Here is a 55,072-nt window from a genome sequence, read left to right on the forward strand (position 1 = left end):
GACGTCGCCCCCCGCGAACGCCGGCTGCTCCGAGCGGTCGGTGAATCGCTCAAGCGCCGGGCACAGCTCGCCGCCGCCCTGGACCCCGAACATTCGGCAACTCCCGAACAGGAAGCAGCGTGACCATGACAGAACTCCTCCTGACCGTCGAAGAGGCCGCCGAGCGCCTGCGCGTGAGCCGCTGGATGGTCTACAACCTCATCCGCTCCCGCACGCTCCGCACGGTCAAGATCGGGCGCCGCCGCCTGGTGCCCGTCGCCGCGCTCCCCGAGTGCTTGGAAGCCCTGGAGGACGCCGCGTGAGCGCCGCAGAGGGCAAGGACCGCCGCAGAGGCCGCCGACGTGCCGCCAACGGCGAGGGAAGCGTCTGGCAGCGCAAGGACGGCCGGTGGGCCTTCGCTGGATACGTGCTGGCCACTGACGGCACGTACAAGCGCGTCCAGGGCTACGGCCGCGACCAGGCCGACGCACGGTCCAAGCTGAACAGGCTTCTGGCCGACTCCGACCGGGGCATCCCGGTCGCCTCCGAGAACTGGACGGTGGCCGAGTACCTGGCCTACTGGCTGGAACACGTGGTGCGGGCCGAGCGCCGCCCCAAGACGGTGCAGGGGTACGAGGGCGTCATACGCCGCTACCTCGTCCCCGGCCTGGGGAAGAAGCGGCTGGCCAAGCTGACGGCCCGGGACGTGCGGACCTTCGTCACGAACATTCGGCAACTGTGCCAGTGCTGCCGCAACGGCACCGACGCCGCCCGGGAGCGCCCCCGGTGCTGCGCGCTCCCCCGGCCCGAGTGCTGCGGGCACCGGCTGTCGGCGCGCATGGTGCAGTCCATTCACGCCGTGCTGCGCAACGCGCTCCAGACGGCGGTGCGGGAGGAGGTCATCCCGCGCAACGTGGCGTCCCTGGTGAAGGTCGCTCCCCCGCGCTACACGGTGAACCGGGGCCTGGACGTGGCGCAGTCCCGGCGACTGCTCAAGGAGGCCGAGGGCGACCGGTTCCACGCGCTGTACGTCCTGGCGCTGTGCCTGGGCCTGCGGCGCGGGGAGCTGCTCGGGCTGCGCTGGCGTGACATCGACCTGGAGGCCGGCCGCCTGGAGGTGGTCCACACCCTCCAACGGGTCGACGGGAAGCTGTCGCTGGTGCCGCCCAAGACGGAGGACTCGGCGCGCACGGTGCCCCTGCCGGGGTTCTGCGTGGACGCGCTCAAGGCCCATCGGAGGCGCCAGTTCGCCGAGCGCTCGGACGCCTTCCCCGACTGGGAGGAACAGGGCCTGGTGTTCCCCTCGCGCCGGGGCACTCCCCTGGAGCCGGACAACCTGCGCCGGAGCTGGGAGCCGCTGCGCCGGGCGGCGGGCCTGGAGGGGATGCGCTTCCACGACCTGCGGCACACGTGCGTGACGCTGCTGCTGAACCTGGAGGTGCCGCCGCAGGTGGTCCGGGAGATCGTGGGGCACAGCGACATCGGGGTCACGATGACGATCTACGCGCACGCCTCGCTGGACGACAAGCGGCGTGCTCTGGGGAAGCTCGGGGACGCGCTCGGATGACCGGGTTGCTGTCGCGTAGCTGTCAAAAACGCCCGGAGCCGTGTGGCTTCCGGGCGTTCGTACTGCTCAGTGTGAGTGGCTAGGGGCGGGGTCGAACCGCCGACCTTCCGCTTTTCAGGCGGACGCTCGTACCAACTGAGCTACCTAGCCGTACCGCCGAGAGATCGGCGAGCGCGGTCCTGACGGGATTTGAACCCGCGGCCTCCACCTTGACAGGGTGGCGAGCACTCCTAACTGCTCCACAGGACCTGGTTTCGGTCGCTTCCCGGGGCTCCCCGGTCCGCGTCCGCGGTTCCATTCTGCCAGACATCCGACAGTGGTCGAACCGCCTTGTACCCCCAACGGGATTCGAACCCGCGCTACCGCCTTGAAAGGGCGGCGTCCTAGGCCGCTAGACGATGGGGGCCCGTGTGACAGGTCCAGCATAGGGGAGATTCCCACCAACACCAAAGCGATTTGCCCACTCCGGGGAAAGCGTCCCGACCTGCGGCGACGCCGTCCGTACGGGCTGTTCAGCGGTCCCGTCCGCCGTCGTCGGACTCCTCGTCGGCGTCCGGCGAGGGCTCGCCCACCGGCCGGTCCGGGTCGGCCTCGATGTGGCGTTCGACCTGGGCCGACGTCAGCCCGAGCCCGCCCAGGTCGATGTCGTCGCGGGCCTGCAGCCGCCCGGTCTCGGAGTCGAAGTACAGCACCGAGGCCTGGTACGGGGTCGGCCGCCCCCGGCCGTGATCAAGGCCACGCAGCCCGGCGCCGCCGGTGGAGCCCTGGACGAGGAACCGGGTGCCCTCGTCGGAGACCCGGGTGGAGCGCAGGTGGTCGCCGCCGGTGAGCACCAGCGGGACGACCCCGTCGAACGCCTCCGCCTGCGTCTGCGTGTGCAGGAGGGCGAGGTCGACCTCCTCCCGGCTCCCGATGACCTCCGCCGCCTGCTCCTCGCCGAGCGCGGCCACGCCTTCGGCCGTCGGGTTGAGCCGGGTCGCGTCGGGCGTGTAGCGGGGGTCCCCCGCCCCGTACAGGGTGAGCCCGCCGACCTCGCGGATCTCCCCGTCCAGCACCACGGCGTTGGGCTGGGCCGCCACCGCGCGCTGGGTGCCCATGGAGTCGTGCTGCCCGCGCACCCACACGTAGGGGACGTCGAGTTCGCCGATCTCGTCGGCGAACACGTCCTCGGCGGCGCTGCCCCGGTCGGTGAGGTCGCCGGAGTCCACGATGAAGTCGACGGCGTACTGCTCCCGCAGGGTGCGGATGATGCTCCACGACGCCGGGTTGAGCTGGATGTCGGACACGTGCAGCACCCGGATGACCGTCTCGTCCTCCTCGTACACCGGCAGGCCCGAGGTCGCCTCGTAGATCATCGCGACGTTGCCGACCAGCCCGGCGAGCTGCTCCTGGTACTCGTTGAACCGGCCCACGACCTCCTCGGCGCTGCCGACGACCTGGGGGGCGCCCGCGATCAGGCCGGTGTAGCGGGGCTCGGCGATGGCGCTCGGGTTGAAGGTGTACCCGGCGGCCGCCCCGGAGCCGGCCAGGACCGCCAGGCAGACCCCGGACCCGGCCAGCGCCCGCCACGCGTTGCGGAACAGCAGCAGGCCCATGACGGCCGCGCCCAGCGCCGCGGCGAGGATCGACCGGACCACCAGGGCGATGACCCCCTCGCGCAGGTCGGAGCCGATCCCGGCGGCCATCCGGTTGATGGCGTCGGGGTCGGCGAACATCTCCTGGGCCGCGGAGAGCCGGATGTCGGAGATGGTCGCCTCCAGCCGCAGCGGCGCGCTGTGGGTGTCGAAGGCGAGCTGCCCCAGGGGCGCCACGTTGACGACGGTCTCGCCCCGCCACTGGGGGCTGAGGCTCAGGGTGACGTCCGCGGGTCCGATCGGGGTGACGACCTGGCCGGCCAGCGCCAGGCCGAGCCATCCGCCGACCAGGCCCGCGACGACGACGCAGCTCCAGCGCCAGGCCCGGCCGGCCCGTATCCGGGACAGGGCCTCGCGGAGGCGCCGGGCGGCGCCGCGGAAGTCGTACGCGCGGATCGCTTCCCAAGACAACACCCCCCCATCATGCCGCTGACGGGGACCGTTCCCAACGTTTCCTCCCGACCAGAGTGTTATGTCGATCCCGCCCCCGGACGCGGGGTCGGCGGGGCGGCGCCCGGGCGGCACAATGGCGGTTGTGGTGGAACTGACGCGCAGGGAGTTCGAGGAACTGGTCGCCGACGCGCTGGACCAGATCCCGCCGGAGCTGGCGGGCCTCATGGACAACGTGGTGATCACCGTCCAGGACGAGTCGCCCGACGGGCTGCTCGGCCTCTACGAGGGAATTCCGCTGACCGAGCGGGGGGATTCCTACTTCGGCGTGCTGCCGGACCAGATCTTCATCTACCGGCTCGGCATCTGCGCGATCTGCGAGACCAGGGAGGACGTCGTCGAAGAAGTCCTGATCACGGTCGTCCACGAGATCGCGCACCATTTCGGTATTGACGACGAACGCCTGCACGAGCTGGGCTGGGGCTGATCGGGATCGCCCTGATGGGCGCTGCGAGACCGACCGAAACCCCCGCCCCCCAAGGGGACCGGGTACCACTCCGAGCGCTCTCCGTACACGGATCCGCGGCCGCGGACCGCCGGCTCGCACCCCCGGATCGCCTGTCCTTTCGGCGTTTCCACAGCGAGCGGCGGAAACGGCTCCGAGTACCGATGGGGACCAAGGCCCCGTGATCCGACGATCCACTACCCCCAGCAACGAATCAGACACGAATTCCTTGCAACGCCTTGCGAGGAAGCTCACGTTCCGGGACGGTTGGTCATTGGGACACGACACAGCGTGATTTCAACCCTGTAACAGTAAGGGAGTGCCGGATGGCCAATCCGCGCCTCGACAAGACACCTGACGACGAGGGCCACGAGCCCCCGTCTTCCCCCCAGAAGGACGCTTGGCGCAGCAGCTATCGCGAGGTCATGGCGCTCCGGGAGTTCCGTGCCATCTGGTCGGCCCACACCATCGCCACCATCGGCACCAACCTCCTCAACATCGCGGCGAGCATCCTCGTCTACCAGATCACCGGCTCGCCCCTGGCCGCGGGTTTCACCATCGCCCTCGGCTTCCTCCCCCCGCTCATCGCCGGGCCGTTCCTCTCCGGGCTGGCCGACCTCTTCCCGCGCCGCCGGGTGATGGTGGTCTGCGACCTCCTGCGCGCCGTGCTCATCGTCTCCATCGGCATCCCGGGACTGCCGCTGTGGGCGGTATGGCTGCTGCTGTTCTGCTCGGTGCTGCCCGCGCTCCCCTTCGCCGCCGCCCGCGCCGCCATGCTGTCCGAGATCATCCAGGGCGAGCGCTACGTCGCCAGCACGGCGATCATCCAGCTCACCGCCCAGGTCGGGATCCTGGTGGGCTTCATGGCCGGGGGCTTCACCTCGGGCCTGTTCGGACCGCACGCCACCGTGATGTGCAACGGGGCGCTGTTCGTCGTGACCGCGCTCATCGTGCGGTTCGGGGTCAAGGCGCGGCCCGCCCCCGAGCGCACGGAGAAGGAGGAGGGCGGCGGTTTCGCGACGGTGGTCGCCGGCGGGGCCAGGCTGGTCTTCGGCGACCCCCGGCTGCGCACGCTGGCCCTGATGGCCTGGCTGGCCGGGCTCTACATGGTCCCCTACGGGTTGGCGACCCCGCTGGCGGCCGAGGCGGGCGGCGGTGAGACCGCGGCCGGCGTCGTGATGGCGGGGACGTCGATCGGCGCCCTCGTGGGCGGCCTGGTGCTGACCCGCCTGGTGCCGCCGGTGACCCGGCTCCGGCTGCTGGGCCCGCTGGCCGTGCTGGCGTCGGTGCCCCTGCTGGTGTGGCTGTTCGACCCGCCGCTGTGGCTCATGGTGGTCGCGCTGGCGGCGTCCGGCGCCACCGCCTCCTACCAGTTCGTGGCCAACGCCGCGTTCGTGCTGTGCGTCCCGCCGGACGGCCGGGCGCGGGCCTTCGGCCTGGTCGCCGCGGGCCTACAGGTCTCCCAGGGACTGGGCATCCTGGCGGGCGGCTTCTTCGCGGAGTTCTTCGGCACCGGAACGGTCGTGGTCGGCGCGGGCGTGCTGGGCATCGTGTTCGCGCTGCTGCTGGCCCTGCCCTGGTCGCGGATGAGCGACGAGGTCACGCGCAGGATGCAGGAGACCGAGGCCCCGGCCTGACCAGGGGTCCGGACCCGCGCTCCGCGGCCGTCCGCAGCACCGCCGCGGGGCGCCGGTCCCCGGCCCGGGGGCGTCCCTAGGACCGGGGCCGGCGGCCCGCGGCGTCGGCGCGGCACTCGCCGGGGTTCTCGCGCTCCTCCTCGGCCTCGTGGTCGGGCCGCTGGGCCCGGAGGTCGCGTCGTTCCCAACCCGGATGTGCTCGCAGGCTCCACATCAGTTCTGTCCCGGCTTTCCCTGGAAGTTTCGGATGATCTGTTCGAGCAGCGAGTGCTGCTCGCCCTCGGCCGGCATGATCAGCAGCGCGAGGATGTACACGAAGACGCCGCTGAAGCCGAGCACGGTGAGGACGACGAAAACGAGGCGGACGATGTTGGCGTCGATGCCGAGGTAGTCGGCGATACCGCCGCACACGCCGGCCAGGAAGCGGTTGTCGTTGCTGCGCCGGAAGCGCTTGCCCTGGAGTTTCTCGTTCATATCCTCAGCCTGCCCGCCCGCGGTGCCGCTGCCCATCGGGGAGAGCCCTGGAGCGTCCCTGACATCCCCCCGACGCCCCTGACGGGGCCCGGGGACACCCCGGCGGGGTGCCCGGCCATGAGACGCGGCCGGCGCGCCCGCCGTTCCCCCCGGACCGGTGAGTCATGGAGCACACTACGGGCCGGGTACGACGAACGGCGGCCGCCGTAGCCCCGCTCAGCGGCGGCCGTAGACCTCGCCCAGGACGCTGAACGAGTCGCGGACCCGGGCGCGGATGCCCTCGGCGTCCTCCTCCTCGGAGTAGTGCAGCCGGCGCATGGTGTGCCGCATGACGGCCATCGCGGTCACGGCGGCCAGTTGGGCCCGCTCCGACTCGGGGGGCTCGCCCAGGCGCCCGGCGATCGCCCGCGCCAGCACCTGCTCCATGTCGTGGAACCTGGCCAGCACGCCGGGGACGAGCTGGGGCTCGCGGTCCATCAGCCGCTTGCGCAGCCCCATCTCCTCCCGCTGGGCGGGGAGGTCGTCGACGTCGAGGAGGAACGCGATGAGCAGCCCGACGAGGTCGTCGGTGAAGTCCCCGGTGGGGCCGCCCGAGGCGAACTCCCGGGCGGCGCCCTCGTCGACCTCCCGGGGCAGCTCGCCCAGGAGGGCCTCCTCCTTCGTCCCGAAGTAGTTGAAGAAGGTCCGGGTGGAGACCCCGACGTCGGCGGCGATCTCCTCCACCGTGACGTTCTCGAGGCCGTGTTCGAGTGTGAGCCGCACGGCGGCCTCCCGGAGGGCGCGCCGTGTGGCCGCCTTCTTGCGCTCGCGCAGCCCCATCCGCTCCTCCTCCCTCCGTTCCCCGGTCACCTGTCGCGCTCCTCTCCCGAACCCGGCGCCCACCGTGCGGCCCGGCGGACCGCGTGTCCGGTCAGCGTCCGACGAACCGCTCGGGGCGGACGCGGACGACGACACGCCTCTCCTCGTCACTGTGCCAGGGATACGGGGTGCCGAGGTACTTGTGGGCCATCCGGTCGATGAAGGACTTGTCCGGGTCCTCGTCCACCCGGTCGACCACTCCGCGCACCTCCACGTACATGTAGGGGTTGTCGGGGTCGAGGACGGAGACCGCCACCCGGCCGTCCCGGGCGAGGTTCCTGAGCTTCTGCCGGGTGGTGGTCTGGCTGAAGCTCAGGTACTCCCCGTCCCAGTCGACCCACACCGGACTGACCTGCGGCTCACCGTCCGGTCCCAGGGTGGCCACGTGCCCGAAGGCGGGCTTGCGCAGGATCTCCTGCTGGTGCTCGGCGAACTCCATGGGGTGCTCCTCCTTCTCGTCCGCGGCCGCCGTCCGGCCGCTGCCTGCGAGTACACCAGTGCCCCGGGGAGGGATCGCGGAACGCCACGGGGCGGCCGGGGAACCGGCCGCCGTCCGGACGCGGTCCCGGGGCCCGCTCGGCCGACCTTCGTCGGCGACGATCGTCGGGGGCCGCGCCGGCGACCGCCTCCCCGGGGCCGATGCGCCGCCCCCGCACCCGCTCGTAGTGTCATCGCGGGACCGCCGCCGGGGCCGGTCCGGCGCGACCCGAGGGGACGTCCATGACCTGGCCGGAGGCCCTGCTCCTGGGGGCGATCGCCCTGCTGCTGCCCACCCTGTGCCTGCCGGAACGGGTCCGCCGGCCTGCGGTCGTCTCGGGGATGTCCCTGGTGGCGGCCTGCGCCGCGGCCGGGGTCCTGGCCGGGCCCCGCTGGCAGTGGCTCCCGATCGCGGCGGGCGCGCTCGCCGCCCTCCTCCTGGGGGCCCTGCGCCTGCGGGGGCCGCGGCCGGGGCGCCGCCCGGCCCTGCGGGCCGCCGCGTCGGCGCTGGTCCTGGCGTCCTGTCTGGGTGCGGCGGGGGCGGGCGGACTGGCCGCCTGGGCGGTCCCGGTCCCGGCCTTCCCCGAGCCCTCCGGGCCGCACCCGGTCGGCGCGGTCACCGTGCAGTGGGAGGACCCCGGCCGGGAGGAGACCTGGACCGACGACCCGCGGGACCACCGGGTGGTCGTGGCCCGGGTCTGGTACCCGGCCGCCCCGGACGGCGCCGGGGACCGCGCGCCATCGACCTACCTGGGGCGCGACGCCGCCGAGGCGGAGACCGTGGCCGAGGGGCTGGCCGCGGGGTTCGGCCTGCCGGGGTTCGTGTTCTCCGACGCGGCCGCCGCCCGCGCCCGCGCGGTCACCGGTGCCGCGCCCGCCGCGGGCCCGCACCCGGTGGTGCTCTTCTCCCCGGGGCTGGGCGGCGTCCGCACCCAGAACACGGTGTGGGCGGAGGGCCTGGCCTCCCACGGCTACGTGGTGGCGGCCCTGGACCACCCCTACGACTCGGCGGTGGTGGTCCTCGACGACGGCACCGAGGTGCGCGGAGCGGTGGAGGCCACCGGGGACCCGGCACAGGACGACCGGCTGGCCCGGGGGTGGGCGGACATCCGCGCCGCCGACCTGGACCTGGCACTGGTCCGGCTGCTGGAGGCGGACGGCGGCCCGCTGGCCGGGCTGGCCGACCCCGGCCGGGTGGCCGTGGCGGGGCACTCCCTGGGCGGGGCGGCCGCCCTGCTGGCGGCCGAGGACGACCCGCGCTACCACGCGGTCGTGAACCTGGACGGCCTGCCGCGGCTGTCCGCCGACGCCTCCCTCCCGCAGCCGCTGCTGGCCCTGGTGGCCGCGTCCGGGACCGGCGGCGCGGAGGGCGACGCCCGCTACGCCCGGGAGCTGGACGCGGCCTTCGCGGCCTCCGCCGGACCCGGGTACGAGCTCACCGTGCCGGGAACGGCGCACCTGGGGTTCAGCGACTCCCCGTTCCTGCTGCCACCCCTGCCCTCCCTGGTGGGGTCGCTGGGGCGGGAGGAGACGGCCCGGATCACCGAGGCGGCCTGCCTGGCCTTCCTGGACTCGGCCCTGAACGGCGGCGGCGCCGACGTCGCCGACACGCTGTCCGGCCTGGGCCGGCTCACCCCGAAGCCGTAGCCCGTCCCGCCAGGGCGGGGAGCGGGGGCGGCGCCTGCCCGTACACCTCGGCGAGCAGGGCGACCGCGGCGAAGGCGGCGGGGTGCGGGTCGTGCGGCCGCCAGATCGCCCGGACCGGGATGGCCGGGGCGTCGCGCACCGGCCGGAACACGACCCCGTCGCGGCGGTACTGGGCGACCGTGCCCTCGGCGGTGATGCCGACGCAGCGGCCGGTGGCGATCTCGGCCAGCCAGTCGTCGATGTCCTGGATGTGCTCCAGCGCTGGCCGCCGGTCGGCGGGCCACAGGTGGGCGGTGGTGGTGCCGGTGCGGCGGTCGACGAGGACGCGCCGGTCGGCGATCTCCGCGAGGCGCACGGAGCGCCGCCGGGCCCAGGGGTCGTCGGAGGCCATGGCGCAGACACGGCGTTCGTGCCCCACGACCGCGCCGTCGAACCGGCGCCCGTCCACGGCCGCGCGCACCACGGCCAGGTCGCAGGCGCCCTCGGCCAGCCCCGCGGTGGGGGTGTTGGTGCGGACCAGGTGCAGTTCCACGTCGGGGTGGCGTTCGGCCCACAGCCGCTGGAACCTGCGGGTGTGCCGCCCGACCGCCGACCAGGCGTGGCCCAGGCGCAGCCGGCGGTGGCCGCTGGTGGCCTCGGTGACCAGGTCGTCGACCTCGGCCAGGACGGTCCTGGCGCGGGCCAGCACCCTCCGCCCGGCGGCGGTGGGCGTGACCTCGCGGCTGGTGCGGTGCAGCAGCCGGGTGCCCAGCGCCCGTTCCAGGGCGGCCAGGCCCCGGGACACCGCGGCCTGGGAGACGCCCAGGCGGAGGGCGGCGTCGGTGAAGGTCCCGGTGTCGGCGATGGCGACCAGGCAGCGCAGGTGGCGCAGCTCGACATCCATACGCTCAGCGTATGCGAGGGGCGTCGCATGCATTTTGCGCATGCGCGGCCGGGCCGCATGATCCGGGCATGGAGACGTCGACGGAGGTGCGCCCGGCGGGCGCGGGAGGGGACGGCCGCGGGCGCCTGGCCGGCGTGGCGGTGATGCTGGGCGGCGGGGTGTCCAACCAGGTGGGTGCCTCGCTGGGGGCGCTGGCCTTCCCGGTGATCGGCCCGGCCGGGGTGGTGGCGGTGCGCCAGTGGGTGGCGGCCGCGGTGCTGTTCGCTGTGGGCCGCCCCCGGCTCCGGGCGCTGACCCGGGACCAGTGGCGGCCGGTCGTCGCGATGGGCCTGGTCTTCGGGTGCATGAACCTGTCGCTGTACTCGGCGGTCGACCGGATCGGGCTGGGGCTGGCGGTGACCCTGGAGTTCCTGGGCCCGCTCGCGGTAGCCCTGGCCTCCTCGCGCCGGTGGACGGACCTGGTGTGCGCGCTGGCCGCCGGGGGCGCGGTGGCCGTGCTGATGCGTCCGCAGCCCAGCGGCGACCACCTGGGGGTCGTACTGGCGCTGGCGGCCGCGGCCTGCTGGGCGGCGTACATCCTGCTCAACCGCACCGTCGGGCGGAGGGTGCCGGGGATCGAGGGGTCGGCGGCCGCGGCGGGGGTCTCCGCGCTGGCCTTCCTGCCGGTCGGGGTGTGGGTGCTGTGGCACCAGCCGCCGACGTGGGCGGCGCTGGGGTGCGCGGTGGCGGCGGGCCTGCTGTCCTCCACGGTGCCGTTCCTGGGCGACCTGTACGCGCTGAGGCGGGTGCCCGCCCGGTTCTTCGGCCTGTTCATGAGCGTGCACCCGGTGATGGCGGCACTGGCCGGACTCGTGGTCCTGGGCCAGCAATTGGCCTGGCCGGACTGGGCGGCCATCGCCGCGGTGGTGGCGGCCAACGCGGTGAGCGCGACCGTCGGCCGTCCCGGGGACCACCGGTGACCGGCGTCCCCGAAGGCCGTGGAACGGGTCACCCGTCCCCCTCCGGACTGGACGCGACATACACCCGGGGGTATGTTGGGCGGCGAGAGGGGATGAGCATGGACCTCAAACCGGAGATGCTCGGAGACGCCCTGACCCGCCTGCGGCGGGCCCAGGGCCAGCTCAACGCCGTGATCACGATGATCGAGAACGGCGAGGACTGCACCGAGACACTGCAACAGCTGGCCGCGGTCTCCCGAGCCCTGGACCGGGCCGGCTTCAAGATCGTGGCCACGGGCCTGCGGCACTGCAACGCGGCCCGTGAGCGCGGCGAGGAGCCGCCCATGAGCGAGGCCGAGCTGGAGAAGCTCTTCCTGGCCCTGGCCTGACGGACCCGCCCACGCGGGCGGGTCCGCCGGTCCGGCGTGCCCGCGTCCCCGAACCGGGGCACGGGCATGCCCTCCGCATACCCCCGGGGGTTCCCGGTCGACGCACACGCGCGTCCTCCGCATACCCCCCGGAGTACCTTTCACCCCGCGTGCGCCGGAGGACGGGGAACGGCCCCGTTCCTGCGCACCCCGGGGAGACGTCCGCCTCCCGGATACCCCCGGGAGTACCCGACCTCCCCGGACACCGACGACGAGGAGACACATGACCGACCGCACCATCGCCGTGCACAGCGTCCGCAGCCTGGTCGAGACCGACCCCGACACCCTGCTCGTGGACGTGCGCACCCCCGCCGAGTACGAGGGCTCGCACATCCCCGGCGCGATCAACCTGCCGCTCCAGCGCGTGGACGCGCACCTGGAGCGCATCGTCACCGACGCCGGCGGCCGCCTGGTCCTCGTCTGTCAGTCCGGGCATCGGGCCCGGCAGTGCCAGGACAAGCTGGTCGCCGCCGGACTGGCGGACACCGTCGTCATGGAGGGCGGCATGAACGCCTGGGAGGCCCAGGGCGCGCCGGTCGTGCGCGGACGGGCCCGCTGGGCCCTGGAGCGCCAGGTCCGCCTGGTCGCCGGAAGCACCGTGCTGGCCTCCGTGCTCGCCTCCCTGCTGTGGCCGCCCGCGGTGGCGGTCGCCGGGGTCATCGGGGCCGGCCTGACCTTCGCCGCCGTCACCGACACCTGCGCCATGGGCATGGCCCTGACCCGGCTGCCCTACAACCGGCCCCGCAACCGGATCGACATCGAGGACTCGCTCACGCGGCTCGGCGCCCGCGGCTGACGGCCCGCCCCTTCCACCCGGAGCGCTTCCGGACCACCGGGGCCGCACCGGCTCCACCGCATACCCCCCGGAGTACCCGGGGAGCGAACCGCACCACACCCAGGAGGAACCATGCTGCTGGAACGCATCTACGACGAAGACCTGGCCCAGGCGGGCTACCTCATCGGCTGCCAGGCGACGGGTGAGGCGGTCGTGGTCGACGCCCGCCGCGACATCGGCGTGTACCTCGACCTCGCCCGGTCCCACGGGATGAGGATCGTCGCCGTCACCGAGACCCACATCCACGCCGACTACCTCTCCGGCACCCGCGAACTCGCGGCGGCGACCGGCGCCACCGTCCACGTCTCCGGGGAGGGCGGCCCGGACTGGCAGTACGGCTTCGAGGCCGAGCGCCTCCACGACGGGGACGCCGTCACCGTCGGCAACATCACGGTCAGGGCCCGCCACACGCCCGGACACACACCGGAGCACCTGTCGTTCCTGGTCACCGACGGGGCGTTCAGCGACGATCCCGGCTACCTGCTCTCCGGCGACTTCGTCTTCGCCGGGGACCTGGGCCGACCCGACCTGCTGGACGAGGCCGCCGACGGGGTGGACACCCGGTTCGAGGGCGCGCGCCTGCTGTACGCGAGCCTGCGCGACGTCTTCCTGGCCCTGCCCGACCACGTCCAGGTCCACCCCGGGCACGGCTCCGGCAGCGCCTGCGGCAAGGCCCTGGGCGCCCTGCCGTCCACCACCGTCGGGTACGAGCGCCTCAACGCCTGGTGGGCGCCCTACCTCCGCGACGGGGACGAGGAGGGGTTCGTCGCGGAGCTCCTCGACGGGCAGCCCGACGCGCACGCCTACTTCGCCCGGATGAAGCGGCAGAACAGGCAGGGCCCGCGGGTCCTCGGCCCGCTCGACCCGCCGCGGGAGCTGGACAACGGGGAGATCGCCGCGGCCCTGAGCGCGGGCGGGGCGGTCCTCGTGGACACCCGGTCGCACACCGAGGTGCACCGGGGCACCGTCGCCGGGGCGCTCAACATCCCCGGTCCGGCCAAGGCCGCCACCTACGGCGCCTGGGCGTACGACCCCGAGGCCGAGGACCTGCCGCTGGTCCTCCTGGCCCCCGACGCGGACACCGCCCGGGACGTGCGCGACCACCTGCTGCGGGTCGGCATCGACCGCGTCGGCGGCTACACCACCACCCTGGAGGGCCTGCCCGCGGCGGTGCCCCCGGTCGTCGCCCCGGCGGACCTGGAGGACGCGGGGGCGGCGCTCCTCCTGGACGTGCGCGACCGGGCCGAGCACGCCGCCGGGCACATCCCGGGCTCGCGGCGGCTCAGCGCCGGACGGGTCCTGTGGCACCTGGACGAGCTGCCGGACGAGGGCACCATCGTGACCTACTGCCAGGCGGGCGTGCGCAACTCCGTGGCGGCCTCGGCCCTGCGCCGCGCCGGATACGACGTGGTCGAACTCGACGGGAGCTACGCGGGCTGGGCGGCCTGGGCGCGCGGAGGCGCCGCGGCGGCCGGAACGGCGGCCTGACCATCGCGACCCCGTCCGGGCGGGGCCGCCCCGGCGGCCCCGGTCCCGGCCACGGAAGGAGTGAAGTGTGGAGTTCCCGGTGATCCTCGTCGTCGGCCTCACCGCGGTGGTGGGCCTCACGCTCGGGCTGCTCGGCGGCGGGGGGTCCATCCTGATGGTCCCGCTGCTGGCCTACGTCGCGGGCCTGCCGCCCAAGGAGGCCATCGCGGTCTCGCTGGTCGTGGTCGGCGCCACCTCGCTGGTCGGCGCGTTCGCCCACGCCCGCCGCGGCAACGTCCGCTGGCGGACCGGGCTGCTCTTCGGCGCCGCGGGCATGGGGGGCGCCTTCCTCGGCGGCCTGGCGGGCGGGCACGTACCCGGCACCGTCCTGATGGTGGCCTTCGCGCTCATGATGGTCGCCACCGCCGCAGCCATGCTGCGGGGCAGGGGGTCCCCCGCCGGGGGCGGGGAGCGGCGCGGGGAGCCGCCGCTGTGGCGGATCCTCGCCGACGGCCTGGCCGTCGGCGCCGTGACCGGCCTGGTCGGAGCCGGGGGCGGCTTCCTCGTGGTGCCCGCCCTGGCGCTGCTCGGCGGCCTGCCCATGCCGGTCGCGGTGGGGACCTCCCTGCTCGTGATCGCCATGAAGTCCTTCGCGGGGCTCACCGGCTACCTGGCCTCGGTGAGCCCGGACTGGGCGCTGGTCGCCGCCGTCACCGCCGCGGCCGTGGCGGGGTCGCTGGTCGGCACGCGCCTGGCCTCCCGGGTGCCCGAAGCCGCGCTGCGCCGGGGCTTCGGGGTCTTCGTCCTGGTGATGGGCGTCCTCGTGCTGGCCATGGAGCTGCCCGCGCCGTTCGGCGCCGTCCTCGCCGCCACGGCGGCCGCCGTGGCCGCCCTGGGCGCGGTCTGCCGCCTGCTCGGGGAGTACTGCCCCCTCGCGCCCCTGCGGGCGGGCGCGTGAGGGAGCCCCCGGACGGCTCCGGAGAACACGTCGGGCCCCGCCGTACGGCGGGGCCCGACGCTCGCGGACACGGGGTCAGAGCAGGAAGAGCCCGATCACCCAGATGGTCGCGAAGGCCGCGGTGCCCTCGATGGCGGTCGCCACGCTGAGGGTCCGGTAGGCGGTCGCCACCGGGATCCGGCTCAGCTGGGAGACGACCCAGAAGTAGGAGTCGTTGGCGTGCGAGACGACCATCGCTCCGGCACCGGTCGCCAGCACGCTCAGGATCATCCCCTCCGGGGAGTCGAGGCCGAGCGAGCCCAGCATCGGCGCGATCAGGGCCGAGGTGCTGACGATCGACACCGTGGACGAGCCCTGCGCGGTCTTGAGCGCGGCGGCGATGATGAACGGCACCGCCAGGCCCAGGCCCAGGCCGCTGAGGTTGTCCGACAGGAAGCCGGTCAGCGGCGAGGCGGCCAGCACGCCGCCGAAGGCGGCGCCGGCGCCGGTGATGAGCAGGATCGGGGCCGAGACCCGGATCGACTCCTGGACGTGGTCGTTGAAGCGCTCCAGCTTGCCGTGCCCGCGCAGCAGCAGCGCGGCGACGGCCAGGCCGATGATGAGGGCGATGACCGGGGTGCCCAGGAAGCCGAGGACGTCGAAGGCGGCCCCCTCGCCGAGCGGGCGGCTCGGCAGCTTGACGATCGAGGAGGTGCAGATCAGCGCCAGCGGCACCACGATCGGCAGGAACGAGACGAAGGCGCCGGGCAGCCGGCCGTAGCTCTCGCGCAGCTCCTCGTAGGACTGCCGGGTGAGGTCGTCGTCGTTCTCCGCGGGCAGCGGCGTGAACTCCTTGCGGGAGAACGTGCTCGCGAAGACCAGGCCGGCGACGGCGGCGACGGCGGCCACCGGCAGGCCCAGGGCGATGATCATGCCCAGGTTGTCGGAGACGCCGAGGTTCTCGGCGGCGGCCAGCGGGCCCGGGGTCGGCGGGACCAGGGTGTGCGTGGCGTACAGGCCGGTCATCAGCGCGATCGAGGTGGCCAGGGTGGACACGCCGGTGCGCAGGGTCACGGCCTTGCGCAGCGAGTTGAGGATGACGTAGCCGGAGTCGCAGAACACCGGGATGGAGACGATGTAGCCGATCAGGGACATCGTCAGGTTCGGGAAGCGGGTGCCGAGCACCTTGATCAGCGCCTCGGCCATCGCGATCGCGGCGCCGGAGCGCTCCAGGATCACGCCGATCATGGTGCCGAACAGGATCACCAGGCCGATGTTGCCCAGGGTGTTGCCGAAGGCGGTCGTCACGGTGGTGACGACCTCGCCCATCGGGATGCGGTAGGCGAAGGCCCCGATGAGGGCGGCGCCGATGAGCGCGAGGAAGGGGCTGACCTTCCAGCGCGCGGTGACGAGCACGATGGCCGCCACCAGGACGAGGAGGATGAGCAACGAGGTCACGGTCGGTGTTCCTTAGGCGTGCGGGGATGCGAAGTGGTGGGCGAGGAGCCGGCAGCAGTTGGAGGTCGTCCACTCGATGTCGGCGAGGACCTCCTCGCTCATCCGTTCCAGGGTGCGGGGGCCCCGGGCGGTGGAGAAGGCGGCGGTGACGCCCGACCGCCGGAGTTCCTCGGGGGTGACCGAGACGTCTCCGGCGATGACCACGACGGGGCGTCCCGCCGGGGCGAGGCGGCGGACGGCGTCGACGACCTTGCCGCCCAGGGACTGGCCGTCGAACCGGCCCTCCCCCGTCAGGACGAGGTCGGCGGCGGCCATGAGGCGTTCGGCGTCCAGGACGTCGGCGACCATGCGGGACCCGGGGACGACCTCGGCGCCCAACAGCGCCGTGAGCGGGGCGGGCAGGCCGCCCGCCGCCCCCAGGCCGGGGCGGTCGCGGACGTCCTCGCCGGTGGCCTGCGCGAGGACCTCGGCCAGGCGGTCCAGCCCGGCGTCCAGAACGCGCACGTCGTCGGGGCCGGCGCCCTTCTGCGGCCCGAAGACCGCGGCGGCCCCCCGGTCGCCGACGAGGGGGTTGGTGACGTCGCAGGCGATGCGCCAGCGTACGGCCCGGGCGCGCGGATCGAGCCCGGAGGTGTCCAAACGGTCCAGTTCGGTGAGGCTCCCGCCCCCGTCGGGGAGTTCCCGCCCGTCCCGGTCCAGCAGGCGCGCGCCGAGCGCGCGGAGCAGGCCGGTGCCGCCGTCGGTGGTGGCCGACCCCCCGATGCACAGGAGGATCTCCTCGACCCCGGCGTCCAGCAGAGCCGTGACCAGGGGGCCGATGCCCCGGGTGGTGGCGGTCAGCGGGCGCAGGGGCACGTCGGAGACCAGGGGCAGGCCGTTGGCCTCGGCCGCCTCGATGACCCCGGTCCGGCCGTCCGGGGACAGGCCGTAGCGGGCCCGTACCGGTCGGCCGAGGGCGTCGGTGGTGTCCACCGTGAGCGCCTCGGCGCCCCAGGCTCCCAGGAGCGCGTCGAGGGTCCCCTCTCCCCCGTCCGCGAACGGGAGGGTGTGGACGGTCGCCTCGATGCCCGCGGCGCCGAAGGCGTCGCGGACGCCCCTCTCCATGGCCGCCGCCACGTCCACGGCCCGGGCGCTGCCCTTGAAGGAGTCCGGGACGATGGCGACACGGACGGGAAAGTCCTGGTCATGTACCTGCAACGCGTTGGACATGTCGGAGAGCCTAAGAAGAAACCCCGTGCGATTCGACGTCGTCTCGCCCAGACTTCCTGTGACTTCTTGTTCAGTCTGTGTGCGAAACGCACAAGGCTTCACGCGCGTAGAGAGCCATCTGCAACGCGGCCAGGTGGTCGGCGCGGCGGATGTCCGCCCCCGTGGTCGCGCGGATCCGCTCCACCCGCTGGAGCAGCGTGTTGCGGTGGACGTACACCGAGTCCGCCGCCGCCTGCATGGAGGTGGTCGTCGCCACCGCCAGCAGGGTGCGCCGCTGCGCCTCGCTCAGCACCGACGCGCGCCCGGCCAGGTGCTCCAGGCTGCGCCGGGGCAGGTGGGCCACGGCCACGGCGATGTCGCGCGACCACGGCTCGGTGTCCCCCAGGACCGGGATGAGCCCGGCGTAGCGGCACAGCGCCCGCGACTCCTCGGCGTGGGCCAGCAGCGCCTCGACGTCGTCGGTGGGCTCGGTGGCGGTGTGCCGGACGCCGGCGGGCAGGGGGAGGTCGGGCGCCGCCCCCGAGCCCACCAGCCACAGGGCGCCGTGCAGCACGGCCGACCGGTGGCCGAGATCGGTGTTGAGCCGGGCCACGGCGGTGTCGGCCAGCGGCGGCGGGGCCGCGGCCGCGTCCGGCCGGGGCGTCCCGGCCGTCCACAGCGCCAGCGACCAGGGCGGGGCCAGCCCCGCGGCGGCCAGCCGGGCCCGGGCCGACTCCGCGGAGGCGGTGCCCGAGGCCAGGGCGGCGATGAGGTCGCGGGCCTCGGTGTGGCGACGGGTGGCGGCGTCCTGCTCGTCCTCCTGCGCGATGAGCAGCTGCACGGTCAGCGCCACCACACGGGCGAGCGGGGCGACCTCCCGGGGGTCGCCGGTGATGCCCACGGCGCCGCGCAGCTCGCCGTCGATGACCAGCGGCTCGTTGGCACCGGGCCGGTCGGAGGTGCCGGGTTCGGGCGAGGTGATGAGGACGGGCCGGCCCTCGGCGATGACCCGCTGGGCGCCCCGGTGCAGGGTGCCGAGGCGTTCGGGGTCCAGGCAGGCGATGATCGTGCCGTGCTCGTCCATCACGTTGATGTTGTGGCTGATCGTCGGTGCGATGAGATCGACCACCCGCTGGGCGAGTTCCCCGCTCAACGGCGTCCGGCCGGCGTTTTCTGCCATGGCCACCAGGATAGGGAGCCCCGGGACCGGGTCCCGCCCCCCGCGCCGGGGTCCCTACGCTGGCGGGATGGAGTCCACCGGGTGCGGCCACCTGACGGCCCGACTGCCCTCCCCGCTGGAGGAGGTCCGCGACCCCCGGCTGCACGGGGTGCGGCTGCTGCTCAAGCGTGAGGACCTCATCCACCCCGAGGTGCCCGGCAACAAGTGGCGCAAGCTCCACCGCAACCTGGTGCGGGCGCACGAAGCCGGGGCCACGACCCTGCTGACCTTCGGCGGCGCCTACTCCAACCACATCCGGGCGGTGGCCGCCGCCGGCCGGGCCTGCGGGTTCGCGACCGTCGGGGTGATCCGCGGGGAGGAGCACCGGCCGCTCAACCCCGTGCTGGAGTACGCGGCGGCCCAGGGGATGCGGCTGGTCCACCTGGACCGGGCGACCTACCGGGACAAGCACACGCCCGGGGTGATCGCGGGGCTGCGCGAGCGGTTCGGTGACTTCCACCTGCTGCCCGAGGGCGGCAGCAACGCCGAGGCGGTGCTGGGCTGCGTGCCCGTCGCCGCGGAGATCGACACCGGCTTCGACGTGCTGTGCTGCGCCTGCGGCACCGGGGGCACCCTCGCCGGGGTCGCCGCCGGGCTGGGCCCGGGGCGGCGGGCGCTGGGGTTCTCGGTGCTGAAGGGCGGGGGCTTCCTCGCCGACGAGGTGCGGCGGCTCCAGCGGGAGGCGGGGGTGTCCGGCGGGAACTGGGAGATCGAGACCGGCTACCACTTCGGCGGGTACGCCCGGTGTCCGGACGGGCTGCGGGCGTTCATCGACGACTTCCGGGACCGGCACGGGCTGGAGCCGGAGCGGGTCTACGTGGCCAAGATGCTCGCCGGGATCTACGACCTGGCCGCCCGCGGCCGCCTGCGCCCGGGGACCACGGTGGTCGCCCTGGTGACCGGTCCCGCGGAGTTCCGGGCTCAGGCCCCGCCGGTCCAGCCCCCGCGGTTGGAGTAGGACTCGTAGGAGTACCGGGTCCGGCGCTGCCACTCCTCGCCGGTGAAGTCCTCGTAGGCGCGGTCCGGTACGTAGAGCAGCGGTTCGGCCCAGATCGGCTCCTCGGCGTAGGGGACGAAGAGCACCGGGTCGGCCGGCACCCCCTCGTAGGCCGCGCGGCCGTCGGCGACGACCGCCGCGCGGGTGTACAGGAACACGTCGGAGGACAGGTCCTCCCCGTACTCGCGCCGGTCCAGCCGGTACAGGGCCTCGGAGAGCCGCTCGGCGAAGCCGGTGATCATGAACACCGGGCCGCGCGACAGCAGCCCGACGAGGTGGTCGGCCAGGTGGTCGGGGTCCGGACCGGGGGCGGCGGCGCGGCCCTCGTCGATCAGCCGCCAGAAGGTGTCCTCGGTCATGGCCCCGATCCTGCCGGAGGGTTCCGACAGGCCCCGGGGACCGGAGGGCCGGCGGAGGGCGTCGGCGGGCCGGAGGGCGCCCGCGGGCTCACCCCTGTGCGCCGCCCTTGCGCGCGTACGCCTCGCCGTCGCCGTCGCGGTCCAGGGTGTACCCGATCCACTCGCCCACGCGGCGCCGCCAGTCCTCGCGGTCGGCGTCCTCGTGGCGGGCGTGGAACCAGCGGGGCTCGGCCCGGCCCGCCGCGTACTCCGCCAGCATCCCGTCGGCCGCGAACGCCACCGCCACGCCCTCCTCGGCGGTGGACAGCAGCAGGTCCAGGTCGACGGTGCCGTCGGTGTAGCGCAGCGCCCGGTGGAAGCGCGCCCGCCCGGGGTCGCCGGGCAGTCCGCCCCGGGCCGCGTGCCCGCCGCGCCGCTCGAACCCGGCGCTCTCCATCCCCTCCAGCAGGCGCTCGTGCAGCGGCAGCGGGTGGACGTGCACCGGGTCCAGGTCGCCCTCGTCGAGGGCGTCGTCTATGACGACGTCGGTGCGCAGGCCCAACTCGACCCCGGCCAGGTCGGTCCCGTCCAGGCGGGTCGGCGGCGCGGCCCAGGGGACCCGGTAGGCGAACGGCACGACCAGCCGCCGCTCCGCGTCCAGGGTCATCGCGCCCATGAGGGGCACCCGGGCGAACTCCGACTCCTCGCCGTCGCCGAAGCGGGCGACGAGGACGTGCGCCACCTCGGCGATCTCCCAGTCCAGCTCGCCCCCGGTCAGCTCCAGGCGCCCCTGGAGCAGCTCGCCGGGCCGCCGGTGCGGGTCGTCCAGCACGGTGTCCACCTTGGGACATCCGGTCCCGAGTACCGAGAGGAGGTACCTGAAGACCATGACGCGTCCTTCCCGGAGAGCGGCGGAGGCCGCCTCGCGGCCCGGAACCCGGCTCCCTCGCAAGGGTCAACGAGGCCGTACCCGCGGCGGGTTCCCGAACGGCCCGGACCGGCCGCGGCCCGTGCGGTCCGTGGGGTCGGCGCGGCCGGTGCGGACCGCGCGGCCGGTGCGGTCCGCGGGGCCGGTGCGGTCCGCGGGGCCGGTGCGGTCGGTGTGGACCGTGCGGCCCATGGGGTCGGTGCGGACCGCGCGGCCCGTGGGGCCGGTGCGGACCACGCGAGCTGTGGGGTCGGTGCGGCAGGCGCTGCCCGTACGGCCGGTGCGGCCCGTGGGGTCGGTGTGGTCCGTGGGGTCGGTGCGGCCCGGGCGGACCGTGTGGCCGGTCCGGGGCCGGTCACGCGGCGGCCGCGGACTCCCGGAGCCGGTCCCGCCGAGCCCCGAGGACGACCAGCAGGCCCGCCACGGCGCCCAGGAAGTAGGGCGACGGCACGAGCAGGACACCGCCGGCGACACACCACGCCGCGGTCCCCCAGCCCACCCACGAGGGGACGGGCACCCCGCGTCCGACCAGGTGCCGGATCAAGGCCCCCAACAGGACCAGGGGGACGGAGAAGCTCCCCGGACCGGCCCAGAAGGTGAGCGAGTTCTGCAGCTGCGCCGCCGTCGGCTCCGCGCCGCCCCCGAGGTCGAGCGGGACGGCCGCCCACAGGCCCCGTTCCGCCCAGGCCGCGATGACGGCGCCGTCGACGAACGCCAGCAGGGCCAGGTGTCCGACGCCCAGCACGATCATGATGCCGCTCCCCCAGAGCAGCGGCGCCCTCCCGGTCCGCGCGTTCCGTCCCGCCTCCGGTGCCGTGTCCATGCCCTGCTCCGTTCGCTCCGCCGTGTCCTGTTCCGCCCGCCCGCTCATGCCGGCCCTCCGTTCCGCTCGGCCCAGGCCCGCTCCCAGCCGCGGGTCAGCGCCGGGTAGACGATGAGGTGCCGGAAGGGCGCGATGGCCGCCATGTACAGCCGCCCGAACCGGCCGTTGGGTTTGACGAGGACGGCCATCAGCAGCTCGTGGTCGCCGTCGGCCCCGCGCGCCCAGCCCAGGTGCATCAGGGTGTGCACGGTCCGGTTCGCCAGCTCGCGGACGGCCTCGGTGTCGGTCTCGTAGACCGCCTTCAGGGGCATGTCGTCCCGGTCCTCCCCCCGAGGCGCGGCGAGCAGGTCGGCGGGGAGGCGGTCGCGCAGCGAGGGGACCCGCCCGCCCACGCCCGACCCCGGGTCGTCCCAGCCCAGGAGCCCGCCGAGCCGCCACCGGACGGCGAACAGGAACCGCGCCGCCGAGGGCATCCGGCCGATCCCGCCGGACGAGCGGATCGCCTCCACCGCGGCGCGGAAGTCGCCGGGGCCCGCTCCGGGGGTGCGGAACGCCCACACGTCCTCGACCTCGAAGTCCGGGGCCAGCTCGTGGATACGCCAGGGGTGTGCGGTGTGGTCGGAGATCGTACGCCGGGCCATGGCGGCCCCCCGTTCTATACGCAGCCGTATATCTCTTTTGTACGGTACCGTACACATCATGAGCACGACATCCCGGGGGTGGTGAGAAGGTGCCGCCCACCGCCCGCACCCCGCGCGGCCGCTGGATCGAAGCAGGACTCGACGCCCTCGCCCGGGGCGGCCCGGACGCGGTCCGGGTCGAGGCCCTGGCCGCCGGGCTCGGCGTGACCAAGGGCGGGTTCTACGGGTACTTCGACGGTCGGCCCGCCCTGCTCGCCGAACTCCTCGACGAGTGGGAGCGCCGCTGCACCGGCGACGTCCTGGCCCGCGTCGAGGCCGAGGGCGGGAGCCCCGCCGAGAAGATCCGCCGCGCCGGGCTGCTGACCTTCACCGACGAGCTGCACCGGATCGACCTCGCCGTCCGGGAGTGGGCCCGCCAGGACCCGGCGGTCGCCGAGCGGCTGCGCCGGGTCGACAACGTCAGGATGGACTTCCTGCGCACCATGTTCGCGGGGTTCATCGACGACCCGGACGAGGTCGAGGCGCGCTGCACCCTGGCGTTCGCGCTGGCGATCGGCCGCCACTTCATCGCCGTGGACCACCCGGGCCGCACCCACCGCGAGGCGATCGTGCTCGCCGGGGACCACCTCCTGCGCCCCTGAGCCGTTTCGTCGCCGCCCCGGAGTAGCCTCCCCCCATGGTGGAGACCCCTGTCCTGGACTGGCTGCTCGACTCCGACCCGAGTCTGCGCTGGCGCGTGGAGCGCGACCTCGCGCGCGCCCCGGAGGAGGTGTGGCGGGCCACCCGCGCCCGGGTCCCGCACGAGGGCTTCGGCGCGGCGCTGCTCGCCCGCCAGGACCCCGACGGCCTGTGGGCGGGCGGCGCCTACTTCCCCGCGGACGCCTCCCGGGACGAACCCGGCCAGCCCTGGACGGCCACCACCTGGTCGCTCAACGCCCTGCGCGAATGGGGCGTGGAGCCCGGCGCGCTGCGGCCGGACACCGCGGGCCTGCTGGCGCGCAACGCCCGCTGGGAGTACGAGGGCCTTCCGTACTGGAGCGGCGAGGTCGACGCCTGCATCAACGCCTACACCCTGGCCAACGGCGCCTGGCTGGGCGCCGACGTGTCGGCGATCGCCGACTGGTTCCCCCGGCACCGGCTCGCCGACGGCGGCTGGAACTGCATGTGGGTGGAGGGGGCGACCCGCTCCTCGTTCCACTCCACGCTGAACTCCGTGCGGGGCATCCTCGACCACGAGGTCCGCACCGGCGGCACCGCCGCCCTGCGCGAGGCCCGGCACGCGGCTCAGGAGTACCTGCTCGAACGCGCCCTGTTCCGGCGGCTGTCCACCGGCGAGCCGCACCCGTGGGCGACGCACCTCGCCTACCCGTTCCGCTGGCACTACAGCGTGCTCAGGGCCGTCGACCACTTCCGCGCGGCGTCCCTGCACGAGGGCACCGCGCCCGACCCGCGGCTGGCCGAGGCGGTCGGGCTGATCCGCGCCGCCCGCGACGCCGACGGCACCTGGCACCAGCGGCAGCGGTACGAGGGCCGGGTGTGGTTCGAGGTGGACGCCCCGCCGGGCGAGCCGTCCAGGGGACTCACCTTCCACGCCCTGCGCGTCCTCGACTGGTGGGACACCGCACGGGAGTAGAGGACCGGACCTGACCTCTTCGCCTGCGAGGGTGGTCCCAGGCCGCGGGGGACGCGGCGTCCCGGCGCGGGCCGGGAGGGACGCACGGAGGTACACGCCATGACCGTTCTGGACGACCGGGCGCTCAACCGCGCCTCGCTCGCCCGGCAGGGCCTGCTCGAACCCTCCGACCGGTCGGCCCTGGACATGGTGTCCCACCTGTGCGGGCTCCAGGCCCAGGAGCCGCAGGAGCCGTTCGTCGGCCTGTGGTCCCGGCTGCGCGGGTTCGAGGCGCCGGCGCTGTCGGACCTGCTGGCCGGACGCCGCGTGGTGCGGCTCCCCCTCATGCGCCGCACCATCCACCTGATGGTCGCGGAGGACGTGCTGGCCTGGCGCTCCCGGTTCGACACCATGCTGCGCCAGAAGGTCACCGGGGTCTACCGCCGGGAACTCGACGGCGTGGACCTGGACGAGCTGGAGGCCGCCGGCCGGGCGGTGCTGGCCGACGGTGAGCCCCGCACCACGGCCGAACTCGTCGACGCGGTCATCGACCGCTGGCCCGGCGGGCACCGGCGGGCGCTGGGCGAGATGCTGGTCTCCGCGCTGATCCCGCTCGTGCAGACCCCGCCGCGCGGGCTATGGCGCACCAAGGGGGGAGTGCGGGTCGCGCTCCTGTCGGACTGGACCGGTCGCGAGCCCGCCCCCCACGACCCCGACGGCACCGACCCGGTCGGTCGGGAGCTCGTGCGGCGCTACCTCGCCGCCTACGGGCCCGCCACCTCCAGCGACCTGCGCGCGTGGTGCGGTGTGGCCGGGCTGCCCGCCGCGGTGGCCGCGGTCCGCGACGAGCTGGTGTCCTTCCGCGACGCGAACGGCCGCGAGCTGCTGGACCTGCCCGGCGCCCCGCTGCCCGACCCCGACACCACCGCGCCGGTGCGGTTCCTCCCCGCGTTCGACAACGCCGTCCTGGGCTACCAGTACCGCGGCCGGATCATCGACGACGAGCACCGCGGCCTGTCCGTGGCCGGCGAGCGCGTGGTGCTGGTGGACGGCCGGGTCACCGCGACCTGGACGAGCAGGGACGACACCGTGTCCGTCGCCCCGCTGCGCCCGCTCACCGCGGCGGAACGGGACGCCGTCGCCGAACAGGCCGAGGAGCTGTCGGCGTTCCTGTCCGACGGCGGGTCTCGCCGCGTGCGTATCGACGGCTGAGCCCCGGGGGGGGTAGGGCGGGGTGGGGTGGGGTGGGAGGGTCCCGGGTGGGATCGGGGTCTCGGAACGGGGGGAAGCCTCGGATCCGGGGGAGGTCTCAGGTCCGGGGAAGGGCTCGGTGCGAGGGGGTTCGCCGAGCCCTGTATTCGAGCGGGGCCTCGGGACGGGGGCCTCGGGTCCGGGTGGGACCGGGGCCTCAGGACCGGGGGAAGTACGCGTCCGTGAAGGCGTTGCGGAACTTCCCCTCCGGGTCGAACCGCTCCAGCAGCCCTGCGAAGTCCGCGGCCCGTTCGTAGGAGGCGGCGACGTCCGCCGGGGACAGGGTGCTGAGCTTGCCCCAGTGCGGTCGCGCCCCCAGGGGCGCCAGGCGCTCCTCCACCGCCGCCAGCACCGGGGCCACCGCCTCCGGCATCCGCCGCCAGGTGAAGTGGAACGCCACCGAGTCGCGGCCGTACGCCGGGCTGAGCCACAGGTCGTCGGCGCGCACCGTGCGCACCTCGGAGATGTGCAGCACCGGGGCGATCCGCTCCCCCAGGCCGCGCAGGGCGGCGAAGCCCTCGGCGGCCGCCGCCCGCGGCAGGTAGAACTCGGACTGCAGCTCCTCCCCCGCGCTCGGCGCGAACCCGGACCGGAAGTGCGGCAGCCGCTCGGACCAGGGGCCGACCGCGCCCAACTGCTCGGTGGCCGGCCCGGCGGGCATCCCCGGGACCGGGTGCTGCGGGGTGTCCGCGGGCCGCCCTCCCGCCCAGGAGCCCTCCGGGTCGCCCACGCGGTGCTTGAGCCAGACCCGGCCGACGCCCCCGCTCCAGTCGGTGAACAGGCTGACGCTGTACGCGGCGCCGAACACCGCGTCGAAGTCGGCGGCGGCCTCCGCGAGCGGCACGTCGAGGCGCACCCGCTGGGACACCTCGAAGGCCGGTTCGACCTCAAGGGTGAGCCGGGTGACGACGCCCAGCGCCCCCAGGGCCACCACCGCTCCCGGGAACACCTCCGGGTCGGTCTCCCGACCCAGCCGCACGGTCTCCCCGCCGGGCCCCAGGAGTTCGAGCCCGCGCACCGCGGCGGCCAGGCAGCGCAGCCGGTCCCCGGACCCGTGGGTGCCGGTGGCGCAGGACCCCGCCACCGAGATGTGCGGCAGCGAGGCCAGGTTGGCCAGGGCGAACCCCTGCCGGTGCAGCTCCGCGGCGAGTTCGGCGTAACGGGTTCCGGCGGAGACGGTGACGGTGGCGGCCCCCGGGTCCACGTCGATCTCCCGGGGTAGGCCGTCCAGGCACACCAGGTCGTGGTCGGAGTCGGCGACCCGGTTGAAGGAGTGGCCGCTGCCCAGCGCCCGGATCCGGGGGGTGTCGCGGACCAGGGCGCGCAAGGCGTCGGGGTCGGCGGGCCGGTGGATGCGGGAGCTGGCGTAGGTGAGGTTCCCGGCCCAGTTGCGGACCGGAGCGGGTGGGGTGGACGGGGCGGGCGGGGTGGGTGGGACGGGCGGGGTGGACATGGGCCCTCCTGGGGGTGCGGCGGGAGCCCACGCTACCGAACCGGGCCCTGTTCCGGGGGCCTCACCGCCTCCCATCCGCTTTTTCGATCGCTGGAATGAAAAAAGGATATTGGACGCGTCCGGAGGTTCCCCGGGATGCTGGTCACGGAAATTCGGAAAAGGAGAAAGGGAATCGGCGTGCAGGAGAAGAGGACCGTTCTGGTGACGGGCGCGACCGGCGGCCAGGGCGGCGCCGTCGCCCGCGCCCTGCTCGACCGCGGATGGGGCGTGCGCGCCCTGGTCCGCTCCCCGGAGGCCCCCGCGGCCCGGGCCCTGGCCGCGCTGGGCGCGGAGCCGGTCGTCGGCGACCTCGACGACCCGGGGTCGCTGCGCGCGGCGGCCCGGGGCGCGCACGGGGTCTTCAGCGTCCAGCCCTGCGACCTGGCCGACCCCGACCCGGCCACGGAGGTGCGCCGGGGCCGGAACGTCGCCGACGCGGCGGCCGCGGCGGGGGCCGCCCACCTGGTCTACACCTCGGCCGCGGCCGCCGGGCAGGGGTCGGGGGTGGCGCACTTCGAGAGCAAGGCGGAGATCGAGGCGTACGTGGAGTCCGCGGGGGTCCCGGCCACGGTGCTGCGCCCGGTGTACTTCATGGAGAACTGGCGGTACGCGCTGCCGCGGCCGGGCCACGGGGGCGGGGAGTCGGTGGGAGCTGGGGAGCGGGTGGTTGTCGGGGAGCAGGGGGAGCAGGTGGCCACCGGGAAGCGGGTGGGGGCCGGCTCGGCCGCCGGGGAGCGGGTGGAGACCGGCGAGCGGGTCGTGCCGGCCGCCCTGGACGCGGAAACCCCGCTCCAGCTGATCGCGCTCGCCGACATCGGGCGGATCGCCGCGGCGGTGTTCGGGGCACCCGCCGAGTTCGCCGGCCGCCGGATCGACATCGCCGGGGACGAGCTCCCGGTGCGGCGGATCGCCGAGCTGTTCGCCGCGGCCGACGGCGTTCCGACGCGCTTCGAGCGGCTGCCCGACGCCGAGTTGCGGGAGCGGAGCCCGGAGGTCGCCAAGATGTACGCGTGGATCAACGGCAAGGGGTTCCGGGCCGACCTCGCCGCACTGCGGGCCCGGCACCCGGGGCTGCTGACCCTGGAGGCGTGGCTGCGCACCCGCTGACGCCTGTGTGGGCTGTGGGCGCGGGTGCGGGCCGTGGGCGCGAGCGCGGGTGCGCTGACGGGGCCGGAAGGTGGGCCCGCCCGGCGGGACCGAACGGCAGGGCCGGAAGGTGGGACCGGCCGGAGGACCCGCCTGACGGGTCCGAACGGCAGGGCCGGAAGGCAGGACCGGAAGGAGGACGCGCCCTGCGGGTCCGGACGGTGGGTCCGGGCAGCGGTCCCGGTCGGCGAAACCGGAAAGCGGACCCGGACGGCGGGTTCAGTCCGTGGCCGCGCCGGCGGTGTCGATGATGTCGAGGAAGGCGCGGGCCGCGGGCGTGGCCCCGGTCCGCGCCCAGACGACATACTCCACGCGCCCCGTCGCGTCGGTGACCTCCAGGGTGGTCACCCCCGTCAGCTGCGGCACGTAGGCGGCGGGCAGCAGCGCCACCCCCAACCCCTCCCCGACCAGCCTGGCCATGTACTCGGCCGAGCTCACCTCGAACGCGACGTCGCGGTCCAGGCCCGCGGCCTCGAAGGCCTGGTCGGACTGGACGCGCCCGGCCGTTCCGGCGGGCATGTCGACGAACACCTCGTCGACCAACCGCTCCAGGCTCACCTCCGTCCCCTCGGCCAGCGGATGGTCGGGGGCGACCACTGCGACGTGCCGGTCCCGGCCCAGCTCGCGGACGTTGACGCCCTGGGGCCGGGCGGTGGTGGGCAGCCCCAGGAAGGCCACCTCGATCTCACCCGCCTTGACCTGTTCGACGAGGTCGTCGCTGGCGCCCACCCGCAGGCCGATGCGCACCTGCGGGTACCTGCGGCGGAAGTCGCGCAGGGCACGGGGGACGTCGACCGCGGCGACGGTGGGGATCAGGCCCACCTCCAGCGGCCCCCGCACTTCGCCGACGGCGGCGGCGACCTCCGCCGCCGCGCGTTCGGCGGCCTCCAGGCAGCGGCGGGCCTCGGGGAGGAAGGCCGCCCCGGCCGCGGTCAGCCGCACCCGGCGGCTGGTGCGCTCGAAGAGCCTGGCCCCCAGCTCCCGCTCCAGCCGCGCGACCTGGTGGCTGAGCGCGGACTGGGCGACCAGGCAGCGTTCGGCGGCCCGGGTGAAGCTGTTGGTCTCGGCGATGGCGACCACGTAGCGCATCTGCTGGAGTTCCATGGCGGTAGCGTACGGCCGCCGCGGGGCCGGTCTCCGCGGCGGCCGTGGGGCCCCGGCCGGGGACGGTGGAGCCCGGGACGGCGGGGGCTCAGCCCCGGCGCCGTGGGGCGAGGGCGACGAGCAGGCCCAGGGCGACCAGGCCGGCCCCCAGCAGGCAGGCCCCGGTCCAGTGGGCGTTCACCCAGACCACGGGGACGAGCGCCCCGCCGACGGCACCCCCGGCGAAGAACAGGGTCATGAAGACGGCGTTGATCCGGCTGCGCGCCTGCGGCCGCAGCTCGTAGGCGGTGGTCTGGGAGGCGTTGAGCACCGCCGTCTGGCCCGCGTTGAGCAGGACCAGGCCCACGAGCAGCCAGGCGATGCCGCCGTTCTGGGCGGGGAGCATCACGGCCCACCCCGTGGCCGCCAGCACCAGCCCGGTGACCAGCACGGCGCGCGGGTGGCCGCGGTCGACCAGGCGTCCGGCCAGCGGCATGGCCAGGGGGCCGATCACGCCGATGAGGCCGACCAACCCGATGACCGCGGGCGTCCAGCCGTAGGGGGCGTCGACCAGGAGCAGGGTCACGACGGTCAGGTGGACGGTGAAGGAGGCCATGGCCAGCGCGGCGGTCGCGATGGGTCGGCGCAGCGCGGGCAGGTCGACCAGCAGGGCCGCGGTGGAACGCCACAGGCGCAGCGGGCGCGTGGCCTCGCCGCGGTCGCCCCCGCCACCGGGCAGGACCCGCCAGACGACGGCGGCGACGGCCAGGAGCAGGACGGCGGTGACCCAGTAGACCGTCCGCCACCCGGCGAGTTCGGCCACCAGGCCGGAGGCGGCCCGGCCGACCAGGCCGCCGGCGAGGACCCCGGCCATGACGACGCCGATGTCGCGGGCCCGGCGGTGCGGCGGGGCCAGTTCGGCGGCGAAGGGGACGAGGACCTGGGCGCCGACGGAGGTGACGGCGGCCAGGGCGGTGGCGGCGAGGAGCAGCCACCCGGTGGGCGCCGCGCCCGCCAGGGCCAGGAGGAGCCCGGTGGCCGCGAGCAGGGTCGCGGCCAGGCCGCGCCGCGCGTAGCGGTCGCCGAGGGGGACCAGCAGGCCCAGGCCGACCGCGTAGCCGACCTGGGCCGCGGCGACGGTGAGGCCCGCGGTGGTCGTCGACATGCCCAGCTCCGAGCCGAGCAGGCCCAGGAGGGGCTGGGCGAAGTAGTTGCCCGCCACGGACAGGCCCGCGGCCACGGCCATGACCGGGAGGGCGGAGGAGGTGGTGCGGCGGCGTTCGCGGCCGGCCGCATTCTGTCCGGAGACGGAAAGGGGGTTCGTCATGTATTCATGGTCGGCGCGCGAATCCCGGGCGTCCAATGCATTCTTTTCATGGGATCCATCGTGATCCGTGATGCATGTCTCCGGCACGCTTTTCTGTTGGAATACATCGACCCGTGAAGGGCTTCGGAAAAAGCGTTCCCCCTCAGGGGACGTCGAATTCGACCAGTGGGTGTGTGCGGCCTTCACCCCCAGAGCTGAGGTGCGCGGTTCTTCTCCCCCCACCCCCTGGGGCTTGGGGCTGTGGGTACGTGCGGCCTTCGCCCCCGGGGGGGGGCTGAGGTGTGCGGTCCGGTGCCCGGTTTGGGACCGGGCTTCCGGGTACGTGCGGCAACGCCCCCTGGGGCGGGGGTCGCGGTCCTTCCTCCCCAACCCCCCTCTGGCTGATGTCGCGGGTGTGTGCGGCTTTCACCCCCCAGAGCTGAGGTGTGCGGTCCTGTGCCCGGTCTGGGGCCGGGGGCGCGGGTACGTGCGGCTTTCACCCCCGCTCCCGTCCGTACCGCGGTCACGTGCGGGAGTAGGCAACAGCGTGGAGCCCCCGCACCGCCGCCGGCGCCCCCAACCTTTCCAGGCGGTGCGGGTGTGCGCGCTCCGCGTGCACCCGGCTCCGGCAGTCACACCCCCACCACCCCGGGCGGGAGCCCAACGATTCCCCCTGGTGGTCTGCCGGACACCGACTGCGGCCGGGGCCGGGCCCACCCGGTGCGGACCGCCGTTTCCAAGCGGCCGGCCTCTTGGAAACCTACAACTACCTCGGCGAAGACCCCCTGGGGTCAGGGGCCCCACTGGCCTGACACGGCTGTGGCGGGCCACACCGGTCGGGTGGGGAACCCCCTGCGGCGGAGGAGGTGCGATGCCCTCCGGCTATGGCCGGCCCCGGGTGGGGCCCTTCAGGGGGTGGGAGGCTGCGATGGCTTCCGGGGGTGGCCGGCCCGCCCCGGTCGGGTGGGAAAGCCTCTGGGGCTGGGGTTTCCGGTCGGGTGGGGAACCCCTGGGGTGGGTTCGAAGGGGGGCGAATGTGACAGGGTGCACTCAGTGCGTCGTTGCACTCAGTGCATTGCGGTGTTTAGCGTGGAACAGTGAACGATCGGCCCATTCCACCCGCTACCGGCCGGCGCGAGGCACTGAAGTCCCGCCACCGCCGGGCCATCATCGACGCCGCGGCCGCGCTGGCGGCCGAGCGGGGGGACACCGGCTTCACCGTCGACCAGCTCGCCGAGCGCGCCGACGTCTCCCGGCGGACGGTGTTCAACCACTTCCGCTCGCTGGACGACATCCTCCTGGAGGTGTTCGGCCGGATGCTGGAGGAGATCGTCGACGGCATCGGCGCCAACCTCGACGCGGCACCCGACGGCGGTGACGCGAACATCTTCGACTCCCTGGCCGACGCCATCCGCGGCACCGACCTGCTCACCCCCATCACCCGCCTCAAGCGCTTCGTCGAGCAGGGCCACGGCACGCCCTCGGCCGGCCGCGCCGCCCTGTTCGAGCGGGCGATGACCGACGTGGGCACGCGGTTGTCGGCGATCGTGATGCGCCGCCACCCGCAGGCCGACCCGCTCACGGTCGACCTCATGTGCGGCGCGATCATCGGCGGCGGCTCCGTCGTCGTGGAGCACTGGCAGCGGATCACCGGGGGGGTCGTCGACGACGGCTCCCGCCGGGTCTGGTCCGAACTGCTGGAGCGCATCCTCACCGTCACCCGCGACGGCTACGGCACGGCCTGAGCGCGTCCGCGCTCCCCATCGGCCCCTTTTCTGTGAAGGCACACTCAATGGCTGAACTCCTCTACAGACTCGGACGGGCGTGCGCGCACCGCGCACGCACCGTCATCGCCGTCTGGCTGGCACTGCTCATGGCGTCCGGCGCCGCGTTCTTCCTCTTCTCCGGTGAGCTGGAGGGCGGCTTCTCCATCCCCGGGACGCCCACCGACGAGGTGAACCAGCTCCGCGCCGCGGAGTTCTCGGACCTGGCCGGCGGCTCGGGGGCCGCCATCTACCAGACCGAGGACGGCTCGGAGTTCACCGAGGAGCAGCGCGAGGCGATCGCCGACCGCGCCGAACAGGTCGCGGAGGTCCCCGGGGTCGCGGACGCGGTCGACCCGTTCGCCACCGAGGCCGAGCGCGCCGAGGGGGTCCGGGAGCTCGAGGAGAACCGCGAGGAGATCGAGGCCGGACAGGCCGAGCTCGACGCGGGCCGCGAGGCGGCCGAGGCCGCCGGGATGCTGGAGCAGTCGGAGGAGTTCTTCGACGGCCAGCAGGCGGAGATCGACGCCGGCATGGAGATGATCGAGGGCGGCGAGGCCCTCATGGAGATGTCCTCCGGCGTCGGCATGGTCTCCGAGGACGGCGACACCGCCCAGGTCATGGTCTCGTTCACCGCGGAGCAGATGGACGTCTCCCAGGAGACCCGCGACGCCGTGATGGCGGTCTTCGAGGACCACCCGGTCCCCGGCACCACGGTGGACTTCAACAGCGACCTGGCCCAGAGCCTGCCCGCCCTGTTCGGTCCGGCCGAGGTGGTCGGCCTGGTCGTGGCCGCCGTGGTCCTGGTGGTCATGCTGGGCACCCTGGTGGGCGCGGGCCTGCCGCTGCTGACCGCCCTGGTCGGCGTCGGCATCGCCACCCTGATCGCGATGTCGCTGTCGGGGGTGCTGGAGATGGCGTCGGTGACCCCGATCCTGGGCCTGATGCTGGGCCTGGCCGTGGGCATCGACTACGCGCTGTTCATCATCAACCGCCACCGCCGCCAGCTCAAGCAGGGCGTGGAGGTCGGGGAGTCCATCGGCCTGGCCAACGGGACCGCGGGCAACGCCGTGGTCTTCGCCGGGACGACCGTGCTCATCGCCCTGCTGGGCCTGAACCTGACCGGTATCGGGTTCCTGGGGCTCATGGGCACCATGGGCGCGCTGGCCATCGCCGTCGCGGTGGTCGTCGCGGTCACCCTGGTCCCGGCGCTGCTGTCGCTGCGCGGCGAGCGCATCCTGTCCCGCCGCGAGCGCGCCCGTCTCGCCGAGCGGGCGTCCGGCGGGGCGACCGCGGCGGAGACGGTGCGTCCGATGTCGACCGGCCGGGCGCTGCTGCGGGCCGCCGTCGCCGTGGCCGCCCTCGTGGTGGTCGCCCTGCCCGCCCTCGACCTGCGGCTGGGCATGCCCGACGGCTCCTCCGAGTCCACCGACTCCACCCAGTACCGGGCCTACACGATCGTGGAGGAGGAGTTCGGCGAGGGCGCCAACGGCACCCTGCTGGTGATCGCCCGGCTGACCGGCGGCCCGGACGAGGAGACCGCCGAGCTGAACGCGCAGATGGACCAGATCACGGTCGCCGAGAAGATCTACGACTTCGACGACGTGGCGGCCCTGGCGCCCATCGCGTTCTCCGACGACTTCACGTACGCCGCCTTCCAGGTGGTCCCGGTCGAGGGCCCCACCAGCGAGTCCACCGAGCAGCTCGTCCACGACCTTCGCGAGCTGGAGCCCATCAAGGGCACCGGGACGCTCGGCGTCGCGGGCGTGGCCAGCGGCAACATCGACATCTCCGAGACCCTCAACGACGCGCTGCCGACCTACCTGACGGTGGTCGTGGGCATGTCCCTGGTGATCCTGCTGCTGGTGTTCCGGTCGGTGTTCGTGCCGGTCGTGGCCACGCTCGGGTTCATCCTGTCGTTCTTCGCCTCGCTCGGCGGCGTGGTGGCCGTCTACCAGTGGGGGTGGCTGGGCGGCCTCATCGGGCTGGAGAACAGCGGGCCGGTGCTGAACTTCCTGCCGACGATCCTGGCCGGGATCCTCTTCGGCCTGGCGATGGACTACATGCTGTTCATCGGGACGGGCATGCGCGAGGCGTACGTGCACGGCGCGCCCTCCCGCACCGCCGTGGTGCAGGGCTTCCGGGCCGGGCGCTCGGTGGTGACGGCCGCGGCGATCATCATGATCTCGGTGTTCGGCGGGTTCGTGTTCTCGCACTCGGTGATGATCAGCTCGATCGGGTTCGCCCTGGCCTTCGGCGTGCTCATCGACGCGTTCGTGGTGCGGATGCTGCTGGTGCCCGCGCTCATGCACCTGGCCGGCGACGCCGCCTGGTGGCTGCCCAGGTGGCTCGACCGGCTGCTGCCCGACATCGACGTGGAGGGCGCCGCCCTGGAGACCCGCCACCTGCACGCCGGTGAGGGCGGTGAGGAGCCGGGCTCCGAGCGGGAGCCGGCGGACAGCGCCGCGGTCCGCGGCTGACCTGCGAAGCCGAACGGCCCGGACATGCCCCGCGGGGCGTGTCCGGGCCGTTCGTCGCGGGGCGGTCAGGCGGGGACGCGCCTGCGGCCCACGAGGAACCACAGCGCGGACCCGATGAAGGGGGCGACGACCACGAGGACCAGCCACACGAGCTTCATTCCGCCGTCGGTCCGGGAGGCGATGATGCTGATCACCGCGGCGACGACGAACACGACCGCGGCCGCCGCCACCAGCAGTGCGGCGGTGAGTCCGAACGCGGCCAGCGCCGTCTCGCCGGGGAGCGCCTGTGCCAGGGTGAGCATGTCCATGTCCCTTCCCTTCCGCCCGGCACGACCGCGCCGGAACACCTCCGATGCTAGGTTTCCGGCCCGCGCCGGCACATCCGCCGGCGGAACGCTTCCGGATGTCGCCTTCGGCGGCGCCGAGGGCCCGGGCCGGTGATCTTCGTCGGGGGTCCGGCCGACTTTCGTCGGTGTCGGGGAAACGGCCACACGGGGGTCGACGGGCATTCGCCCGCCGCCGGGCCGCCGTCATCCGGCGTTCACCGGGGTCGCCGACGCTGAGGTGTGCAACGAGACGCCGGGAACGGCCGGTCTCACGGAACGAGCATCCACGGCGGTGGCCCATGCCCTCTCCCGTCCACACCATCATCCAGCTCAGCGACGTCCACATCGTCGGCGCGGGCGAGCCCCTGCACGGCACCCAGGACACGGTCGGCCACCTGGCGGCGGCGCTGCGGTCCGTCGAGGAGGCGGGGATCCCCCTCGCCGCCCTGCTGCTGTCCGGCGACCTCGCCGACGAGGGCGACCCGCGCTCCTACGGGATCCTGCGCGAGGCGGTCGAGCCCGTGGCGGAGCGCCTGGGCGTTCCGGCTCTGTACATGATGGGCAACCACGACGAGCGCGGTGCGCTGCGCGCGGGCCTGCTGAACGAACCCGGATCCGACGCGCCCCTGTACTACGTCCACCGGATCGGCGGCCTGCGGATCATCGTCCTGGACAGCACGGTGCCCGGCCACCACCACGGCGAGCTCGGGGAGGAGCAGCTGGAGTGGCTGCGCGAGGAGCTGGCCTCCCCGGCGCCCGAGGGCACGATCCTGGGCCTGCACCACTCCCCGATCCCCTCGCCGCTGCCCCTGATGGACCCGCTGGGGCTGCGCTCCCCCGAGAAGCTCGCCGACGTCCTGCGCGGTGGTGATGTGCGCATGGTGCTGTCCGGGCACGCGCACCACCCGGCCGCCGGGGCCTTCGCCGGGATCCCGGCGTGGATCTCGGGGGCGCTCGCCTACACGGGCGACGCGCTCGGCCCGGAGAACGTCACCCGCGGGCTGGCCGGATCGGCCTTCACCCGGGTCGACGTGTACCCGGACACGGTGGTGGCCTCCTCCGTCTCACTGGTGCCCGCGGGCACCGAGCCCCTCTACGAGGTCGGCGCCGAGCGGTCGGACGGCTGACCCCGGCCGCCCAGGGACCTTCGGGAACGCCGTCCGGTGTGGCCGGGGGTCGTGAGGCGCCCGGCGGGGTTCCGGAGGAGCGGTCCTCAAGGGAGGCCTGTGGCCGTAGGCCGTCCGTTGAGGACCTTCCGCCACTCGACGGGCGGGCCGAAGCGCGGCGGAGGTCCGAAGAGCACGGCCTAGTAGCGGGCCGCGGGGGAGCGGACCATCAGCCGGCCCTCCACCACGGACGTCTCCAGGACCTCCGGTGCGGCGGTCGCGGGCCCGTGGACGACGCTCCCGTCCTCCACCCGGAACTCGCTCCCGTGCCACGGGCAGCGGATGCACCCGTCGACCAGGTCCCCCTCCGCCAGGGGCGCCCCCATGTGGGGGCAGGCGCCCAGCAGGGCGGACACCGACTCCCCCTCCCGTACCACCACGACGGGGACGCCGTCGGCGTCCGCCCGGCCCGGGCTCCCCTCCGGGAAGCCGTCCAGCGGCCCCAGGTCGCTCCAGCCTTCGGGCACCAGGTCGATCAGGGCGTCGGCGCTGTTGGCGCCGCTCGCCCGGTAGTAGGAGAGGTGCCCGCCGAGCAGGCCGCCCAGGCCCACCGCGCCCGCCCCGGCCAGGCCCAGGGCCACGCCCCAGCCCTCGCGTCCGCGCAGCCGGGACAGCAGGGACACCCCGAAGAGCAGGGTGGCCGCGCCGTTGGCGGCCGCGTGCACCGCCCCTACGCGCCGCTGCCGCTCGTGCAGCCGCGACCAGTCGGCCAGTCCCGCCACCGCGGCAGGGAGGGCGGCGAGGATGCCCGTCCCGATCAGCAGGCGGGACGCGCGCCGGTTCCCGCCCGGCAGCACGTCGAGCAGGACCGCCGCGGTCCAGGTGCCGATCGGCAGGTGCACCGCGATGGGGTGGACGGGGTGCCCGAGCGGTACCCCGTGCAGGAGGTCGCGCGCCTTCCCGGCGGGGAGGCGTTCGGCGATCCCCGCCAGGCGGGAGACCGCCGGGTCCAGGCGGTCCTCGCGTTCGATCCTGCGGATGCGTTCACCGAGTCTCATGGGCGGGCGACTACCCGTTCGGCCGCGCCCCACGCATCAGGTCCCGGGGCCCCGACCGGCACGCCGTTTGCCGGATCCGCCGCGGGGTAGTCGCCGGGCTTGGAAGACGAAGCGGACCGACGAACGGGACGGGAGTTACGCGATGACGAGCCGCGAGCGGCTGATCGACTGGCTCAACGACGCCTACGCGATGGAGCGGTCTCTGGAGGAGACCCTGGAGCGCCACCTCAAGGACGCCGAGGGCGAGCCCGAGGTGCACGCGCGGATCCAGCGCCACCTGGAGGAGACCCGCCGCCAGGCGGAGACGGTCGAGTCCTGTGTGCAGTCGCTGGGCGGGAAGGTCTCCAAGGTCAAGTCCGTCTTCGCCGAGATGATGGGCGCCGTCCAGGGGATGGCGAACAGGCCGGCGAAGGACACCCTGGTCAAGAACTCGCTGGCCGACTACGCGGCCGAGCACTTCGAGATCGCCTGCTACAAGGCGCTCATCGTCGCCGCCCGGGAGCTCGGCGAGGTGGGGATCGCCGAGAGGCTGACCGGCATCCTCCGGGAGGAGGAGGCCATGGCGCGCTTCCTGGAGGAGAAGCTCCCGCACGCCGTCCGCGGCGCGCTCGCCGACGCCGACGCGTAGCCGGGGGTGGGAGGGGCCGCCGTCCGCGGGACGGCGGCCCCTCACCCGTCCCCGTGCTCGCGCAGCATGCGCAGCACGGCCTCCTCCACTCCCCCCTGGGTGGCGAGCTCCCCGGCGCGGACCCCCTCCCCCAGGTCGGGCAGCGCGTCCGCGACCGTCACGCCGCGCTCACCGAGGCGGAAGACCCTGGGGTCGATGTAGGAGTCGCGGGCCACCGCCTCGGTGTTGCCGAGGCGGTGGGCCACCTCGCGGACCACGTGGGCCCGCAGCCCGTCGGACACCCCTCCGCCGTCGGCGGGGCGCGCCACCGCGACGCCGACGGCGGCCAGGACCGTGGCGTGCCAGGTGCGGAACTCCTTGACGGTGTGGTCCTCCCCGGTGATCTCGCGCAGGTAGGCGTTGAGGTCGCCGTCGGCCACGTCGTGCCAGCCGCCCTCCACGCGGTAGGCGAAGAGGTCCTGGCCCGGGGAGCGGGCGCGCTGGAGCGAGGCGACCACGCGGACGACCCCGGGTTCGGAGCACTCGAACCTCCGGCACCGGCCCGCCTTGGCGGGGAACTCGAACACGGCCGTGCCGCGGGTGCGGTGCACGTGCTCGCGCAGCAGGGTGGCCACCCCGTAGGAGTCGTTGCGGGCGGCGTACTCGTCCCCTCCGGCCCGCAGGAGCCCGAGGTCGACCAGCCGGACCGCCGCGGCCAGGACGCGTTCGCGCACCAGGCCGCGCAGGTCCAGGTGGCGGTCCGCCGTCCGCCTGATCCGGGGCAGCGCTTCGGCGAGGCCCAGCATGTCGTCGTACTTGGCCTCCTCGCGCCTGCGCCGCCATTCCGGGTGGTAGATGTACTGGCGCCGCCCGGCGTCGTCGGTGCCGCACGCCTGGATGTGGCCGTCCGGGGAGGGGCAGATCCACACGTCGTGCCAGCCGGGCGGCACGACGAGCCCCTTGATCCGCCGCACCAGTGCCTCGTCGGTCACCGGCTCGCCCCCGGGGCCGTAGTAGCGGAAGCCGCGCCCGCGCCGGACACGCGTGATGCCCGCGGTGCCCGGGTCGCTGCGCTCGATCCCCATGGCGCCCCCTTCGTGCTCCCGGTCCCGTCCCGTGCGGACGGGCCCCGTCGAACCCTGATACCCGCGCCGGGCGCCCAGGACCGCCCGGGAGGCGTGTCCGCTGCGGCGGTCAGTCCCCGCGGGGGGCGCGGAGGCCGGCCAGGAGGATCCCGACCATGCGCTCGGCGTCGTAGTCGGGGTCGGTCTCGGCGCCGGCGCAGAGGTTGCCGATGGCGCGCATCAGCTCGTAGGCGCCGATCCCGGCGGTGAGCTGGCCGGCGTCGGCCGCCGCGCGGAGGATCTCCTCGCAGACGGGCACGAGCCGGTCCAGGAAGGAGGCGTGCAGGGCCTGGAACCCGGCGCTGTCGCCCTGCATGGCGGCGGCGAGGCCGTGTTTGGTGACCAGGAACCCCACGAAGAGCCCCGCCCACTCCACCAGCGCGTCGTGGGGGGTGTCGGCGGTGGCCAGTAGCCGGGGGCCGGCCTCGGCGCAGGCCTCGATCTGGTGGCGGTAGACGGCGGTGACCAGGTCGGCGCGGGTCGGGAAGTGGCGGTAGACGGTGCCCATGCCGACGCCCGCGCGGGCGGCGATCGCGCGCACGGGGGCGTCGACGCCGGACTCGACGAAGACGGCGGCCGCGGCGTCCAGCAGGACCTGCTCGTTGCGCCGGGCGTCGGCCCGCCTGCGCGGCGCTCCGCCGCCCTGTTCCCGGTCCGCCACTGTTCTCCGCCCCTTCTCCGCACGGCCTTGTTAAACGGAGCACTGTTCCGTATATTCAACCGGAGCAACGTTCCGCTTGTTCATTGTGGCACGGACGAGGGCCTCTCCGCCGTGCCCGCCGAAGGGAATCACCATGAGCGGCCCCACCCCGGTCATCTCCGTCGGACCCGTCGTCCTCCCCGCCCCCGGGCGCGGCGTGGACCTGCACGTCCGCGTCTCCGCGCCCGCCACGGGCGACGGCCCCCTGCCGGTCGTCGTCTTCTCGCACGGGTTCGGGGAGTCCATGGACGGCTACGCGCCGCTGGCCGACCACTGGGCCGCGCACGGGTTCGTCGTGGTCCGGCCCACCCACCTCGACTCCCGGAGGCTGGGACTCGCCCCCGACGACCCCCGCACCCCCGAGATCTGGCGCATCCGCGTGGACGACCTCGTCCGGGTCCTGGACGGCCTCGACGCACTGGAGGCCGCCGTCCCCGGACTGGCCGGGCGGTCGGACCGCGGCCGCGTCGCCGTCGCGGGCCACTCCTGGGGAGCTCAGACGGCCGGGACCCTGCTGGGCGCGCGGGTGCTGGACGCCGACGGCGTGCCCGGCGAGGACCTGGCCGACCCGCGGGTCGGGGCGGGCGTACTGCTCGCGGCGGCCGGGCGCGGCGGGGACGACCTCACACCGTTCGCCGCAGAGCACTTCCCGTTCATGAACCCGGACTTCGCCGGGATGGCGACCCCCGCCCTGGTCGTGGCCGGGGACGACGACCACTCACGGCTCTCCGTGCGGGGACCGGACTGGTGGACCGACGCCTACCACCTGAGCCCGGGACGCAAGAGCCTGCTGACACTGTCCGGCGCGCACCACTCCCTGGGCGGGGTGTCGGGGTACGGCGCGGCGGAGACGACCGACGAGTCCCCGGAGCGGGTGGCGCTGCTACAGCGCCTGACCACGGCCTACCTGCGCGACGCGCTCGGCGTCGAGCACGAGTCCTGGAAGCGGGAGTGCGCGGCCCTGGAGGGGTCCCCGCTGGGCCGCCTCGAATCCCGGGGGTGACCGGCGGCCTCACCCCGGCCCCGCGGACCCCGCCGGCTCCGCCGGGGCCGCGGGCGCGCGCCCGCGGGCGAGGGTCCGCAGCAGCCGCTCGGCGGGGCCGTGCCGCCCCGCCCGTTCCAGGGCGGCCGCCAGGGCCACCGACACGAGCCAGGTCGCGACCGCCAGCAGGGCGGCCTGCCACTGCGTGAGGACGCCGCCGAGCCCCAGCCCCCAGGCGCACAGCACGGGCGCGAAGACCGCGGACTGGAACAGGTAGCAGGACAGGGACCTGCGGCCCGTGGCCGTCAGCGCGGACACGAGCGGGCCGGGCTCGCGGGAGGCCGTGACCCGCGCCGCGACGAGGGCGATCAGCGCCGCGTAGCCGAGTCCGGCGAACAGCCCGGTGAACCCGTTGAGCATGACCGGCGCCCACTCGGGGAGGTCCCACACGCCGTGGTGGACCAGGGCGGACGGGGCGGCCCCGGCCCATCCTGCCGCGATGCCGAGGATCGCCGTGCGCACCAGCAGCGGCCGGTGCGCCCCCGGCTCCTCCAGCACCCGGTGCCGGGCGCAGACGATCGCGACCAGGACCGCGATCGGCACCACGAGGCCGAGCAGCCCCTGCCCCACGGTCACGACGGCCCACATCCCCAGCCGCGGCAGGACCGACGCGGCGTACGGCGTGATCCCGGCGAGCTGCGGCACCGCCCCCGGCGACGGGGCCGGTCCGTGGGCCGTGACGGCGGCCGCCACCACGGCGGCCGCCGCCGCGAGGCCCAGCAGGCAGGCGAGCCCCGCGGCCCACGCCACGAGGGTCCCGCTCGCGCGGCGCAGGAACAGCCCGGTCACGACCAGGCCGACGAGGCCGTAGGCGCCCAGGACGTCGCCGGACCAGAGCAGCGCGGCGTGGACCGCGCCGAAGGCGATCATCCAGAGGTGACGCGACCGGAGCAGGCGGAGCGCCGGGGCGCCGTCCGGCGCCCTCCCCTGCCGCCGGGCGTAGAGCTGCCACAGGCCGTAGCCGAAGAGGAAGGCGAAGAGCGGATAGCTCCGCCCGTCGACCGCGACGATCGCGACGGTCTGCCACAGGGCGTCGGCCCCGGTGGCGCCCGTGCGGTGGGCGCCGACGCCGGAGGTCACCGCTCCGAAGAGGAACCACGGCACGTTGGCCAGGGCGATGGGCAGGAGCATGACCCCGCGGGCGAGGTCGGGGGCGGGAGCGCGTCCGCCGGAACGGGGCGCGGGTGCGTGGTCGGCCATGGTGTCGTCTCCGTGTGCGCCGGCGCCGGGCCTACGGGGCCCCGTGCCCGGCCGGGGAGCCGCCGTCGGCCGCGTGCGCCAGGGCGCTGGGAGTAAGGCGCCCCACGATGGCCGGGGCCTCGCCGACCAGCGTGTCGTCGGTGAGCGCCGCCACCATGAACAGGGCGAAGTCCACCCGCCGGGTCAGGTTGCTCGCGAGCACCGGGTCGCCCACGTGGCGGCTCCACACCGGCAGCCCCTGGCTCTCGCCCTCCTCCAGGTCGCTCCCCCGGACCAGGGTCCACCTCCGGTCGCTGGCGAAGATCCGGCGGGCGGCCTCCACCTGGTCGTCGACCTCGACGGCGCGCAGCAGGCGGGCCAGCACGGTGACCACGCGGACGGTCGCCCGGAACCGCCGGGTGTAGCGGTCCCGCCCGTCCCGGGCGACGTGCCAGCCGCAGGAGAAGACCAGCCGCGCACCGGGTTCGGCGAAGTCGAGCACCGCCTGCGCCGTGCCCGACGAGTACTGCCGGACGCCCCAGGGCACCAGCACGGTCAGCACCCCGTCGCACCCGGCGACCGCCCGACGGACCACCTCCCGGTCGTTCGTGTCCCCGGGGACGACGGTGATCCGGTCGGCGAAGTCCGCGAGCTTGGGGACGCTGCGCTCGCGGCAGACGCCCACCACCTCGTACCCCCGGTCCAGGGCGTGCCCGACCATGTACCGCCCGAGCTTGCCCGAGGCCCCGATGACGCACACCTTCCGCATGGCCCTGCTCCCCTCGCACCACTGCACTGACTTACGGTGTAAGTAACGTTAGACTTACCTCGTAAGTTTTGGCAAGGCCCGAGGAGGCACATTGGCCGAACGCGGACGCCCCAGGCACCCCCGGCTGAGCCGGGAGCGCGTCATCGCCGCCGCGACCGCCCTGGCCGACGAGAAGGGCGGGGCCGGGGTCACCATGCGGGCCGTCGCCGGCCGGCTGGGCGTCGAGGCGATGTCGCTCTACAATCACGTGGCCAACCGCGAGGCCCTCCTCGACGGGATGGTCGACGCGGTGTTCGCCGAGATCGACCTCCCCGGCCCCGCCTCGGACTGGCGGTCCGCCGTGCGCGACCGCGCCGCCTCCGCCCGCGCCGCGCTGCGCCGCCACCCCTGGGCGGTGGGCCTGCTGGACTCCCGCACCGACCCCGGCCCGGCGACGCTGCGCCACCACGACACCGTCCTGGGCGTCCTGCGCTCCCAGGGCTTCTCCGTGGGCCTGGCCGTGCGCGCGGTGTCCCTGATCGACAGCTACGTGTACGGGTTCGTCATGCAGGAGCTGAGCCTGCCCTTCACCGACCGCGAGAGCCTGGCCGAGGTCGCGGGCGGCATCCTGGACGGCCCCCTGGCCGAGTCCCACCCGCACCTGGCCGAGGTCATCGCGGCCCAGGCCCTGGCCGAGGACTACGACCCCGACGAGGACTTCGCGTTCGGGCTCTCGCTCATCCTCGGCGCCCTCCGCCCCGACGAGGCGCCGGCGGCGGACGGGCGCGGGGACGGCGGCGACCGGAGGTAGCGCCGCCCCCGCGGTCAGGGGTCGCTGCGCGCGAACCGGACCGCGGCGGCGCAGCCGGCCAGCGCGATCCACCCCAGCAGCACGAGCGCTCCCGTGGCCCCGGTGAGCACGGTGTCGGACGGGTCGAACAGCAGCGCCCCCGCCCGGTCCGGCAGCCAGCGGGCGTGCTCGGTGAGCCCGCCCAGCAGCGGGGAGGCGATCAGGACCAGGGACAGCATCCCGACCAGCGCCGGGACCAGGTGCCGCAGCAGCAGCGCGACGGTGTGGGAGAGCAGGCCCAGCAGTGCCAGGTGGACCGCCGCGCCCAGGGCGGTGCGCGGGTCGGCGCTCTCCCAGACGGGCCCCGCGCCGAGCAGGCGGCCGGTCACCGCGGCCGCCGCCGTGCCCGCGCCGACGGTCGCCGCGGCGGTGAGCGCCACCGCGGCCAGCGCCGCCGCGGTCTTGCCCGCCAGCAGCAGCCCGCGGCCCGGGACCGCCACCAGGGACGTCCGGATCTGCGCCCCCGCGTACTCGTGGGCGGCGGCCCAGACCCCGACCAGGACCAGGCCCGCCTGCACGTACGGGACCGCCTGGACCACCGCGGCCACCGGGGAGCCCGCGCTCCCCCGGTCGGCGGCGTACGCCGCCAGGGCCGCGGTGATCACCGCCCCCACCAGGACCGTGGCGACGGCCGACGCCACGGCGGCGGGCAGGGTGCCCAGTTTGGCGAGCTCGGCGGCGGTGACCCCGTACAGGCGCGCCATCGGGGACACCGGGGCGTGTACCCGCGGGTGCGCCGCCCCGCGCACGGCCGCGCTCACGCGTCCCGCCGGGAGAACACAGCGGCGGCCACCACCAGCAGCCCCAGCGTCCAGGCCGCCATCACGAGCGCCCCGGGCACCGCGTCCAGTCCGCCCTCGACCGTGCCCAGCCCGCCGAAGAGGCGGCGCCCCGCCATGTCCGGCAGCCAGTGCGCGAGCGGCGTCAGGCGCGTGAGCAGCAGTGAGAACGAGACCAGGGAGCTGTTCACGATGAGGACGATGAGCGGGACGACCCCGCTGCGGGTCAGCACCGTGATCGCGAAGGCGATCAGCCCCGTGAGCACCCAGTAGAGCGTCGCCCCCAGGAAACGGTGCAGCATCTCCTCCGGGGTCACGGTCTCGGCGGCGTCGCCACCGATCACGAGGCGGGCGACGCCTACGCTCGCGGGGATGGTGACCGCGGCGGTCGCGGCGACCGCCAGGACCACGGTCAGGGCCTTGGCCAGGAGCAGGCGCACCCGGGACGGGACCGCGGCCAGCGTCGCGGTGATCTGGCGGCCGCCGCCCGCGTCGGGGCTGTTCGAGGTGTACTCGCTGCTGACGACGACCACACCGAGCACGACCGCGCCGACGGTGCCCAGCGGAACGGCCGCGTAGCCGACCTCGAACGGCGACGTCAGGCCCTCCGTGCCGGACCGGGCGGAGAGGGCGTTGAGCAGCGTGATCAGGGCCGAGCCCAGCAGCGCCACCAGCACGGCCACCCCTGTCGCGGGCAGGGAGGCGGCCTTGCGCAGCTCGGCGCCGAGGATTCCCACGGACCTCATCTCCCGGCCTCCCCCGCACCCGCGGCCCCCGTGAGGGCGAAGAAGGCGTCCTCCAGGCTCGGGTGGCCGGCGGTGACCTCGTCCAGCGTCCCCCGCGCGGCGATCCGGCCCCCGGCGATGACCACGAGGTCGTCGGCGATCCCGGCGACCTCCCCCATCAGGTGGCTGGACAGCAGCACCGTGCCCCCGGCCTCGGCGTGGCCGCGCAGCAGGCCGCGCATCCACCGGATGCCCTCCGGGTCCAGGCCGTTGACCGGCTCGTCCAGCACCAGCGCCTCCGGCTCGCCCAACAGCGCGGTGGCCAGGCCCAGGCGCTGGCCCATGCCCAGGGAGTACCGGCCCACCCGCACCCGCCCGGAGTCCGCCAGGCCGACCTGTTCCAGCACCTCGCCGACCCTGCGCCGGGGGATGCCGTTGCTGCGCGCGACCCACGCCAGATGGGCCCGGGCCGTGCGGGAGCGGTGCGCGCCAGAGCCGTCGAGCATCGAGCCGACCGTGCGCAGCGGATCGCGCAGGCTCCGGTAGGGGCGGCCCCCGACCAGGGCCGTGCCGCCGTCGGCGCGGTCCAGGCCGAGCAGGATGCGGAGGGTGGAGGACTTGCCCGCGCCGTTGGGCCCGAGGAACGCCGTCACCCGGCCGGGGCGGGCCTCGAACCCGACCCCGTCCAGGACGGGGCGTCGGCCCCGGCGCTTGGTGAGCTGTTCGATCGTGATCATGCCCGCCATTCCAGCGGCCGCGCCGGTCCCCGCCATCGGACCGGGGGCGGGTCTTGCGCGCCCCGGCTCCTCCCCGGGTCGCTCCGACCGTGGTCGGATGTGCGGCGGCGGCCGCGGAACCTAGACTCGGCCGGATGGAACGGACACAGGAGGCGGTGGCGGACCGCCCCGTGCTGCGCTCCCGCGCCGGAGCGGTCGCGTCCGCCGCCCTGGCCCTGCTCGCCCTCGCGCTGGCCTCCACCGGCGCGGAGCCCCGCGTCCTGGCACTGGCCGGGGTGTGCGCCATCGCCGCCTCCGCCGCGGCGGTCGTCGTCTGGGCCGTGCTGCACTCCCGCCGGCGGCGGCGTGCCCACGAGGACGCGCTGACCCTGTGGGCGGCCGAGCGCGCCGCCCAGACCGAGCGCCTGCGCATCGCCCGCGACCTGCACGACCTGGCCTCCCACGGGCTCGGGCTGATCACCGTCCGCGCCGCGGCGGCGCGCACCGCGGCCGGCCCGGAGGGCGAGGCGGAGCGCGTACGGGCGCTGGCCGACATCGAACGGGCGGGCCGGGAGGCCACGACCGAACTGCGCCGCATGCTCACCGTGCTGCGGACCCCGGGTGAGGAGGCCGAGCCGGCCCGGCTGCGCCCGGCCGAGACCCTGCGCGACCTGCCCGCCATCGTCGAGTCGGCGCGCCGCGGCGGGGTCGCCGCCGTCCTGGACCTGGGCGGGACCGGGGAGGTGTCGGCGGGCGCGCAGCTCACCGTGTGCGCGGTGGTCCGCGAGGGGCTGGCCAACACCGCCCGCCACGCGGGGCCCGTGCCCGCCCGTGTCACCGTGCTCCGCCGGGGCGGCGCGGTCGTGGTCGCGGTCGAGGACGACGGCCCCGCCCCCGACTGGCGGCCCCACCCGGGGACCGGCCGGGGCATCACCGGCCTGCGCGAACGCGTCGCCCTGCTCGGCGGCACGGTGCGCGCCGAGCGCACCGGGCGCGGGTTCCGGCTCACCGCGACCGTTCCGGACGGGGAGGGCCGATGACCGGCGGACCGGGGAACGGCGGCCCGGCCGACCGTGGACGGGCGGACGACGGGCGGGCGGACGGCGGCCCGGTCCGCGTGCTGGTCGCCGACGACCAGCCGCTCATCCGCCACAGCCTCCGGCTGATCATCGACGGCGCCCCCGGGCTCGGCGTCGTCGGCGAGGCCGACACGGGGGAGGGCGCGTTCGAGCGGGCGGTGGAACTGCGCCCGGACATCGTGCTGATGGACATCCGCATGCCGGGCGGCGACGGCATCGAGGCGACCCGGCGCATCACCGGCCACCCGGACCTGGCCGCCACCCGCGTCCTCGTGCTCAGCATGTTCGAGCTGGACGAGTACGTCCGCGCCGCGCTGGGCGCGGGGGCCAGCGGGTTCCTGCTCAAGGACGCCGAACCGGCCCGGCTGGTCGACGCGGTCGCGCGCACCCACGCGGGCGAGTCGCTGTTCGCCCCGGACATCCTCACCCGGCTCGTCGCCCACTACGTGGACCGGCCCGCGCCCCCGGCCGGGCAGGGGCCGCGGGTGCTCACCGCGCGCGAGACGGAGGTGCTGACCCTGGTGGGGCGCGGCCTGTCCAACCAGGACATCGCCGCGGCCCTGACCATCTCCATCGGCACCGTCAAGACCCACATCGGGCACCTGCTCGCCAAGCTGCACGCACGCGACCGGGCCCAGCTCGTCATCGCGGCCTACGAGCACGGCCTCGTCCGGGCCGGCACCCCGGGACCGGACCCGGCGGGCCGGTCCTCCCGCCCCGAGCGGCGTTCCGATCCGCACACCCGCCGGACACCGTGAAACGGACAGTGCCCGTGTTCACCACGCCCCGTGTCCGATAACCCTTCCGAGGCACACTATTCTTGCCTCTGACCAGGGATCCGGGTTCTCGCCCGCCGAACCCGGTCCGCCGCGGACGCGAACGGCCCCGACCCCCCGGAACCGCTCCCGCTTCCGTTCCTCCCCCGGGGACACGTCCCGGTGTGCCCGGGCCGCCCCCTGGTTTCCCACCCGGCGACGCCACCGCGACAACCCGGAGCAGACCCTGCCGTGTCCATTCTCGAAGCCATCGTCCTAGGCCTGGTCCAAGGCCTGACCGAGTTCCTCCCGATCTCCTCCAGCGGGCACCTGCGCGTGGTGTCCGCCTTCTTCGGCTGGCCCGACCCCGGAGCCGCCTTCACCGCCGTCAGCCAGATCGGGACCGAACTGGCCGTCGTCATCTACTTCCGCCAGCGGATCTGGGCGATCCTGTCCACCTGGACCAGGTCGCTGTTCGACCGCCGCCTGCGCGGCGACGTCAACGCCCGCATGGGCTGGTACGTCATCCTCGGTTCGATCCCGATCGTGGTGCTGGGGCTGCTGCTGGAGGACCAGATCGACAGCGTCTTCCGGGACCTGCGCCTGGTCGCGCTCAACCTCATCATCTTCGGCGTCTTCCTGGGCCTGGCGGACCACTACTCCCGCAAGCACCGCACGCTGGAGGACCTCAACATCCCGCGCGGCCTGGGCTTCGGCCTCTTCCAGGCCCTGGCCCTGATCCCCGGCGTCTCCCGCTCCGGCGGCACCATCACCGGTGGAATGCTGATGGGCTTCAACCGCAAGGACGCGGCCGAGTACGCCTTCCTGCTGGCCCTGCCCGCCGTGTTCGGCGCGGGCCTGTACAAGCTGACCGACATCGGCGACAGCGAGTACGCCGGATGGGGCGCCACGATCGTGGGCACGGTCATCGCGGGCGTGGTCGGGTTCGTGGTGATCGCCTGGCTGATGAAGTTCATCTCCACGCACAGCTACATGCCGTTCGTCTACTACCGCGTGGGCCTGGGCATCGTCATCCTGGCCCTGGTGAGCTGGGGCGCGCTCGACCCGCAGGGCGGCGCGGAGTCCCAGGCGGGGCGCAGCGAGGTCGTCGCCGAGGAGCAGGCCCCCCGGCAGGAGGAGGAGCAGGAGGAGACCGGGACCCCGCCGTCGGAGGAGTCCCCCGCCGCGCCCTCCCCGGAGCCCTCCGCCGACCCGTCCGAGGGCGTCGCCGGGCAGGAGGGGACCCCGCAGACCGACCCGGTGACCGGCTGGGAGATCGACCCCGCCTCCGGGCTGCCGCGCAACCCCGAGACCGGGCTACTGCACGACCCGGACCTGGGCATGGACGTCGACTACGACCCGGCCACGGGGCTGGCCACCAACCCGATGACCGGCGAGCAGTACGACCCCACCCCCTGAGCAGGATCCGGCCCGGGGCCGCCGTGACGACGGCGCCCCGGGCCCGCTCCGGGGTGCGCTGCGGGGAGACCCGCGCGCCCCTGGCCGAAGACCGCCCGTAGGCCGGCCCCGGCCGTTTCCGGCGGCGGCCCGCCCGCCTCGGGGGCCGGACACCGCCCCCGGCCGGTGCGCCCGCCTACCCCTTCTCCACGACCGTCTCCTCCTGGACGTCCCGGGGCACCCGCCTCGCGGCCGCCTGCCAGGCGCGGGCCAGCTCCGGCGGGTACTTCCGGGCGCTGCGGGTCAGGGTGACCGAGGGGACCAGCTCGACCACGTCGTTGATGTCGAGCCCGGTGGCGCGGACGCCGCTCACCGGGCTCCAGTCCGGGGAGCCGTGCCGCCGGACCCGGGTCCCGTTGCCGCTGAGGTTGCGCACCAGGACGGTGCCGTCCCGCACCGTCGCCTCCAGGTGCGACCTGCTGACCCGGGCCAGCAGGTCACCCGGCAGGTGCCCGTACAGGGCGAGACCGCCCTCCCCGGGAGCGCGCCCCACCGTGACGACGGTGTCCTGCTCCAGGGTGAAGCGCTGCACGCAGGCGCCGTCGACCATCAGCTTCAGCTGGACGATGGGCGGCCGGGGACCGTCGTCGGCCAGTTCCACGCGGTGCGCCTCGCACACCGGACGCATGCCGCGCATCAGCGGCAGCCGCACCCGGGAGCCCCTGTTCCGGTCGTACAGGGAGCAGTCGCGCCTGGGACAGCGCCAGGACCGTTTGAGCACGTGGACCATGGGGGCGCGTTCGCGCCCCTGGAGCAGCCGGTGGGCCTTGAGGTCGGACTCCTCGACCTTGCGGGAGATCTCGGCGGGGCTGCGCACCCCCATGTTCCGCCGCTTCACCGAGACACCGCCCCCGGCCCGGGGGCGCACGCCCAGGAAGTGCTCGGTGTCCCCCTGGATCCACGGGTGCAGTTCCCGGAAGTCCGCGAACCCGTCGTCGGAGACCACCGGCAGACCGGTCACCTCGGCCAGTTCCAGCAGCGGCCCGTCCACATCGGGGAGCTCGACCACCGTCCCGCGGTCGATCCACTCCGCCAGCAGCCGCGGCTCCCGCGGCGAGGGGTACTCCCGGGGCATGTGGCGCAGGCTGCGGTCGGCCAGGGCGTGGACGCGCACCCGCCGGTCGCTGGTGCGCCGGGCCAGCGCCTCGATCACCATGCCCAGGCGGTCGAGCGAGCGGGGGTGCGGTCCGCCGAAGCGGTCGTTGCGCACCACGTTGGACAGGTCCACGAGGGCGTCGGCGCCGTCCGGGGAGGGGGCGAGGTGCGCCTCGATGTCGTCGAGGTTCACGGCATGCTCCAGAGGGTGAAGGTCCCCTGGACCTCGGGCATCTCGTAGTACCCGTCGCCGACGTCGACCAGGTCGGTGATCTCGTACATCGCGAGTTCGCCCTCGCCGGTCACGGTGCACAGGGCCGAGCCCTCCGGAAGGGTCTCCGCGAAGTCCTCGCCTTCGACCTGCCCGGGGAGGGCGTTGGTCTGTGAGGACGACAGGCAGCCCTCGGGGGTGGTGTCGGTGGAGATCCCGAAGGTGGTCTTGAAATCCCACCGGTCCCCGCTGAGCCCGGGGCGGACGAGGATCTCGTCGCGGTCGTGGTCCACGTCGGTGGTGTCGACCTGCGGGACGTCGAGGTCGACCCCGGAGTCCTCGGTCCCGGGCCGGATGGTCAGCGGCTGTGCCTCGACGAGCACTTCGTACTCCGGCTCCGGCTCGGTCTCCGGCGCGGTCGGCCCGGAGGAGCCGGTGTCGTCCGTCTCGTTCCCCCCGGAGGCGGCCACTGCTCCGGGGTCCTCCCCCGTGCCACCGTCCGGACCGTTCAGCAGGGGCCGGACCAGCAGGAAGCCGAGGAGGAGGGCGACGGCCGCGCCGAGGGCGGCCAGGGGGACCGCGACACGACCCGACGGGGACGCGGCCGGGGCGGGGCGGGGCGCGAAGGCACCGGTGTTCCCGAAGGCCGGGGGCGCCCCGTACCCCGGGTGGGCCCCCGGAGCACCGGGCGTGCCGGAGTCTCCGGGGGTGCCGGAGTCTCCGGAGGTGCCGGAGTCTCCGGGGGTGCCATAGGGACCAGTGACATTGGGAGAGCCGGGGGTGCCGTGGGAGTCCGAGGTGCCATAGGGACCAGTGGTGCCGTGAGGACCGGTGGCACTGTGGGAGCCGGGGGCGCCATAGGAGCCCGAGGTGCCGTGGGAGCCGGGCGGTGCGCCGCCCGGGGGGACCTGGGCGGTGGAACCGGTGGGGGACCCCGCCCCGTGTCCGGCCGCGGCCGGGTCGGCGGCCGGGCCCACCGTCGTATCGGCCGGTCCGGAGGGACGTGGGACCCGGGGGCCGGTGTCGACGGTGGGGTCGTCCAGCGGCGGTGGCGGGTCCTCCGCCTCCGCCTGTCGGCGTTCGACCTCGCGGAGCACCGGCTCGGGCAGCCACCCGGCGTGGTCCCCGGGGTCGCGTCCCGAACGGTGGAGGCACAGCGCCGCCAGTTCCTCTGCCCCGGCACGCGCGGAGGGATCGGCGGTCAGGCAGCGCTGGAGCAGGGGCAGGAGTTCGGCGGGGTAGCCGCTCAGGTCCGGGGGGCGCATGTCGGTGTTGGCGATGCGGGTGCTGACGGTCATACCGCCGCCCTCGCCGTAGGGGTGGCGGCCTGTCGCGGCGACGGCGGCGATCAGTCCGAGGGAGAAGAAGTCGCTCTCCGGCCCGACCCGCTCGCCCCGGGCGTGCTCGGGGGACATGTACTGCGGGGTGCCGATGACCCCGCTGCTCAACTGGGTGGCGTCAGCGGCCTTCGCGATGCCGAAGTCGATGACCTTGGGCCCGTCCGAGGCCAGCATGATGTTGCCGGGTTTGAGGTCCCGGTGCACGACCCCGGCCAGGTGGATCGCCTGGAGCGCCCGAGCCGTGCAGCCCACCAGGTGGAACACGTCCGGCAGCGGCAGCGGCCCGTGCGAGCGGAGTGTTTCGAAAAGGGACGTCCCGGCGACGAACTCCGAGGCCAGCCAGGGGGTCTTCCCGGAAACGTCGTGGTCCAGAACGGCGATCAGGTGATAACCGCGCACTTTCCGCGCGGCCCGCACCTCCTGCTCGAAACGCCTGCGGAATTCGGGGTCCCTTCCCAAAGCCCCGCGGATGACCTTGACGGCGACCGGTTGGCCGCCCCGTGTCCGGGAGAGGTAGACCGCGCCCATGCCTCCCTCGCCGAGCCGGGCGAGTAGACGGTACTCGTTGATCTCCCGCGGATCCTCGGGGCCCAGTGGTTCCACTTCCGCCTCCTGCTCTCTCGAGAACAGGGTGATCCCGACCACAGGGCAAAAGTTCCGGGATTCCGGATATCGAAGGCGAGAAGAACGGCCTTCGGCCATTCTGGTTCGGCGGAGACCGCACGGCCGTCTCCGTGAATACGGCCGCCGGATGCCGGGCCGCGCCCCGGCGAATCCCCTGCCGGTCCCGCGCGACCGCCGGCGCCGGTGCCGCGGAACCGGACGGGGCGCCACCCACGGGCCGACTCCCCGGAACGGGCACCCGCGCCGCCCCCTGATCGTTGCCTCCGCACAGGGGCGGCCGCCTCCGAGCCGTGCGTTGAGCCGCCCTCGACACCGACGACCTCGTTCCGGCCCGCACGTCACCGTACGCACATCTCGGGAACCTCTACCTACTCTTACGTAAGAGTAGTATTCTGGTGCCCTGTCGCCCTTCCTCCTCCCCCGGGTGGGACACGCCCGTTCCGGTCGGAGGGGTCGGCCGCCACCGTCGCCGGAGCCCTCCCGACACGATGGGACGTGACCCCCCGTTGGTCCATCGCCACAGCGCCGACCTCGTACTGCTGCAGAGGACGTTCCTCGCCGTGGGCGACGAGCTCGCCGGACGCTACGTCGCCCTGCACGACGGGGCCCGGGACGAGCACGAGAAACAGTGCTGGCTGGACCGGGTGATCGACGTGCGCGAGCAGAAGAGGGCGGTGGGGGCGACCGACCGCGAGGCGCTGAGCCGCTGCATCGGGGAATGGTCCGAGACCCTGAAGGCCCTGCGCTCGCTCGCGCCGTGACCCCCGCCGCGCCCGCGCCGCCGACAGGCGGCCCCGCCCCGGCGGACACCGGCGCACCACCGCCCCGGGGAAACGGAACGGCGGGGGCCGCCGGAACCCCGACGACCCCCGCCCGGTCCGCGAGGCGTGTCAGTGCCCGCCGGTCAGGGTGCCCGACAGCTCCCGGTGCAGCCTGCTGCTGGACTCGTTGAGGCCGGTGACCTCGACCTCGACCCCGTGCCCGCGGAAGTGCTCGCGGACACGGTCCAGGGCCGCGACGGCGGAGGAGTCCCACACGTGGGCGGCGGACATGTCCACCACCACCCTGTCCAGGCCCTGCTCGGTGTAGTCGAACCGGCCGACCAGTTCGCCGCTGGAGGCGAAGAACACCTCGCCGCTGACGGAGTACACCCGGGTGCCGCCGTCGGGGTCCAGGACGCTGGTGACGTCGGCCTGCATCGCGGCCTTGCCGGCGAAGAGCACCATCGACACCACGACCCCGGCGATCACGCCCAGCGCGAGGTTGTGGGTGGCCACGACGACGGCCACCGTGATGACCATGACCAGGGTCTCGCTCCAGGGCATGCGCCTGAGCGTGGCCGGGGCGATGCTGTGCCAGTCGAAGGTCACCGCGGACACGAAGATCATCACCGCGACCAGCGCGGCCATGGGGATCAGTCCGACGATGTCGCCCAACCCCACGCACAGGACCATCAGGAACACGCCCGCCAGGAAGGTGGAGACGCGGGTGCGCGCGCCGGAGGAGACGTTGATCATGGTCTGCCCGATCATCGCGCAGCCGGCCATGCCGCCGAACAGGCCGACGAGGATGTTGGCCATGCCCTGGCCGCGGGCCTCCCGGCCGTGGTCCGAGGAGGTCTCGGTGCGGTCGTCGACGACCTTGGCGGTCATCAGCGACTCCATCAGCCCGACCAGGGCCAGGGTGAGGGAGTAGGGCGCGATGAGGACCAGGGTGTCCAGGGAGAAGGGGACATCCGGGATCAGCGGTACGGGGAGGAAGTCGGGCAGCTCGCCCTCGTCGCCCACGGTCCGGGTGGAGATCCCCATGGTGATCGTGGCGACGGTGAGCACGACGATCGCGACCAGCGGAGCGGGCACGGCCTTGGTCAGGTAGGGCAGGCCGAAGACGATGCCCAGGCCGACGGCGACCATCACGTAGACGGGGATGTCGAAGTCGGCCAGGTAGGGCATCTGGGACAGGAAGATGAGGATGGCCAGGGCGTTGATGAACCCGGTCATCACGCTGGGCGGCACGAACCGCATCAGCTTGGCGACCCCGGCCAGGCCCAGGCCGATCTGGATCAGCCCGGCCAGCAGGGTGGCGGCGATCAGGTGGTCGACGCCGTATTCGATGGACAGGGGCGCGGCGACCAGGGCCATGGCGCCGGTGGCGGCGGAGATCATCGCCGGGCGGCCGCCCAGGAAGGCGATCGAGACCGCCATCACGAAGGACGCGTACAGGCCCACGCGGGGGTCGACCCCCGCGATGAGGGAGAACGCGATGGCCTCGGGGATCAGCGCCAGGGCGACGACGAGCCCGGCGAGCACGTCCGCGCGCAGCTGCGCGGCGGCCGGGATGCGGGACTTCAGCGACCGGGGTTTCTTCACGGGCGGATTCATGGAACCCATCAGGTTTCGGGCAGCCCACAGCGAGGACCGCGGTGTTCGGGTCAGGTGGTCGGCGACGGCGCGGGCCGGCGCGTCCGCGGCTCGCACGACAGCGGAAGGCTCGGGCCCCCGGCCCGGTCCGGCGCTCGTGGCGCCCCGGGCAGGGCTCGTCGCCGCAGACCCGACCGTGCCCCTGAGGCAGGTCGGGAAGCGGTCGGCCGTCCCGCGTTCAGGCGCGGCGAACAGCCTGGACCAAACTTACCCTTACGTTAGGGTTCGAGTCACGTAGAGCGACTGAGGCGACCGTCACAGCGGGAACCCCCGCCGGGCACACCGGGCCGACGACATCGCGCGGGCCGACACCGCGCCCCCGGCACCCGCCCCGGACGGCCGCGGGCACCGTTGCCCCGCGGCCGCGTCCTCACCTGGCCGCGCCGCTCCGCTCCCGCTGCTCGCGCAGCCGCCCGGCGAACTCCTCGGCCATGGCCAACTGGCCGCGCAGCGCCTCGCAGCGGGCGGTGATGGCGGCCTCGAAGGCGTCGAGCCGCTCGCTCAGGGCCTCGCGCTCGCCCTGCTCCGTCCCGGCCGCGTTCAGCCGGTCCAGGGTCTCCAGCAGGTCGCGGGTCTCGTCGAGGCTGAACTCCAGCGGCTTCATCCGCTTGATGAGGTTCAGCCGGTCGACGTCCTCCTGGGTGTAGAGGCGAAAGCCGCCGCGGGAGCGGGCCGAGGGCTCGACCAGGCCGACCTCCCCGTAGTAGCGGATGGTCCGCAGGGACAGGCCCGTCCGCTCGGCGACCTCG

54 protein-coding genes and 3 tRNA genes (2 of these 57 only partly in view) are annotated in these 55,072 nt (G+C 74.6%); 26 read left to right on the plus strand and 31 right to left on the minus strand.

What is annotated here, in order from left to right:
- The 3 genes in view from K1J57_RS06845 to K1J57_RS06855 are tightly spaced (at most 2 nt apart) and all read left to right on the plus strand, a layout consistent with a single transcriptional unit that may run on beyond the window.
- Positions 1-123: the 3' portion of a replication initiator gene (locus tag K1J57_RS06845; RefSeq protein WP_220563624.1), read on the plus strand. It extends 1,563 nt beyond the left edge of the window; the window shows 123 of its 1,686 coding nt (coding positions 1,564-1,686); the start codon falls outside the window, past its left edge; it ends in the stop codon at positions 121-123.
- 2 nt (positions 124-125) lie between these two features.
- Positions 126-302 (plus strand): helix-turn-helix domain-containing protein, encoded by a 177-nt coding sequence (locus K1J57_RS06850; protein ID WP_083926642.1) that lies wholly within the window; start codon positions 126-128, stop codon positions 300-302.
- Positions 299-1,546, plus strand: a complete 1,248-nt coding sequence (locus K1J57_RS06855; RefSeq protein ID WP_255646869.1) for a site-specific integrase — start codon at positions 299-301, stop codon at positions 1,544-1,546. Before K1J57_RS06850 ends, K1J57_RS06855 begins: the two co-directional genes overlap by 4 nt.
- Before the next feature lie 76 nt (positions 1,547-1,622).
- Here K1J57_RS06855 and K1J57_RS06860 read toward each other — a convergent pair.
- The 4 genes from K1J57_RS06860 to K1J57_RS06875 form a co-directional block, all read right to left on the minus strand.
- Positions 1,623-1,696: transfer RNA gene (locus K1J57_RS06860), tRNA-Phe, on the minus strand.
- 24 nt (positions 1,697-1,720) lie between these two features.
- Positions 1,721-1,795, minus strand: a tRNA-Asp gene (locus K1J57_RS06865).
- An 84-nt stretch (positions 1,796-1,879) separates the two neighbouring features.
- Positions 1,880-1,952, minus strand: a tRNA-Glu gene (locus tag K1J57_RS06870).
- 106 nt (positions 1,953-2,058) lie between these two features.
- A complete protein-coding gene (locus tag K1J57_RS06875) occupies positions 2,059-3,591 on the minus strand; it encodes a metallophosphoesterase (RefSeq protein ID WP_220565380.1) in 1,533 nt (510 codons plus the stop codon).
- A 115-nt stretch (positions 3,592-3,706) separates the two neighbouring features.
- Between K1J57_RS06875 and K1J57_RS06880 the strand changes: the two genes are divergently transcribed.
- The gene (locus K1J57_RS06880; protein ID WP_220563625.1) at positions 3,707-4,057 is read left to right on the plus strand and encodes a metallopeptidase family protein; all 351 of its coding nucleotides are present in this window, start codon (positions 3,707-3,709) and stop codon (positions 4,055-4,057) included.
- Between the two features lie 344 nt (positions 4,058-4,401).
- Complete coding sequence (locus K1J57_RS06885) at positions 4,402-5,712, plus strand: MFS transporter (protein ID WP_220563626.1); 1,311 nt, start codon at positions 4,402-4,404, stop codon at positions 5,710-5,712.
- A 213-nt stretch (positions 5,713-5,925) separates the two neighbouring features.
- On the opposite strand, the gene K1J57_RS06890 is transcribed toward K1J57_RS06885, so the two are convergent.
- From K1J57_RS06890 to K1J57_RS06900, 3 genes are all read right to left on the minus strand, one after another.
- Positions 5,926-6,186 (minus strand): PspC domain-containing protein, encoded by a 261-nt coding sequence (locus K1J57_RS06890; RefSeq protein WP_220563627.1) that lies wholly within the window; start codon positions 6,184-6,186, stop codon positions 5,926-5,928.
- 216 nt (positions 6,187-6,402) lie between these two features.
- Complete coding sequence (locus tag K1J57_RS06895; RefSeq protein WP_220565381.1) at positions 6,403-7,005, minus strand: TetR/AcrR family transcriptional regulator; 603 nt, start codon at positions 7,003-7,005, stop codon at positions 6,403-6,405.
- Between the two features lie 91 nt (positions 7,006-7,096).
- Positions 7,097-7,483, minus strand: a complete 387-nt coding sequence (locus K1J57_RS06900; RefSeq protein WP_220563628.1) for a PPOX class F420-dependent oxidoreductase — start codon at positions 7,481-7,483, stop codon at positions 7,097-7,099.
- A gap of 281 nt (positions 7,484-7,764) precedes the next feature.
- Between K1J57_RS06900 and K1J57_RS06905 the strand changes: the two genes are divergently transcribed.
- Positions 7,765-9,168, plus strand: a complete 1,404-nt coding sequence (locus tag K1J57_RS06905; RefSeq protein WP_255646870.1) for a dienelactone hydrolase family protein — start codon at positions 7,765-7,767, stop codon at positions 9,166-9,168.
- Here the strand turns inward: K1J57_RS06905 and K1J57_RS06910 are convergent.
- Positions 9,152-10,051 carry a LysR family transcriptional regulator gene (locus K1J57_RS06910; protein ID WP_220563629.1) on the minus strand — a complete coding sequence of 300 codons (900 nt, stop codon included), beginning with the start codon at positions 10,049-10,051 and terminating at the stop codon, positions 9,152-9,154. The two genes, K1J57_RS06905 and K1J57_RS06910, sit on opposite strands and share 17 nt — an antisense overlap.
- Before the next feature lie 68 nt (positions 10,052-10,119).
- Here K1J57_RS06910 and K1J57_RS06915 point away from each other — a divergent pair, with 68 nt between their 5' ends.
- The 5 genes from K1J57_RS06915 to K1J57_RS06935 all read left to right on the plus strand — a co-directional run bounded on the left by K1J57_RS06915 (position 10,120) and on the right by K1J57_RS06935 (position 14,677).
- The gene (locus K1J57_RS06915) at positions 10,120-11,010 is read left to right on the plus strand and encodes a DMT family transporter (protein ID WP_220563630.1); all 891 of its coding nucleotides are present in this window, start codon (positions 10,120-10,122) and stop codon (positions 11,008-11,010) included.
- A gap of 98 nt (positions 11,011-11,108) precedes the next feature.
- On the plus strand, positions 11,109-11,378 hold the full coding sequence (locus K1J57_RS06920; RefSeq protein WP_220563631.1) for a metal-sensitive transcriptional regulator: 270 nt from the start codon (positions 11,109-11,111) through the stop codon (positions 11,376-11,378).
- A gap of 262 nt (positions 11,379-11,640) precedes the next feature.
- The gene (locus tag K1J57_RS06925) at positions 11,641-12,213 is read left to right on the plus strand and encodes a rhodanese-like domain-containing protein (protein WP_220563632.1); all 573 of its coding nucleotides are present in this window, start codon (positions 11,641-11,643) and stop codon (positions 12,211-12,213) included.
- A gap of 111 nt (positions 12,214-12,324) precedes the next feature.
- The gene (locus tag K1J57_RS06930; RefSeq protein ID WP_220563633.1) at positions 12,325-13,740 is read left to right on the plus strand and encodes a rhodanese-like domain-containing protein; all 1,416 of its coding nucleotides are present in this window, start codon (positions 12,325-12,327) and stop codon (positions 13,738-13,740) included.
- Positions 13,741-13,807: 67 nt separating this feature from the next.
- Positions 13,808-14,677, plus strand: coding sequence for a sulfite exporter TauE/SafE family protein (locus K1J57_RS06935; RefSeq protein WP_220563634.1), 870 nt, complete (start codon positions 13,808-13,810; stop codon positions 14,675-14,677).
- A 75-nt stretch (positions 14,678-14,752) separates the two neighbouring features.
- On the opposite strand, the gene K1J57_RS06940 is transcribed toward K1J57_RS06935, so the two are convergent.
- The 3 genes from K1J57_RS06940 to K1J57_RS06950 form a co-directional block, all read right to left on the minus strand.
- Positions 14,753-16,114 (minus strand): GntP family permease, encoded by a 1,362-nt coding sequence (locus tag K1J57_RS06940; protein WP_220563635.1) that lies wholly within the window; start codon positions 16,112-16,114, stop codon positions 14,753-14,755.
- A 12-nt stretch (positions 16,115-16,126) separates the two neighbouring features.
- On the minus strand, positions 16,127-17,323 hold the full coding sequence (locus K1J57_RS06945) for a glycerate kinase (protein WP_220563636.1): 1,197 nt from the start codon (positions 17,321-17,323) through the stop codon (positions 16,127-16,129).
- A gap of 70 nt (positions 17,324-17,393) precedes the next feature.
- Positions 17,394-18,482 (minus strand): sugar diacid recognition domain-containing protein, encoded by a 1,089-nt coding sequence (locus K1J57_RS06950; RefSeq protein WP_220563637.1) that lies wholly within the window; start codon positions 18,480-18,482, stop codon positions 17,394-17,396.
- Positions 18,483-18,549: 67 nt separating this feature from the next.
- Between K1J57_RS06950 and K1J57_RS06955 the strand changes: the two genes are divergently transcribed.
- A complete protein-coding gene (locus tag K1J57_RS06955; protein WP_220563638.1) occupies positions 18,550-19,479 on the plus strand; it encodes a 1-aminocyclopropane-1-carboxylate deaminase/D-cysteine desulfhydrase in 930 nt (309 codons plus the stop codon).
- Here the strand turns inward: K1J57_RS06955 and K1J57_RS06960 are convergent.
- From K1J57_RS06960 to K1J57_RS06975, 4 genes are all read right to left on the minus strand, one after another.
- A complete protein-coding gene (locus K1J57_RS06960; RefSeq protein ID WP_220563639.1) occupies positions 19,443-19,877 on the minus strand; it encodes a DUF4240 domain-containing protein in 435 nt (144 codons plus the stop codon). The two genes, K1J57_RS06955 and K1J57_RS06960, sit on opposite strands and share 37 nt — an antisense overlap.
- Positions 19,878-19,965: 88 nt before the next feature.
- A complete protein-coding gene (locus K1J57_RS06965) occupies positions 19,966-20,745 on the minus strand; it encodes a sporulation protein (protein ID WP_220563640.1) in 780 nt (259 codons plus the stop codon).
- A gap of 394 nt (positions 20,746-21,139) precedes the next feature.
- Positions 21,140-21,607, minus strand: a complete 468-nt coding sequence (locus tag K1J57_RS06970) for a DUF6463 family protein (RefSeq protein WP_220563641.1) — start codon at positions 21,605-21,607, stop codon at positions 21,140-21,142.
- Between the two features lie 44 nt (positions 21,608-21,651).
- Positions 21,652-22,248, minus strand: a complete 597-nt coding sequence (locus tag K1J57_RS06975; RefSeq protein WP_220563642.1) for a DUF2867 domain-containing protein — start codon at positions 22,246-22,248, stop codon at positions 21,652-21,654.
- Positions 22,249-22,337: 89 nt separating this feature from the next.
- Here K1J57_RS06975 and K1J57_RS06980 point away from each other — a divergent pair, with 89 nt between their 5' ends.
- The 3 genes from K1J57_RS06980 to K1J57_RS06990 all read left to right on the plus strand — a co-directional run bounded on the left by K1J57_RS06980 (position 22,338) and on the right by K1J57_RS06990 (position 25,072).
- On the plus strand, positions 22,338-22,889 hold the full coding sequence (locus tag K1J57_RS06980) for a TetR/AcrR family transcriptional regulator (RefSeq protein WP_220563643.1): 552 nt from the start codon (positions 22,338-22,340) through the stop codon (positions 22,887-22,889).
- A gap of 35 nt (positions 22,890-22,924) precedes the next feature.
- Positions 22,925-23,881: a hypothetical protein gene (locus K1J57_RS06985; protein WP_220563644.1), complete on the plus strand. Its 957-nt coding sequence runs from the start codon at positions 22,925-22,927 to the stop codon at positions 23,879-23,881.
- A gap of 99 nt (positions 23,882-23,980) precedes the next feature.
- Positions 23,981-25,072, plus strand: a complete 1,092-nt coding sequence (locus K1J57_RS06990) for a winged helix DNA-binding domain-containing protein (protein WP_220563645.1) — start codon at positions 23,981-23,983, stop codon at positions 25,070-25,072.
- Positions 25,073-25,268: 196 nt separating this feature from the next.
- Here K1J57_RS06990 and K1J57_RS06995 read toward each other — a convergent pair whose 3' ends face one another.
- Complete coding sequence (locus K1J57_RS06995) at positions 25,269-26,564, minus strand: D-arabinono-1,4-lactone oxidase (protein ID WP_220563646.1); 1,296 nt, start codon at positions 26,562-26,564, stop codon at positions 25,269-25,271.
- A gap of 177 nt (positions 26,565-26,741) precedes the next feature.
- Here K1J57_RS06995 and K1J57_RS07000 point away from each other — a divergent pair, with 177 nt between their 5' ends.
- Positions 26,742-27,710, plus strand: a complete 969-nt coding sequence (locus K1J57_RS07000) for an NmrA family NAD(P)-binding protein (protein WP_220563647.1) — start codon at positions 26,742-26,744, stop codon at positions 27,708-27,710.
- 258 nt (positions 27,711-27,968) lie between these two features.
- Here the strand turns inward: K1J57_RS07000 and K1J57_RS07005 are convergent, their stop codons facing one another.
- Both K1J57_RS07005 and K1J57_RS07010 read right to left on the minus strand, forming a co-directional pair.
- Positions 27,969-28,853 carry a LysR family transcriptional regulator gene (locus tag K1J57_RS07005; RefSeq protein ID WP_220563648.1) on the minus strand — a complete coding sequence of 295 codons (885 nt, stop codon included), beginning with the start codon at positions 28,851-28,853 and terminating at the stop codon, positions 27,969-27,971.
- A gap of 88 nt (positions 28,854-28,941) precedes the next feature.
- Positions 28,942-30,159, minus strand: coding sequence for an MFS transporter (locus tag K1J57_RS07010; protein ID WP_220563649.1), 1,218 nt, complete (start codon positions 30,157-30,159; stop codon positions 28,942-28,944).
- A gap of 1,076 nt (positions 30,160-31,235) precedes the next feature.
- Between K1J57_RS07010 and K1J57_RS07015 the strand changes: the two genes are divergently transcribed.
- Complete coding sequence (locus K1J57_RS07015; protein WP_220563650.1) at positions 31,236-31,883, plus strand: TetR/AcrR family transcriptional regulator; 648 nt, start codon at positions 31,236-31,238, stop codon at positions 31,881-31,883.
- A 47-nt stretch (positions 31,884-31,930) separates the two neighbouring features.
- Positions 31,931-34,381: an MMPL family transporter gene (locus K1J57_RS07020; RefSeq protein ID WP_220563651.1), complete on the plus strand. Its 2,451-nt coding sequence runs from the start codon at positions 31,931-31,933 to the stop codon at positions 34,379-34,381.
- Positions 34,382-34,446: 65 nt separating this feature from the next.
- Here K1J57_RS07020 and K1J57_RS07025 read toward each other — a convergent pair whose 3' ends face one another.
- Entirely contained in the window at positions 34,447-34,689 is a 243-nt protein-coding gene (locus tag K1J57_RS07025) for a PLDc N-terminal domain-containing protein (RefSeq protein WP_220563652.1), read from the minus strand.
- Positions 34,690-35,006: 317 nt separating this feature from the next.
- Here K1J57_RS07025 and K1J57_RS07030 point away from each other — a divergent pair, with 317 nt between their 5' ends.
- The gene (locus K1J57_RS07030; RefSeq protein WP_220563653.1) at positions 35,007-35,834 is read left to right on the plus strand and encodes a metallophosphoesterase; all 828 of its coding nucleotides are present in this window, start codon (positions 35,007-35,009) and stop codon (positions 35,832-35,834) included.
- A gap of 179 nt (positions 35,835-36,013) precedes the next feature.
- Here K1J57_RS07030 and K1J57_RS07035 read toward each other — a convergent pair whose 3' ends face one another.
- On the minus strand, positions 36,014-36,871 hold the full coding sequence (locus K1J57_RS07035; protein ID WP_220563654.1) for a Rieske 2Fe-2S domain-containing protein: 858 nt from the start codon (positions 36,869-36,871) through the stop codon (positions 36,014-36,016).
- Between the two features lie 142 nt (positions 36,872-37,013).
- Between K1J57_RS07035 and K1J57_RS07040 the strand changes: the two genes are divergently transcribed.
- Positions 37,014-37,499 carry a ferritin-like domain-containing protein gene (locus K1J57_RS07040; RefSeq protein ID WP_220563655.1) on the plus strand — a complete coding sequence of 162 codons (486 nt, stop codon included), beginning with the start codon at positions 37,014-37,016 and terminating at the stop codon, positions 37,497-37,499.
- Positions 37,500-37,540: 41 nt separating this feature from the next.
- Here the strand turns inward: K1J57_RS07040 and K1J57_RS07045 are convergent, their stop codons facing one another.
- Positions 37,541-38,563 (minus strand): DNA topoisomerase IB, encoded by a 1,023-nt coding sequence (locus K1J57_RS07045; protein WP_220563656.1) that lies wholly within the window; start codon positions 38,561-38,563, stop codon positions 37,541-37,543.
- A gap of 109 nt (positions 38,564-38,672) precedes the next feature.
- Positions 38,673-39,263 carry a TetR/AcrR family transcriptional regulator gene (locus tag K1J57_RS07050; RefSeq protein WP_220563657.1) on the minus strand — a complete coding sequence of 197 codons (591 nt, stop codon included), beginning with the start codon at positions 39,261-39,263 and terminating at the stop codon, positions 38,673-38,675.
- A gap of 133 nt (positions 39,264-39,396) precedes the next feature.
- Here K1J57_RS07050 and K1J57_RS07055 point away from each other — a divergent pair, with 133 nt between their 5' ends.
- On the plus strand, positions 39,397-40,305 hold the full coding sequence (locus K1J57_RS07055; RefSeq protein WP_220563658.1) for a serine aminopeptidase domain-containing protein: 909 nt from the start codon (positions 39,397-39,399) through the stop codon (positions 40,303-40,305).
- Positions 40,306-40,314: 9 nt separating this feature from the next.
- Here the strand turns inward: K1J57_RS07055 and K1J57_RS07060 are convergent, their stop codons facing one another.
- Both K1J57_RS07060 and K1J57_RS07065 read right to left on the minus strand, forming a co-directional pair.
- Positions 40,315-41,544, minus strand: coding sequence for a DUF418 domain-containing protein (locus K1J57_RS07060; RefSeq protein WP_220563659.1), 1,230 nt, complete (start codon positions 41,542-41,544; stop codon positions 40,315-40,317).
- 31 nt (positions 41,545-41,575) lie between these two features.
- A complete protein-coding gene (locus K1J57_RS07065) occupies positions 41,576-42,292 on the minus strand; it encodes an NAD(P)-dependent oxidoreductase (RefSeq protein ID WP_220563660.1) in 717 nt (238 codons plus the stop codon).
- A 91-nt stretch (positions 42,293-42,383) separates the two neighbouring features.
- Between K1J57_RS07065 and K1J57_RS07070 the strand changes: the two genes are divergently transcribed.
- Positions 42,384-43,082: a TetR/AcrR family transcriptional regulator gene (locus K1J57_RS07070; protein ID WP_255646871.1), complete on the plus strand. Its 699-nt coding sequence runs from the start codon at positions 42,384-42,386 to the stop codon at positions 43,080-43,082.
- 14 nt (positions 43,083-43,096) lie between these two features.
- Here K1J57_RS07070 and K1J57_RS07075 read toward each other — a convergent pair whose 3' ends face one another.
- The 3 genes from K1J57_RS07075 to K1J57_RS07085 are packed head-to-tail and all read right to left on the minus strand — an operon-like array spanning position 43,097 to position 45,362.
- The gene (locus K1J57_RS07075; RefSeq protein WP_220563661.1) at positions 43,097-43,825 is read right to left on the minus strand and encodes an ABC transporter permease; all 729 of its coding nucleotides are present in this window, start codon (positions 43,823-43,825) and stop codon (positions 43,097-43,099) included.
- 53 nt (positions 43,826-43,878) lie between these two features.
- Positions 43,879-44,646: an ABC transporter permease gene (locus K1J57_RS07080; RefSeq protein ID WP_220563662.1), complete on the minus strand. Its 768-nt coding sequence runs from the start codon at positions 44,644-44,646 to the stop codon at positions 43,879-43,881.
- Entirely contained in the window at positions 44,643-45,362 is a 720-nt protein-coding gene (locus tag K1J57_RS07085) for an ABC transporter ATP-binding protein (protein ID WP_220563663.1), read from the minus strand. The genes K1J57_RS07080 and K1J57_RS07085 overlap by 4 nt, the downstream gene beginning before the upstream one ends.
- Before the next feature lie 134 nt (positions 45,363-45,496).
- Here K1J57_RS07085 and K1J57_RS07090 point away from each other — a divergent pair, with 134 nt between their 5' ends.
- The 3 genes from K1J57_RS07090 to K1J57_RS07100 all read left to right on the plus strand — a co-directional run bounded on the left by K1J57_RS07090 (position 45,497) and on the right by K1J57_RS07100 (position 48,594).
- Positions 45,497-46,381 (plus strand): sensor histidine kinase, encoded by an 885-nt coding sequence (locus tag K1J57_RS07090; protein ID WP_220563664.1) that lies wholly within the window; start codon positions 45,497-45,499, stop codon positions 46,379-46,381.
- On the plus strand, positions 46,378-47,178 hold the full coding sequence (locus tag K1J57_RS07095) for a response regulator transcription factor (RefSeq protein ID WP_220563665.1): 801 nt from the start codon (positions 46,378-46,380) through the stop codon (positions 47,176-47,178). The genes K1J57_RS07090 and K1J57_RS07095 overlap by 4 nt, the downstream gene beginning before the upstream one ends.
- A gap of 249 nt (positions 47,179-47,427) precedes the next feature.
- Positions 47,428-48,594: an undecaprenyl-diphosphate phosphatase gene (locus tag K1J57_RS07100; protein WP_220563666.1), complete on the plus strand. Its 1,167-nt coding sequence runs from the start codon at positions 47,428-47,430 to the stop codon at positions 48,592-48,594.
- A 175-nt stretch (positions 48,595-48,769) separates the two neighbouring features.
- Here K1J57_RS07100 and K1J57_RS07105 read toward each other — a convergent pair whose 3' ends face one another.
- Positions 48,770-49,921 (minus strand): FHA domain-containing protein, encoded by a 1,152-nt coding sequence (locus K1J57_RS07105; RefSeq protein WP_220563667.1) that lies wholly within the window; start codon positions 49,919-49,921, stop codon positions 48,770-48,772.
- Entirely contained in the window at positions 49,918-51,882 is a 1,965-nt protein-coding gene (locus tag K1J57_RS07110; RefSeq protein WP_220563668.1) for a serine/threonine-protein kinase, read from the minus strand. The genes K1J57_RS07105 and K1J57_RS07110 overlap by 4 nt, the downstream gene beginning before the upstream one ends.
- A 527-nt stretch (positions 51,883-52,409) precedes the next feature.
- Here K1J57_RS07110 and K1J57_RS07115 point away from each other — a divergent pair.
- Positions 52,410-52,664 (plus strand): hypothetical protein, encoded by a 255-nt coding sequence (locus tag K1J57_RS07115; RefSeq protein WP_220563669.1) that lies wholly within the window; start codon positions 52,410-52,412, stop codon positions 52,662-52,664.
- 129 nt (positions 52,665-52,793) lie between these two features.
- On the opposite strand, the gene K1J57_RS07120 is transcribed toward K1J57_RS07115, so the two are convergent.
- The gene (locus K1J57_RS07120; RefSeq protein ID WP_220563670.1) at positions 52,794-54,293 is read right to left on the minus strand and encodes a SulP family inorganic anion transporter; all 1,500 of its coding nucleotides are present in this window, start codon (positions 54,291-54,293) and stop codon (positions 52,794-52,796) included.
- Between the two features lie 400 nt (positions 54,294-54,693).
- Positions 54,694-55,072 carry the 3' portion of a MerR family transcriptional regulator gene (locus K1J57_RS07125; protein ID WP_220563671.1) on the minus strand. The gene runs 29 nt beyond the window's last position, so 379 of the gene's 408 nt are visible here — the last part of the coding sequence; its start codon lies off the right edge, out of view; it ends in the stop codon at positions 54,694-54,696.

It is taken from the genome of Nocardiopsis sp. MT53, assembly GCF_019598965.1.
Lineage (GTDB): Bacteria > Actinomycetota > Actinomycetes > Streptosporangiales > Streptosporangiaceae > Nocardiopsis > Nocardiopsis changdeensis.

Coding starts and splice junctions, on each gene's coding strand:
- K1J57_RS06850 (WP_083926642.1), top strand. CDS start 126: ATGACAGAACTCCTCCTGACCGTCGAAGAGGCCGCCGAGCGCCTGCGC.
- K1J57_RS06880 (WP_220563625.1), top strand. CDS start 3,707: ATGGCGGTTGTGGTGGAACTGACGCGCAGGGAGTTCGAGGAACTGGTC.
- K1J57_RS06885 (WP_220563626.1), top strand. CDS start 4,402: ATGGCCAATCCGCGCCTCGACAAGACACCTGACGACGAGGGCCACGAG.
- K1J57_RS06890 (WP_220563627.1), bottom strand. CDS start 6,186: ATGAACGAGAAACTCCAGGGCAAGCGCTTCCGGCGCAGCAACGACAAC.
- K1J57_RS06895 (WP_220565381.1), bottom strand. CDS start 7,005: ATGGGGCTGCGCGAGCGCAAGAAGGCGGCCACACGGCGCGCCCTCCGG.
- K1J57_RS06900 (WP_220563628.1), bottom strand. CDS start 7,483: ATGGAGTTCGCCGAGCACCAGCAGGAGATCCTGCGCAAGCCCGCCTTC.
- K1J57_RS06905 (WP_255646870.1), top strand. CDS start 7,765: ATGACCTGGCCGGAGGCCCTGCTCCTGGGGGCGATCGCCCTGCTGCTG.
- K1J57_RS06910 (WP_220563629.1), bottom strand. CDS start 10,051: ATGGATGTCGAGCTGCGCCACCTGCGCTGCCTGGTCGCCATCGCCGAC.
- K1J57_RS06915 (WP_220563630.1), top strand. CDS start 10,120: ATGGAGACGTCGACGGAGGTGCGCCCGGCGGGCGCGGGAGGGGACGGC.
- K1J57_RS06920 (WP_220563631.1), top strand. CDS start 11,109: ATGGACCTCAAACCGGAGATGCTCGGAGACGCCCTGACCCGCCTGCGG.
- K1J57_RS06925 (WP_220563632.1), top strand. CDS start 11,641: ATGACCGACCGCACCATCGCCGTGCACAGCGTCCGCAGCCTGGTCGAG.
- K1J57_RS06930 (WP_220563633.1), top strand. CDS start 12,325: ATGCTGCTGGAACGCATCTACGACGAAGACCTGGCCCAGGCGGGCTAC.
- K1J57_RS06945 (WP_220563636.1), bottom strand. CDS start 17,323: ATGTCCAACGCGTTGCAGGTACATGACCAGGACTTTCCCGTCCGTGTC.
- K1J57_RS06950 (WP_220563637.1), bottom strand. CDS start 18,482: ATGGCAGAAAACGCCGGCCGGACGCCGTTGAGCGGGGAACTCGCCCAG.
- K1J57_RS06955 (WP_220563638.1), top strand. CDS start 18,550: ATGGAGTCCACCGGGTGCGGCCACCTGACGGCCCGACTGCCCTCCCCG.
- K1J57_RS06960 (WP_220563639.1), bottom strand. CDS start 19,877: ATGACCGAGGACACCTTCTGGCGGCTGATCGACGAGGGCCGCGCCGCC.
- K1J57_RS06965 (WP_220563640.1), bottom strand. CDS start 20,745: ATGGTCTTCAGGTACCTCCTCTCGGTACTCGGGACCGGATGTCCCAAG.
- K1J57_RS06970 (WP_220563641.1), bottom strand. CDS start 21,607: ATGGACACGGCACCGGAGGCGGGACGGAACGCGCGGACCGGGAGGGCG.
- K1J57_RS06975 (WP_220563642.1), bottom strand. CDS start 22,248: ATGGCCCGGCGTACGATCTCCGACCACACCGCACACCCCTGGCGTATC.
- K1J57_RS06985 (WP_220563644.1), top strand. CDS start 22,925: ATGGTGGAGACCCCTGTCCTGGACTGGCTGCTCGACTCCGACCCGAGT.
- K1J57_RS06990 (WP_220563645.1), top strand. CDS start 23,981: ATGACCGTTCTGGACGACCGGGCGCTCAACCGCGCCTCGCTCGCCCGG.
- K1J57_RS06995 (WP_220563646.1), bottom strand. CDS start 26,564: ATGTCCACCCCGCCCGTCCCACCCACCCCGCCCGCCCCGTCCACCCCA.
- K1J57_RS07005 (WP_220563648.1), bottom strand. CDS start 28,853: ATGGAACTCCAGCAGATGCGCTACGTGGTCGCCATCGCCGAGACCAAC.
- K1J57_RS07010 (WP_220563649.1), bottom strand. CDS start 30,159: ATGACGAACCCCCTTTCCGTCTCCGGACAGAATGCGGCCGGCCGCGAA.
- K1J57_RS07020 (WP_220563651.1), top strand. CDS start 31,931: ATGGCTGAACTCCTCTACAGACTCGGACGGGCGTGCGCGCACCGCGCA.
- K1J57_RS07025 (WP_220563652.1), bottom strand. CDS start 34,689: ATGGACATGCTCACCCTGGCACAGGCGCTCCCCGGCGAGACGGCGCTG.
- K1J57_RS07030 (WP_220563653.1), top strand. CDS start 35,007: ATGCCCTCTCCCGTCCACACCATCATCCAGCTCAGCGACGTCCACATC.
- K1J57_RS07035 (WP_220563654.1), bottom strand. CDS start 36,871: ATGAGACTCGGTGAACGCATCCGCAGGATCGAACGCGAGGACCGCCTG.
- K1J57_RS07040 (WP_220563655.1), top strand. CDS start 37,014: ATGACGAGCCGCGAGCGGCTGATCGACTGGCTCAACGACGCCTACGCG.
- K1J57_RS07045 (WP_220563656.1), bottom strand. CDS start 38,563: ATGGGGATCGAGCGCAGCGACCCGGGCACCGCGGGCATCACGCGTGTC.
- K1J57_RS07055 (WP_220563658.1), top strand. CDS start 39,397: ATGAGCGGCCCCACCCCGGTCATCTCCGTCGGACCCGTCGTCCTCCCC.
- K1J57_RS07060 (WP_220563659.1), bottom strand. CDS start 41,544: ATGGCCGACCACGCACCCGCGCCCCGTTCCGGCGGACGCGCTCCCGCC.
- K1J57_RS07065 (WP_220563660.1), bottom strand. CDS start 42,292: ATGCGGAAGGTGTGCGTCATCGGGGCCTCGGGCAAGCTCGGGCGGTAC.
- K1J57_RS07075 (WP_220563661.1), bottom strand. CDS start 43,825: ATGGCGCGCCTGTACGGGGTCACCGCCGCCGAGCTCGCCAAACTGGGC.
- K1J57_RS07080 (WP_220563662.1), bottom strand. CDS start 44,646: ATGAGGTCCGTGGGAATCCTCGGCGCCGAGCTGCGCAAGGCCGCCTCC.
- K1J57_RS07085 (WP_220563663.1), bottom strand. CDS start 45,362: ATGATCACGATCGAACAGCTCACCAAGCGCCGGGGCCGACGCCCCGTC.
- K1J57_RS07090 (WP_220563664.1), top strand. CDS start 45,497: ATGGAACGGACACAGGAGGCGGTGGCGGACCGCCCCGTGCTGCGCTCC.
- K1J57_RS07095 (WP_220563665.1), top strand. CDS start 46,378: ATGACCGGCGGACCGGGGAACGGCGGCCCGGCCGACCGTGGACGGGCG.
- K1J57_RS07120 (WP_220563670.1), bottom strand. CDS start 54,293: ATGGGTTCCATGAATCCGCCCGTGAAGAAACCCCGGTCGCTGAAGTCC.